This window comes from Flavobacterium ginsengiterrae (genome assembly GCF_039539785.1).
GTDB lineage: Bacteria > Bacteroidota > Bacteroidia > Flavobacteriales > Flavobacteriaceae > Flavobacterium > Flavobacterium ginsengiterrae.
In genome coordinates this window covers 230,686-288,356 of record NZ_BAABDU010000004.1, presented here as the reverse complement: position 1 = coordinate 288,356, position 57,671 = coordinate 230,686, and the positions used below count along the sequence as shown (strand labels likewise).

50 protein-coding genes (2 of these 50 only partly in view) are annotated in these 57,671 nt (G+C 33.7%); 33 read left to right on the top strand and 17 right to left on the bottom strand.

The genetic code is table 11. From position 1 onward, the window contains the following. The 3 genes in view from ABD859_RS11695 to priA are tightly spaced (at most 24 nt apart) and all read left to right on the top strand, a layout consistent with a single transcriptional unit that may run on beyond the window. Positions 1–370 carry the 3' portion of a DUF2147 domain-containing protein gene (locus ABD859_RS11695; protein ID WP_345144454.1) on the top strand. 59 nt of this gene lie to the left of the window's left edge, so 370 of the gene's 429 nt are visible here — the last part of the coding sequence; the start codon falls outside the window, past its left edge; the stop codon is at positions 368–370. A 13-nt stretch (positions 371–383) separates the two neighbouring features. Further along, positions 384–1,127 carry a subclass B1 metallo-beta-lactamase gene (gene bla-B1-FLAV, locus ABD859_RS11690; RefSeq protein ID WP_345144452.1) on the top strand — a complete coding sequence of 248 codons (744 nt, stop codon included), beginning with the start codon at positions 384–386 and terminating at the stop codon, positions 1,125–1,127. Between the two features lie 24 nt (positions 1,128–1,151). Then, entirely contained in the window at positions 1,152–3,602 is a 2,451-nt protein-coding gene (gene priA / locus ABD859_RS11685) for a replication restart helicase PriA (protein WP_345144450.1), read from the top strand. A 2-nt stretch (positions 3,603–3,604) separates the two neighbouring features. On the opposite strand, the gene ABD859_RS11680 is transcribed toward priA, so the two are convergent. Continuing rightward, on the bottom strand, positions 3,605–4,300 hold the full coding sequence (locus ABD859_RS11680; RefSeq protein ID WP_345144449.1) for a LytR/AlgR family response regulator transcription factor: 696 nt from the start codon (positions 4,298–4,300) through the stop codon (positions 3,605–3,607). A gap of 177 nt (positions 4,301–4,477) precedes the next feature. Here ABD859_RS11680 and rpsF point away from each other — a divergent pair, with 177 nt between their 5' ends. The 9 genes from rpsF (at position 4,478) to ABD859_RS11635 (ending at position 23,719) form a co-directional block, all read left to right on the top strand. Beyond that, positions 4,478–4,819, top strand: a complete 342-nt coding sequence (gene rpsF, locus ABD859_RS11675) for a 30S ribosomal protein S6 (RefSeq protein WP_068842999.1) — start codon at positions 4,478–4,480, stop codon at positions 4,817–4,819. Positions 4,820–4,824: 5 nt separating this feature from the next. Then, entirely contained in the window at positions 4,825–5,121 is a 297-nt protein-coding gene (gene rpsR, locus ABD859_RS11670; RefSeq protein WP_002987043.1) for a 30S ribosomal protein S18, read from the top strand. 67 nt (positions 5,122–5,188) lie between these two features. After that, positions 5,189–5,629 (top strand): 50S ribosomal protein L9, encoded by a 441-nt coding sequence (gene rplI / locus ABD859_RS11665; protein WP_345144446.1) that lies wholly within the window; start codon positions 5,189–5,191, stop codon positions 5,627–5,629. A 127-nt stretch (positions 5,630–5,756) separates the two neighbouring features. Continuing rightward, positions 5,757–6,230 (top strand): DUF6495 family protein, encoded by a 474-nt coding sequence (locus ABD859_RS11660; RefSeq protein ID WP_345144444.1) that lies wholly within the window; start codon positions 5,757–5,759, stop codon positions 6,228–6,230. 1,326 nt (positions 6,231–7,556) lie between these two features. After that, the gene (locus ABD859_RS11655; protein ID WP_345144442.1) at positions 7,557–17,855 is read left to right on the top strand and encodes an Ig-like domain-containing protein; all 10,299 of its coding nucleotides are present in this window, start codon (positions 7,557–7,559) and stop codon (positions 17,853–17,855) included. A 44-nt stretch (positions 17,856–17,899) separates the two neighbouring features. Further along, positions 17,900–18,832 (top strand): PorP/SprF family type IX secretion system membrane protein, encoded by a 933-nt coding sequence (locus ABD859_RS11650; protein WP_345144440.1) that lies wholly within the window; start codon positions 17,900–17,902, stop codon positions 18,830–18,832. Positions 18,833–18,843: 11 nt separating this feature from the next. After that, positions 18,844–20,781 (top strand): OmpA family protein, encoded by a 1,938-nt coding sequence (locus ABD859_RS11645; RefSeq protein WP_345144438.1) that lies wholly within the window; start codon positions 18,844–18,846, stop codon positions 20,779–20,781. Between the two features lie 249 nt (positions 20,782–21,030). Then, positions 21,031–23,037 carry an NAD-dependent DNA ligase LigA gene (ligA, locus tag ABD859_RS11640; RefSeq protein ID WP_345145547.1) on the top strand — a complete coding sequence of 669 codons (2,007 nt, stop codon included), beginning with the start codon at positions 21,031–21,033 and terminating at the stop codon, positions 23,035–23,037. 70 nt (positions 23,038–23,107) lie between these two features. Next, entirely contained in the window at positions 23,108–23,719 is a 612-nt protein-coding gene (locus ABD859_RS11635) for a lysoplasmalogenase family protein (RefSeq protein ID WP_345144436.1), read from the top strand. Here ABD859_RS11635 and ABD859_RS11630 read toward each other — a convergent pair. After that, a complete protein-coding gene (locus ABD859_RS11630) occupies positions 23,705–24,616 on the bottom strand; it encodes a bifunctional metallophosphatase/5'-nucleotidase (protein WP_345144434.1) in 912 nt (303 codons plus the stop codon). The two genes, ABD859_RS11635 and ABD859_RS11630, sit on opposite strands and share 15 nt — an antisense overlap. 48 nt (positions 24,617–24,664) lie before the next feature. Beyond that, a complete protein-coding gene (locus ABD859_RS11625; RefSeq protein WP_345144432.1) occupies positions 24,665–25,444 on the bottom strand; it encodes a 5'-nucleotidase C-terminal domain-containing protein in 780 nt (259 codons plus the stop codon). A gap of 46 nt (positions 25,445–25,490) precedes the next feature. Between ABD859_RS11625 and ABD859_RS11620 the strand changes: the two genes are divergently transcribed. From ABD859_RS11620 to ABD859_RS11540, 17 genes are all read left to right on the top strand, one after another. Further along, positions 25,491–26,003 (top strand): DUF6913 domain-containing protein, encoded by a 513-nt coding sequence (locus ABD859_RS11620; protein ID WP_345144431.1) that lies wholly within the window; start codon positions 25,491–25,493, stop codon positions 26,001–26,003. Between the two features lie 16 nt (positions 26,004–26,019). Beyond that, positions 26,020–26,901: a 4-hydroxy-tetrahydrodipicolinate synthase gene (dapA, locus tag ABD859_RS11615; RefSeq protein WP_345144429.1), complete on the top strand. Its 882-nt coding sequence runs from the start codon at positions 26,020–26,022 to the stop codon at positions 26,899–26,901. 137 nt (positions 26,902–27,038) lie between these two features. Continuing rightward, positions 27,039–27,833, top strand: a complete 795-nt coding sequence (locus ABD859_RS11610) for an outer membrane protein assembly factor BamD (protein WP_345144427.1) — start codon at positions 27,039–27,041, stop codon at positions 27,831–27,833. A 9-nt stretch (positions 27,834–27,842) separates the two neighbouring features. Next, positions 27,843–28,160: a DNA-directed RNA polymerase subunit omega gene (locus ABD859_RS11605; RefSeq protein WP_012025451.1), complete on the top strand. Its 318-nt coding sequence runs from the start codon at positions 27,843–27,845 to the stop codon at positions 28,158–28,160. Between the two features lie 9 nt (positions 28,161–28,169). Next, positions 28,170–29,384: a bifunctional phosphopantothenoylcysteine decarboxylase/phosphopantothenate--cysteine ligase CoaBC gene (coaBC, locus tag ABD859_RS11600; RefSeq protein ID WP_345144425.1), complete on the top strand. Its 1,215-nt coding sequence runs from the start codon at positions 28,170–28,172 to the stop codon at positions 29,382–29,384. Positions 29,385–29,455: 71 nt separating this feature from the next. Continuing rightward, complete coding sequence (gene porD / locus ABD859_RS11595; RefSeq protein ID WP_345144423.1) at positions 29,456–30,340, top strand: type IX secretion system protein PorD; 885 nt, start codon at positions 29,456–29,458, stop codon at positions 30,338–30,340. Between the two features lie 54 nt (positions 30,341–30,394). Next, positions 30,395–32,047 carry a DNA repair protein RecN gene (gene recN, locus ABD859_RS11590; protein ID WP_345144421.1) on the top strand — a complete coding sequence of 551 codons (1,653 nt, stop codon included), beginning with the start codon at positions 30,395–30,397 and terminating at the stop codon, positions 32,045–32,047. Between the two features lie 100 nt (positions 32,048–32,147). Continuing rightward, a complete protein-coding gene (gene fabV / locus ABD859_RS11585) occupies positions 32,148–33,338 on the top strand; it encodes an enoyl-ACP reductase FabV (protein ID WP_345144419.1) in 1,191 nt (396 codons plus the stop codon). A gap of 121 nt (positions 33,339–33,459) precedes the next feature. Beyond that, positions 33,460–34,458 (top strand): glycosyltransferase family 2 protein, encoded by a 999-nt coding sequence (locus ABD859_RS11580; RefSeq protein ID WP_345144417.1) that lies wholly within the window; start codon positions 33,460–33,462, stop codon positions 34,456–34,458. 1 nt (position 34,459) lies between these two features. Continuing rightward, complete coding sequence (gene coaE / locus ABD859_RS11575) at positions 34,460–35,056, top strand: dephospho-CoA kinase (protein ID WP_345144415.1); 597 nt, start codon at positions 34,460–34,462, stop codon at positions 35,054–35,056. Positions 35,057–35,115: 59 nt separating this feature from the next. After that, complete coding sequence (locus ABD859_RS11570) at positions 35,116–36,702, top strand: sensor histidine kinase (RefSeq protein ID WP_345144413.1); 1,587 nt, start codon at positions 35,116–35,118, stop codon at positions 36,700–36,702. A gap of 3 nt (positions 36,703–36,705) precedes the next feature. Then, positions 36,706–37,422 (top strand): response regulator transcription factor, encoded by a 717-nt coding sequence (locus ABD859_RS11565; RefSeq protein ID WP_345144411.1) that lies wholly within the window; start codon positions 36,706–36,708, stop codon positions 37,420–37,422. 506 nt (positions 37,423–37,928) lie between these two features. Beyond that, the gene (locus tag ABD859_RS11560) at positions 37,929–38,690 is read left to right on the top strand and encodes a hypothetical protein (protein ID WP_345144409.1); all 762 of its coding nucleotides are present in this window, start codon (positions 37,929–37,931) and stop codon (positions 38,688–38,690) included. Beyond that, a complete protein-coding gene (locus ABD859_RS11555) occupies positions 38,680–40,071 on the top strand; it encodes an RtcB family protein (protein WP_345144407.1) in 1,392 nt (463 codons plus the stop codon). The genes ABD859_RS11560 and ABD859_RS11555 overlap by 11 nt, the downstream gene beginning before the upstream one ends. 12 nt (positions 40,072–40,083) lie before the next feature. Then, on the top strand, positions 40,084–40,695 hold the full coding sequence (locus tag ABD859_RS11550; RefSeq protein ID WP_345144405.1) for a hypothetical protein: 612 nt from the start codon (positions 40,084–40,086) through the stop codon (positions 40,693–40,695). Further along, positions 40,683–41,372: a peptide chain release factor H gene (gene prfH / locus ABD859_RS11545; protein ID WP_345144404.1), complete on the top strand. Its 690-nt coding sequence runs from the start codon at positions 40,683–40,685 to the stop codon at positions 41,370–41,372. The genes ABD859_RS11550 and prfH overlap by 13 nt, the downstream gene beginning before the upstream one ends. Continuing rightward, positions 41,359–41,892: a hypothetical protein gene (locus ABD859_RS11540; protein WP_345144402.1), complete on the top strand. Its 534-nt coding sequence runs from the start codon at positions 41,359–41,361 to the stop codon at positions 41,890–41,892. The genes prfH and ABD859_RS11540 overlap by 14 nt, the downstream gene beginning before the upstream one ends. Before the next feature lie 199 nt (positions 41,893–42,091). On the opposite strand, the gene ABD859_RS11535 is transcribed toward ABD859_RS11540, so the two are convergent. The 8 genes from ABD859_RS11535 to ABD859_RS11500 all read right to left on the bottom strand — a co-directional run bounded on the left by ABD859_RS11535 (position 42,092) and on the right by ABD859_RS11500 (position 49,291). Continuing rightward, on the bottom strand, positions 42,092–42,838 hold the full coding sequence (locus ABD859_RS11535; protein ID WP_345144400.1) for an acyl-[acyl-carrier-protein] thioesterase: 747 nt from the start codon (positions 42,836–42,838) through the stop codon (positions 42,092–42,094). Between the two features lie 16 nt (positions 42,839–42,854). Beyond that, the gene (gene miaA, locus ABD859_RS11530; RefSeq protein ID WP_345144399.1) at positions 42,855–43,784 is read right to left on the bottom strand and encodes a tRNA (adenosine(37)-N6)-dimethylallyltransferase MiaA; all 930 of its coding nucleotides are present in this window, start codon (positions 43,782–43,784) and stop codon (positions 42,855–42,857) included. Between the two features lie 163 nt (positions 43,785–43,947). Beyond that, positions 43,948–44,787, bottom strand: coding sequence for an ion transporter (locus ABD859_RS11525; RefSeq protein WP_345144397.1), 840 nt, complete (start codon positions 44,785–44,787; stop codon positions 43,948–43,950). Between the two features lie 28 nt (positions 44,788–44,815). Further along, the gene (locus tag ABD859_RS11520) at positions 44,816–46,177 is read right to left on the bottom strand and encodes an exonuclease domain-containing protein (RefSeq protein WP_345144395.1); all 1,362 of its coding nucleotides are present in this window, start codon (positions 46,175–46,177) and stop codon (positions 44,816–44,818) included. 106 nt (positions 46,178–46,283) lie between these two features. After that, positions 46,284–46,577: a four helix bundle protein gene (locus ABD859_RS11515; RefSeq protein ID WP_345145546.1), complete on the bottom strand. Its 294-nt coding sequence runs from the start codon at positions 46,575–46,577 to the stop codon at positions 46,284–46,286. A gap of 99 nt (positions 46,578–46,676) precedes the next feature. Further along, positions 46,677–47,336, bottom strand: a complete 660-nt coding sequence (locus tag ABD859_RS11510; protein ID WP_345144394.1) for a YggS family pyridoxal phosphate-dependent enzyme — start codon at positions 47,334–47,336, stop codon at positions 46,677–46,679. A 13-nt stretch (positions 47,337–47,349) separates the two neighbouring features. Then, on the bottom strand, positions 47,350–48,237 hold the full coding sequence (locus ABD859_RS11505) for a 3-hydroxyacyl-CoA dehydrogenase family protein (RefSeq protein WP_345144392.1): 888 nt from the start codon (positions 48,235–48,237) through the stop codon (positions 47,350–47,352). 88 nt (positions 48,238–48,325) lie between these two features. Next, complete coding sequence (locus tag ABD859_RS11500) at positions 48,326–49,291, bottom strand: Gfo/Idh/MocA family protein (protein WP_035644905.1); 966 nt, start codon at positions 49,289–49,291, stop codon at positions 48,326–48,328. A 232-nt stretch (positions 49,292–49,523) separates the two neighbouring features. On the opposite strand from ABD859_RS11500, the gene ABD859_RS11495 reads away from it, so the two are divergent. Continuing rightward, positions 49,524–50,165, top strand: a complete 642-nt coding sequence (locus tag ABD859_RS11495; protein WP_345144388.1) for a protein-L-isoaspartate(D-aspartate) O-methyltransferase — start codon at positions 49,524–49,526, stop codon at positions 50,163–50,165. Between the two features lie 24 nt (positions 50,166–50,189). Here ABD859_RS11495 and ABD859_RS11490 read toward each other — a convergent pair whose 3' ends face one another. The 3 genes from ABD859_RS11490 to smpB form a co-directional block, all read right to left on the bottom strand. Beyond that, positions 50,190–51,194, bottom strand: coding sequence for a helix-turn-helix domain-containing protein (locus tag ABD859_RS11490; protein WP_345144385.1), 1,005 nt, complete (start codon positions 51,192–51,194; stop codon positions 50,190–50,192). A 79-nt stretch (positions 51,195–51,273) separates the two neighbouring features. After that, complete coding sequence (locus ABD859_RS11485; protein WP_345144383.1) at positions 51,274–51,915, bottom strand: lipoprotein; 642 nt, start codon at positions 51,913–51,915, stop codon at positions 51,274–51,276. A gap of 75 nt (positions 51,916–51,990) precedes the next feature. After that, entirely contained in the window at positions 51,991–52,446 is a 456-nt protein-coding gene (smpB, locus tag ABD859_RS11480; protein WP_345144381.1) for an SsrA-binding protein SmpB, read from the bottom strand. 138 nt (positions 52,447–52,584) lie between these two features. On the opposite strand from smpB, the gene ABD859_RS11475 reads away from it, so the two are divergent. Both ABD859_RS11475 and ABD859_RS11470 read left to right on the top strand, forming a co-directional pair. After that, the gene (locus ABD859_RS11475; RefSeq protein ID WP_345144379.1) at positions 52,585–53,223 is read left to right on the top strand and encodes an outer membrane beta-barrel protein; all 639 of its coding nucleotides are present in this window, start codon (positions 52,585–52,587) and stop codon (positions 53,221–53,223) included. A gap of 88 nt (positions 53,224–53,311) precedes the next feature. Further along, positions 53,312–53,536 carry a VF530 family protein gene (locus tag ABD859_RS11470; protein ID WP_345144377.1) on the top strand — a complete coding sequence of 75 codons (225 nt, stop codon included), beginning with the start codon at positions 53,312–53,314 and terminating at the stop codon, positions 53,534–53,536. Positions 53,537–53,545: 9 nt separating this feature from the next. Here the strand turns inward: ABD859_RS11470 and ABD859_RS11465 are convergent, their stop codons facing one another. The 3 genes from ABD859_RS11465 to ABD859_RS11455 all read right to left on the bottom strand — a co-directional run bounded on the left by ABD859_RS11465 (position 53,546) and on the right by ABD859_RS11455 (position 55,625). After that, positions 53,546–54,100 carry a DUF3575 domain-containing protein gene (locus ABD859_RS11465; protein ID WP_345144375.1) on the bottom strand — a complete coding sequence of 185 codons (555 nt, stop codon included), beginning with the start codon at positions 54,098–54,100 and terminating at the stop codon, positions 53,546–53,548. A gap of 122 nt (positions 54,101–54,222) precedes the next feature. Beyond that, entirely contained in the window at positions 54,223–54,771 is a 549-nt protein-coding gene (locus tag ABD859_RS11460; RefSeq protein WP_345144373.1) for a GNAT family N-acetyltransferase, read from the bottom strand. Then, positions 54,771–55,625, bottom strand: a complete 855-nt coding sequence (locus tag ABD859_RS11455; RefSeq protein WP_345144371.1) for an aldose 1-epimerase family protein — start codon at positions 55,623–55,625, stop codon at positions 54,771–54,773. Before ABD859_RS11455 ends, ABD859_RS11460 begins: the two co-directional genes overlap by 1 nt. Positions 55,626–55,814: 189 nt before the next feature. Between ABD859_RS11455 and ABD859_RS11450 the strand changes: the two genes are divergently transcribed. Next, on the top strand, positions 55,815–57,671 hold the 5' portion of the coding sequence (locus ABD859_RS11450) for a M1 family metallopeptidase (protein ID WP_345144370.1). It continues 414 nt past the right edge of the window; the window shows 1,857 of its 2,271 coding nt (coding positions 1–1,857); it begins with the start codon at positions 55,815–55,817; its stop codon lies beyond the right edge, outside the window.

Sequence of the window (57,671 nt, the reverse complement as noted above, 5' to 3'; positions counted from 1 at the left end):
AAATGTAATTGGAAAATGGAAGACAATTGATGACGAAACAGGTGAAGCAAAATCTGTAGTAGAGATCTATGAAAAATCTGGAAAAATTTACGGTAAGGTTGTAGAAATACTTCGCGAAAATCATAAAAAAGACGTTTGTTCAAAATGTGACGGCGCCGAAAAAAACAAACCAATTTTAGGAATGGTTATTATAAATGGTCTTAAAAAAGATGGTTCAGAATATAACGGCGGGACTATTTTAGATCCTACAAGCGGTAAAAAATACAAATGTTATATCTCATTAGAATCTGCAGATAAATTAAAACTTCGCGGTTATGTTGGAATATCTTTAATGGGAAGAACTCAATACTGGACGAGAGTAAAAAATTAATTTAAAAATATAAATGCGAAAAATAGCTTCGATAGTTTTATTCTTAGTTATAGTTTTAAACAGCTTTGGACAATCTAAGAATTCACCATTACAAATAAGTCATCTTACAGGTGACTTTTATGTTTATAGGACATTTAATGATTATAAAGGAAACAAGATTTCTGCTAATGCCATGTATGTTGTTACAGATAAAGGAGTTGTTCTTTTTGACGCACCTTGGGATAAAACGCAGTTTCAGCCTTTATTAGATAGTATAAAATCACGACATAATAAAAATGTCGTAATGCTTTTTGGAACACATTCGCATGAAGATCGCGCGGGAGGATTTGATTTTTACAGAAAAAAAGGAATCAAAACGTATTCTATTAAATTGACAGATGATATTTTAAAAGCGCAAAACGAACCAAGATCTGAATTTATAATTCCAAATGATACAACATTTACTGTTGGAAATCATACTTTTGAGGTTTATTATCCGGGAAAAGGACACGCTCCTGATAATATTGTAGCTTGGTTTGGAAAAGAGAAAATCCTCTATGGAGGCTGTTTTGTAAAAAGTGCCGAAGCAGAAGATTTGGGGTATTTAGGAGATTCTGATGTAAAAGAATGGAAAAAATCAATTAAAAAAGTACAAACAAAATTCAAAAAACCGATTTATATAATTTCGGGGCATGATGACTGGACCAATCCGGAATCATTGAACCATACTTTAAAACTGGTTAATGATTATCTTGCTAAACCTTTACAGAAAAAGTAATTTTCTACTCATATATACTATTGCATGTTTTTTATCGAAGTTATTTTACCGCTTTCCTTAGCAAAAACTTTTACATATCGTGTTTCTGAGGCTGAGTTCCATTTTATAAAAAAAGGAATGCGTGTGGCGGTGCCTTTTGGTAAAAGCAAAATATACACGGCTCTCGTTCTTGATATTCATGAAAATGCGCCGACTTTATATGAAGCAAAAGAAATCCATCAAATTTTAGATGAAAAGCCAATTGCTACCGAAACACAGATTAAACACTGGCTTTGGGTGGCTAATTACTATATGTGTGGTATTGGCGATGTATACCGCGGTGCGTTTCCTACGGGATTACTGCTGGAAAGTGAAACTATAGTTTCGCATAAGCCGGATGTTGTAGTAAATGATTCTGAACTTTCTGATGATGAATTTTTGATTTACGAAGCTTTACAGCATCAGAGCTCGCTTACGGTTCAGGAAATAGCTTCGATTTTAAACAGAAAAAATATACTTCCAATTCTTCAAAAATTAATAGCGCGTGATATTATTTTTTTAGAAGAAGAAATAAAGGAAAGCTACAAGCCAAAATTGGTTCGATATGTAAAATTGCATTCTAAATACGAATCAGATAATGGTTTAGAAGAATTACTGGAAGTTTTAAAAAATGCCAACAAACAAAAAGAAATTGTTTTAGCGTATTTTCAAATCAGTGCTTCGGAAAAGAAACCTATTACAGTAAAAAAGTTAATTGAATTTTCTAATTCTACTGCGGCTGTTGTAAAAGCTTTAATCGATAAAGAAATCTTCGAAGAATATCATTTACAACATGACAGGGTTTCTTATAAAGGTGAGAAATCAGAAAAAGAACTTCAGTTAAGCGAAGCGCAGGAAAATGCATTTCAAGCCATAAAAGATAGTTTTACAGAAAAAGAAGTGTGTCTGCTTCATGGTGTAACTTCGAGCGGGAAAACCGAAATTTATATTAAATTAATAGAAGAATATCTGCAGACAGGAAGACAGGTTTTGTATCTGCTTCCTGAAATTGCACTTACAACACAGTTAGTTTCACGTTTAAGACTTCATTTTGGAGATAAAGTAGCTGTTTTTCATTCTAAATACAGCAATAATGAAAGAGTTGAGGTTTGGAGACAAACACTCGAAAACTCAGAGAAAGCTCAGATTGTAATAGGAGCAAGGTCTGCTTTGTTTCTTCCGTTTAACGATCTTGGTTTATTGATTGTTGATGAAGAGCACGAACAGACTTTTAAACAGACTGATCCTGCACCAAGATATCACGCAAGAGATGCGGCAATTGTTTTGGCTAATTTTCATAATGCCAAAGTTTTGCTGGGATCTGCAACGCCAAGTATTGAGACTTATTTTAATACGCAAAATGATAAATATGGTCTGGTTACGCTTACTGAGCGTTATAAAAATGTCCGCATGCCCGAAGTTGTTTTGGTTGATTTAAAAGACAAACACTTTAGAAAAAGAATGACGGGGCATTTTAGCGACGTTTTAATAGAAGAAATTACCGAAGCATTGGCATTGGGTGAACAGGTTATTTTATTTCAAAACAGAAGAGGATATTCGCCTATAATAGAATGCATGACTTGCGGACATGTGCCGCACTGCCAGCAATGTGATGTAAGTTTAACGTATCATAAATTTAAAAATCAGCTGCGATGTCATTATTGCGGTTATGCTATTGCCAAGCCTACAAATTGTCACAGCTGTTCGAGTATAGATTTAACAACCAAAGGTTTTGGTACTGAACAAATAGAGCAGGAGCTGGGATCACTTTTTCCCAAAGCAAAAACGGCCCGTATGGATCAGGATACAACGCGAGGGAAATTTGGTTTTGAAAAAATTATTGATACGTTTAAAAATCGTGAAATTGATATTTTAGTCGGCACACAAATGCTGGCCAAAGGTCTGGATTTTGACAATGTAAGTCTTGTTGGAATTATGAATGCTGATAATATGCTTCATCATCCTGACTTTAGGGCTTTTGAACGTAGTTTTCAAATGATGACTCAGGTTGCAGGAAGAGCAGGAAGATCTGAAAAACAAGGAAAAGTTATTATTCAGACTTATAATCCAAATCATAATACAATTCAGCAGGTTACAAACCATAATTATTTAGGTATGTATAAGGAGCAGTTGTATGACAGACAGATTTATAAATATCCGCCTTATTTTCGAATTATAAAATTGACTTTAAAACACCGTGATTTTGATAAATTAAAAGAAGGATCTATGTGGCTTTATCAGGTTATGAGTCAAAATTTAAATTTACCTGTTTTGGGTCCGGAAGAGCCGGCAATAAGCAGAATACGAAATGAATACATTCGAACCATTTTAATTAAGATTCCGCAGAATATGCATTTGGGTAATACAAAAAAAACTATTCAGAAAATGTTGAATAGTTTTGAAGCTGTTGCTCAATACAGAGCTATAAAAGTTGTTGTAAATGTCGATTTTTATTAAAATTACGACGTAGACAGTGCTTTTACTAAATCTTCTTTTTTGTTTCGGCTTAATGGAATTTTAGTAATCCCGATTTCGGCAAATTTACTGTTGAATCTTTCTACTTTGTCGATATTGATAATATAAGATTTGTGTACACGAATAAATTTGTCTTTTGATAAATCATTTTCAAAAGATTTCATCGTTGAAAGCACAAGATTGCTGTCATCTTCAGTAACTACTCTTACGTAGTCTCCAAAAGCTTCAATCCATTTAATTTTTGCCGTAAATATTTTAAGCTTTTTAAGGTTGCTTTTAATAAAAATATGTTCACCTTCTTCTTCTTTGACTTCTTTTTTCAGCAAATGCATATCAATAGCTCTTTTCACAGAAGCATTAAAACGATCTACCGCAATAGGTTTTTGTAAATAATCCGTTGCATCATAATCAAATGCTTTTAAAGCATATTCTGCTTTAGAAGTAATAAATATAATCTGCGGTTTAGATTTTAAACCGTCAAGAAAATCAAATCCATTAATAACCGGCATTTCTATATCAAGAAATATTAAATCGATATTATTTAGAGAGATACAACTTTTTGCCTCTATTGCATTAGAAAAATCCCCAACTAAGTGCAAACCTGGGTGATTATTAACTAATTTTGCAATAATTGTCCTTTGTATAGAACTATCATCTACAACAACACAGTTTAGTTTCATAACATTTAAATTTAGAATAAATTCAGGATAGCAGTAGTAAATGTATTATTTTTTTGGAAAAAAAACTAAAATCAGTACATATTTTTTGCATTATGACGAATAATTGAAAAAACGTGTTGCATATTTAAAAATAATAATTACTTTTGCACCCAATTTTAACAAATAAATATTGTATTTATGAATCATTATGAAACTGTTTTCATTTTAAATCCCGTTTTATCTGAGGTTCAGGTGAAGGAAACAGTAACGAAATTTGAAGAATTTCTTACTAGTAGAGGAGCTGAAATGGTATCAAAAGAGGATTGGGGTCTTAAAAAAATGGCTTACGAAATCCAAAACAAAAAAAGTGGTTTTTATCACTTATTTGAGTTCAAAGTAGCTGGAGAAGTTCTACTTGCTTTTGAAACTGAATTTAGACGTGACGAAAGAGTTATGCGTTTCTTAACTGTAAGTTTAGATAAACATGCTATTTCATGGGCGGAAAGAAGAAGAGCAAAATTAAAATCTACTAAAGCGTAATTATTATGTCTACAATTGAGCAATCTGCAAAAGGAAAAAAAGACGGAGATATCAGATATTTAACGCCTTTAAACATTGAAACTAACAAAACTAAAAAGTATTGCCGTTTCAAAAAATCAGGAATCAAATACATCGATTATAAAGATGCTGATTTCTTATTGAAATTCGTTAACGAGCAAGGAAAAATTCTTCCACGTCGTTTAACTGGAACTTCATTAAAATACCAAAGAAAAGTTTCTGTAGCTGTAAAAAGAGCTCGTCACTTAGCTTTAATGCCATACGTGGCCGATTTATTAAAATAATTAAAAACTCTAGTCGCTGGTTTCTGTATAAAGCAGAACCTAACTTCTAAAATATAAGGACAACAACATGGAACTTATTTTAAAACAAGATGTACAAAACTTAGGATTTAAAGATGATGTAGTATCTGTAAAACCAGGTTACGGACGTAACTTCTTAATTCCTCAAGGATTTGCAGTATTAGCAACTCCTTCTGCTAAAAAAGTTTTAGCTGAAAATTTAAAACAAAGAGCTCACAAAGAAGCTAAAATCGTTGCTGATGCAAAAGCTACAGCTGAAGCGCTTAAAGCTCTTGAAATTAAAATTACAGCAAAAGCTGGTGGAGAAAAATTATTTGGTTCTGTTACTAATATCGATATTGCTGAGGCATTAGAGAAATCAGGTAACGCTATCGATAGAAAATTCATTACAAGCGGAATTGTAAAACGTACAGGAAAATACAATGCAAGCATCCGTTTACACAGAGATGTTATCGTTGAATTACCATACGAAATTGTTGCTGAAAAGTAATAGTTTTAAACACAATATAAAAATCCCGATGTAAATCGGGATTTTTTTTGTTTAATAAATATAGTAAGTTATTTGCTTAAGTGTTTTCTTAAAGCTTATAGCGTAATACATAAAGCAAAAAAATAAAATGAAATACGCAAGATTGACAAAAGAACAGTTTGATGAACTGCATGCTGAATTTGCCAGTTTTTTGGCATCACAGGCTATTGATAAAAAAGAGTGGGATGAGTTAAAAGTTAATAAGCCGGAAGTTGCTGAGCAGGAACTTGATGTTTTTTCTGATTTGATCTGGGAAGGTGTTTTAGGAAGAGCAGAATTTTTAGAGCATTTTTCAAAAAATCATATATTTTTATTTCAATGTTTTGATACTCATGTTCAGTCTATAGTATTAAAATCATTGGTTCCTGAAACTGACTTTTTAACCAAAGAAGGTCTGCAATGGTTAAGTGATAATATGTTTACAGAAAACATTGAAATGAAGGTTGGAAAAAAGGTATTTACTGAAGAACGAAATACTTCTATTTTTGAATTAATTAAACAGGGCGCTTTTTTGAGTGACGGGCAATTATTCACGCAAATCAATACAATTTTAGAATCTTAAGATGTAAATGATTCATTTTCAAAATTTTATTTAAGGGTAAGCGGTAATGTTAAATTGTTTACCCTTTTTTATTTTTTTAACTTTTGTTTAAGCTTTTTTGTTTTTTATACCCCGTAGTTTTACTTGCTTATTAAGGAATATTCAATTTTTTATGATTTTAGTTATAAATCATCAATTTAATGCCTCGTATAGTGAATATTGTTAAAATTTAATTGTTTACAGTTTGTTTTTTGTATTATTATTCTTTCAAATATTAAAATTTATATAAAATTTATATTTTTTTTAAGCCTTTAAAATAATCCTTTTTTCTTTCAAATCCTCCGTTTTTTCTTATATTCACGCGGTTTTGCGTAATTTTCAGATTTTACATTTTAAAAAAAAATAAGAATTTTATGCTTGTTTTATTATTTGCTTTTTTATAATTTTAGAATACAAAAGTTAAACAAAATACAGGCTTCACTTTTACCACTTAAAAATAAAGTCCTTATTAACTTTTCAAAAACAAATAATTGTATACGCTTAAATGAAATTAATTAGACTTTAAATAATAATTTAATTCGCCTGCTTATGGAACTGACAATTACTTTTTTTATCACGTTTATATTAGGTCTTCATATTATTTCATTTTTATTTTTTCTTTTGAAGAAAAGTAAATTTCTTCAATCTTTTAATTTCCCTTCTTTAATAATAGACTTTTTTAAAAAGTTTTCAATATTCAATTTTCATTATTTAAGATTTGGCCGACATCATGTCGATGACGTGTTTCGTTAAATATTTTATTTAATGAATAACTTGTAACGTTTAATTATTCAGTTTTGAATTTGATTTCAAAGATCAAATTATAGGAAGAGTAATCAACTTTCGATTTGGACTGAAGCAGTTAAATATTATAAATTAAATACTCCCTTCATACGTTAGATTTTCTTTGTGAAAATTATTTTTAAACAGATCACTTCATTTGGAAGATTGGTGCGGATCAATATTCCCTAAAATTTACGAAATATTTTATTTCAAAAAGATAAAAGTTCAGAATTGTATGCGTAAAGAGCATACTGATATAAAAGCAATATTTTTTTAAAATTAAACTATAGTCTTTATGTGCTAAGGATTTATTGTAGAGTTTAAGTAATTGATTTTTAACGTTTTTTTTAATTGCATAAGCATGTTTGTTTATGCAGCAGGTATTTTATTGTCCATTTTCTAATCTTCCAAATTATGAAAAAAAAATTTACTTTTTGTAATCTCGGCTTCCAAAAGAGATTATTAGGACTATTATTTTTATTCTTATTATGCACTAATGCATTTTCGCAGACTATTTGCCGACCTGTGTCTCAAACAAATAGTCAAGGTGGATTATTGTGTGTAGGATTAAACGTTGATAGCCCTGCCAACGCTTACGACAGCGCTGGCTTAACAACTTATGCAACCTTAACGAACGCTGTAGGCGTAGGTTGTTTTGTTGAAGAAACGCTGACTTTAAACCAGACAGCAAGAGCAGGTGACCAGATAGCCATTTATTTTGGTACTGGAAACGGCTTATTAGATGTAGGTTTATTGTCTAATGCTACTCTTCAGGCTAAACTGTCAGGTGCAAATGTAGGTTCGAGTGTGGCTTTAAATAGTCCGCTGTTGAATCTAAACCTGTTAAATGGTAATACAGTTGCCGTAGCCAAGTTTAACGTAACAGCTGATACTAATCAGATTCAAATTCAGGTTGGAGGTTTATTAAGTCTTTTGGTAAGCTTGAGAGTTTATGATGTACGTTTAGAGTTTGCTCAGCCTGTAGTAACTGGCGGGTTAACGCAGACTATTTGTGCTGGCTCAACAGCATCACTGACAGCAACACCGGCTGCGGGAACAACACTGGCGTGGTATAGTTCTGAAGCATCGACTACGCCATTAATAACAGGGAATACATTTACAACTCCTGTTTTAACTGCTAATACTACTTATTATATAGGTATTTCCAGAGCTGCAGGATGTGAAGGTAATGTTCGCGTACCTGTGGTTTTAAATGTTTCAAATCCAATTGCGCCTGCGATTAATAATGCAGGAACTTCGATTTGTTCTACCGGAGCAACACAGCAAACTACTTTAACGATTTTAAATCCTATTCCCGGAACAACATATTCATGGTATTCTGGACCTACTGGAGGAACAGCGCTTGCGACAGGTACAACATATTCACCAACAGTTCCTTTGGGAACTACGCCTTTTTATGTTGGAGCTTCAATAGGAAGTTGTGTAAGTACTCGTACACAAGTGAATGTAGTTTCTACAGCAGTTCCGGCTAATCCAACGGTTTTAACTCAAAGTGTTACTATACAATCAGGTCAGAATGCAACTTTAACAGCTGCTTCTTCTGAACCTGGAGCTCAGTTAAATTGGTATGATGTTGCATCAGGCGGTACTGCAGTTGCGACAAATACAGCAACTTTTACGACACCAATTTTAACAGCAACTAAAATATATTATGTTGAAGCTCAAAGCCCAAATGGACTTTGTCCGAGTGCTGCGAGAATACCGGTTACGGTAACAGTACAACCTGCTGCTTTAGGCGGATGTCTTGAAGCCAGTAGTCAGGTAACTGCTCAAAATGGTTTGTGTTTATTGTGCAGTTCTTCAAATCAAAATAATTCTGTAGATGGAAATCCAGCTACAGCATCGACGCTTACAGTTCCTGTTGGTTTAATTAATGGATGGGTTCAGCAGACATTACAATTTAATAATCCTGGAAAAGCAGGTGATATTGTAGATGTAGAAATGGAACTGCCAGGCGGTATAGCCGATCTTTCTTTATTAGGAGCGGTAAGCTTAGCTACTTATAACGGGGCGACTTATAATAATGACAGAATTGCGATTAATAATCCATTAATTACTTTACAGTTATTATCAGGAAACCGTTTTAAAGCCAGCGTTGTTGCAGGTGCTAATTTTGATCGTGTAGAAATTCGATTAGGAGGTTTAGCGACTGTTTTAACAACTGCCAATATTTATCAGGCAACATATAGATACAAAGCCCCGACAATATCAGGCAACACTTCTATTTGCAGCGGACAAACTACAACTTTAACAGCAGCGCTTGCTGTAGGTGAAACTGTTAATTGGTATAGTGCAGCAACAGGAGGAACTTCATTAGCTTCGACTGCGGCATTTACAACACCAGCTTTAACAGTGCCAACAACGTATTATGTTGAAATAACAAGAAACGGTTGTGTTAATAGTGAAAGAAATCCGGTTCAGGTTTTAATAGTAAATCCGGTTCTTCCTACGGTTAGTATAGCGCCATTAACGATTTGCAGCGGACAGACAGCTACTTTAACAGTTCAGGCTCCAGTTGCAGGTACAACTTATAATTGGTACGATGCTGCTACAGGCGGTACTTTGGTATTTACAGGAACAGCTTTTACTACTCCGACTTTAAGTGTAAATACAAATTACTATGTTGAAGCGGTTATTGGAGATTGTATAACTCCAACTCGTACGCCTGTAAACCTTATCGTTAATCCGGTTCCTGCGGTTCCTACGTTTGCGTCATCAAATGTAATTATACAAACAGGACAAACGGTTACTTTATCAGTAGCAAATCCGGTTGTGGGTGTTACATACAATTGGTATAATGCTGCAACAGGCGGTACATTGTTAGCTGCTAATGCATTAACATATACACCAACTCCTGCTTTAACATCTAATCAGACTTATTATGTAGAAGCTTCTACTGCACTTACAGGCTGTGTTAATTTAACAAGAGGAGTCATTAATGTAATCGTTACTGCCAGCGCAAGTACATGTTTACAAGCAGGTACTCAAATCCCGGGAACTGATGGATTACTATGTGCTTTATGTACAGATACTAATCCAAATAATTCTGTTGATGGTGATATTGATACTTATGCACATCTTTCAGTACCACTTGGAGTTGGAGGATATATTCAACAGCAATTAGTTTTTGCTAATCCGGGTCAGGCTGGTGATATTATTGATGTTGATTTAGAGGTACCGGGAGGTGTTCTTGATCTGAGTCTTTTATCTAATATTACATTAGCAACATATAATGGTGCAACATATAATAATGACAGAGTAGCTGTAAATAATAGTTTGATAGGAATTCAATTATTATCTGGAAATAAGTTTAAAGCTAGTTTCACAACTTCTGCCACTTTTGACCGTGTCGAAGTAAGATTAGGCGGACTTGCTACAGTTTTAACCAATTTGTATATTTATCAGGCAGCGTATAGATATCCAAATGCAGCAGTAACAGGAGCGACTGCTCCAATATGTGCAGGGCAAACAGCTTCTTTAACAGCTTCTGCTACAGGAGGAGAAACCTTTACTTGGTATGATGCTCCAACAGGAGGAAATGTTGTAGCGGTTAATCCTACTACGGCATTAACAACTTCAACTACTTATTATTTACAAGGAACTCGAGGAACTTGTGTTAATAGTTTAAGACAAGGAGTTACAGTAACAGTTTTGCCGCTTCCTACAGATGCAGACGTGGTAGTAACAACGCCTGTTGAGGCAACTTGTACAGGAACTGCTGTAATAGCGCCTTCTACAACTATTGCAGGAGCTCAGTTTAGATATTATACAGATCAGAATAAAACTGTTGAAATCGTTGACGGAAGTACAATTGGCACAGTTACATTTGCTAAAGATCCTATAACTGGAGCACTTTCTTTAACTGGCTTAAATGCAGCAGGATCTCCATACAATTATTTTATATCTATTTTAAACGGCGGTACTTGCGAAAATGTCAACGGAACATTAAAACAGGTAACGGTTAATTTCCCTTCAACTACAGTTTTAACAGTTAACGCAACATTGATAGGCTGCGGAAGTGCTAATTTGAGAAATGCAATAACTAATTTTGATTCATCAGGAAATACTACATATACTTTCTATGATGCTTCAAATAATGTTATTACTTCAGATGCGGCGTCAAATATTACGGTAAGTGGTAATTATTCAATTGAAGCACAGCTTACAGGCGATACTTGTCCATCAGCCAGACAAACAGTGGCAGTAACTATTAATGCTTTGCCGAGTATTGTAGTAACTAATCCGCAGGAATCTGTTAATATAGGAACAAGTGTTACATTAACAGCAACTTCAACAGCAGCTGTAACTTGGTTTGATCCACAAGGAAATGCTTTGGCGGGTCCTCCATTTTCAACAGGACCATTAAATACACCGGGAGTTTACACATATACTGCCGTGGCTAATGATGGTACATGTACAGCAACAGCAACAAAAACAATTAATGTAATTAATCTTGATGCTTGTAAAGCATTAACAGAAAGAGTTTATGCAACAGCTCAAACATCAGGTTCGATAATTACAGGAACTGTTACAGATGGGGCAAATGCTGTCGATGGAAATCCACAAACATATTCAACCATAACTACAGGCTTAGGGCTTTTAGGAGTAGGAACAACCTGGCAGGATTTAACGTGGCCGTCTACAATTACAAAAGGAACACCTGTAACAATTAAACTTGGATCTGAATACAGCTTATTGGCTGTAGGTCAAAATCTATCTGTAGTTGGAACAATAGGAGGTACTCCTATTGGAGCAATGCAGTCAGTATCTGGTTCTTTATTGAATTTAATTTCTGGAGACAATACTTATGAATTTACTTTTGTTCCTTCAGATGCATCTGGACCACAGGCTTATGACGGAATTCGTATTCAATCAGCATCGGTTTTAAGTGTTGCACAAAATACAAAAGTATTTGATGCTCATTATAATGTATCAGTTCCATCTGTAGCTTGTACACCTGGAGATATCCGAGATGTTTTCTACGGTGCAACAGATTTAGGACTTCCTGTTGGGGCAGCGACTGCTTTAGTGGGAGTAAGTGACGCATGGAATATTGCAGATAATGATATTACAACTTTTGCCACCATGTACAGTGGGGTTGGAGTAGCAGCAGCGTCAGACTTAACAGTAGAATTTAAAACACCATCTGTTGTAAGTGATACTTTAAGAATTGTAATTTCAAAACCAGGAATGCTTTTAGATGTTAACTTATTGACAGGATTTACAATTCAGCGTTATTTAGGAAGTGTTGCCGTTGGGGCACCAATTCAAAATACAAGTACATTATTAAGTTTAAGATTATTGCCGGGAAATACAATGGCAATGGTTCTTGTTTCTTCACCAACAGAATCTTATGATAGAGTAAGAATTCGTTTTGGAGGAGTAGCAGGCGTTTTAGATTTTTTAAGAGTTCATACAGTAGAGAGAGTAGCCAATACAAGTGTAACAGGTGCTGATCCTCAAAACAAAGTCATAGTATGTCCGGGATCTGAAATAACACTGGTAGTTCCCGAAGAAGCCTGTTCAACTTATATTTGGTATGATTCGCCAACCGGAGGTGCTTCGTTAGCAACAGGACCTTCGTTTACGGTACCGGCAAATTTAACAGCAGGAATTTATAAATATTATGTACAACCAGTAAGATATGGTTGTGAGGCCTTTACAAGAGGTGAAGTTACTGTTGAGGTAAGAGCATCTGCTCCGGTAAATGCTTTAGCAGATATTACTTTAAACGGAGGAACAGCAACATCAATTTGTTCGCCTTCAGGAACAGTAACTTTAGCAACAGGCTTAACTGGGGCGCCAGTTGTAACTACTCCTGTTTACTATTGGTATAGTCTAAACGGAACTACACCTCAGTTAATTCCGGGAGAAACAACTGCACAATTAGTCGTAAACGGATTAGCTCCGGGAACTTATACATATTATGTAGGAGTAAGTTCAGACCAATTTTGTCAAACAGCAGAAGCAGACAGAAAACAAATTACATTTACAATTCTGCCTCCTTCAACTATAAATGATATTTTGGTTGATGATGTAACAGTTTGTCATGATGTACCAGCTTTGTTGACTCCAAGTGCACCAGCATTAATAAATCCTGTTTTTACATGGTATTTAGATGCTGCTAAAACACAACCAATTACAAACGGTGCAGTTATCGCCGGAGTAACTTATGCAATTGATGCAGCCGGAGTTTTAACGGTAACAGGTTTAACAAAAGCTGTAAGTCCAATAACTTATTATGTAGCTGTAGCAAGCGATAATACCTGCGAAAACTTAGCAGGAACATTACAAGATGCTGTAATTATTGTCAGCGATCCAAGCGAGCCTGTATTAACAAATCCTGGAGATCAAAACTTCTGTTTAGTTGATGCGCCAACTTTTGCCAGCATTTTGCTGAATGAATCAAGCATTGCATGGTATACAACAGCAACAGGAGGAACTCCAATTCCTTTAACTACTGCTTTAACTACTGGTGTTTACTATGTAGGGCATATAGATCCGGTTACATTATGTGAAAGTTCAACAAGATTAGCAGTAACAGTAAATGTAAACGATCCTGGCACACCAACACTGGTAACAGCAGGAACACAAAACTTCTGTTTAGTAAATGCACCAACATTTGCAAGTGTTCAGTTTAATGAAGCTAATATCGTGTGGTATACAGCTTTAACAGGCGGAACTGCAATTGCTTCGACTACACCGTTAACAAGCGGAACTTATTACGCAGCGATCAGCGACCCGACAACTACCTGCGAAAGTGCATTAAGATTAGAAGTTATAATAAATGTAAGCGATCCTGGTACACCAACACTGGTAACAGCAGGAACTCAAAACTTCTGTTTAGTAAATGCGCCGACATTTGCAAGCGTTCAGTTTAATGAAGCGAATATCGTGTGGTATACAGCTTTAACAGGCGGAACCGCGATTGCTCCAACTACAGCTTTAACAAGCGGTACATATTATGCAGCGATCAGCGACCCGACAACTACCTGCGAAAGTGCAGTAAGATTAGAAGTTGTAATAAATGTAAGCGATCCTGGCACACCAACGCTGGTAACAGCAGGAACTCAAAACTTCTGTTTAATCAACGCACCGACATTTGCTAGCGTTCAGTTTAATGAAGCCAATATTGTTTGGTATACAGCTTTAACAGGCGGAACTGCGATTGCATCAACTACGCCTTTAACAAGCGGAACATATTATGCAGCAATCAGCGACCCGACTACTACCTGCGAAAGTGCGGTAAGATTAGAAGTTGTAATAAATGTAAACGATCCTGGAACGCCAACACTGGTAACAGCAGGAACTCAAAACTTCTGTTTAGTAAATGCACCGACATTTGCGAGCGTTCAGTTTAATGAAGCGAATATCGTGTGGTATACAGCTTTAACAGGCGGAACTGCAATTGCTTCGACTACACCGTTAACAAGCGGTACATATTATGCGGCGATCAGCGATCCTGCAACAGGTTGTGAAAGTAACACAAGATTAGAAGTTGTAATAAATGTAAGCGATCCTGGTACACCAACACTGGTAACAGCAGGCACACAAAACTTCTGTTTAATCAACGCACCGACATTTGCTAGCGTTCAGTTTAATGAAGCCAATATCGTTTGGTATACAGCTTTAACAGGCGGAACTGCGATTGCATCAACTACGCCTTTAACAAGCGGTACATATTATGCTGCGATCAGCGATCCGACTACTACCTGCGAAAGTGCGGTAAGATTAGAAGTTGTAATAAATGTAAACGATCCTGGCACACCAACACTGGTAACAGCAGGAACACAAAACTTCTGTTTAGTAAACGCACCGACATTTGCTAGCGTTCAGTTTAATGAAGCGAATATCGTTTGGTATACAGCTTTAACAGGCGGTACTGCGATTGCTCCAACTACGCCTTTAACAAACGGTACATATTACGCAGCAATCAGCGATCCTACAACTACCTGTGAAAGTGCAGTAAGATTAGAAGTTGTAATAAATGTAAGCGATCCTGGAACACCAACACTGGTGACAGCAGGAATACAAAACTTCTGTTTAGTAAATGCACCGACATTTGCGAGCGTTCAGTTTAATGAAGCCAATATCGTTTGGTATACAGCTTTAACAGGCGGAACTGCGATTGCGTCAACTACACCGTTAACAAGCGGTACATATTATGCGGCGATCAGCGATCCTGCAACAGGTTGTGAAAGTAATACAAGATTAGAAGTTGTAATAAATGTAAGTGATCCTGGTACACCAACGCTGGTGACAGCAGGAACTCAAAACTTCTGTTTAATCAATGCACCGACATTTGCGAGCGTTCAGTTTAATGAAGCCAATATTGTTTGGTACACAGCTTTAACAGGCGGAACAGCAATTGCTTCGACTACACCGTTAACAAGCGGAACATATTATGCAGCAATCAGCGATCCAACAACTACCTGTGAAAGTGCGGTAAGATTAGAAATTGTAATAAATGTAAGTGATCCTGGTACACCAACGCTGGTAACAGCAGGAACTCAAAACTTCTGTTTAATCAACGCACCGACATTTGCTAGCGTTCAGTTTAATGAAGCCAATATTGTTTGGTATACAGCTTTAACAGGCGGAACTGCGATTGCTTCGACTACGCCTTTAACAAACGGTACATATTACGCAGCAATCAGCGACCCGACTACTACCTGCGAAAGTGCGGTAAGATTAGAAGTTGTAATAAATGTAAACGATCCTGGAACACCAACACTGGTAACAGCAGGAACTCAAAACTTCTGTTTAGTAAATGCGCCGACATTTGCGAGCGTTCAGTTTAATGAAGCCAATATTGTTTGGTATACAGCTTTAACAGGCGGAACAGCAATTGCTTCGACTACACCGTTAACAAGCGGTACATATTATGCTGCGATAAGCGATCCTGCAACAGGTTGTGAAAGTAATACAAGATTAACAGTAAATGTTAATGTAACAGATCCTGTAACACCAACAACTAGTAATGCTTCTCAAAATTTCTGTTCTGGAACTGCACCAACAGTTGCAAACATTCAGGTAAACGAAGCAAATGTAATCTGGTTTAGTGCTGAAACAGGCGGAACAGCAATTGCTCCAATGACAGCATTAGCAACAGGTACATATTATGGTGCTATCTTAGATCCAACAACAGGATGTTCAAGCAGTGTAAGATTAGCAGTAGCAGTTACAGTTGGAAACGCAATAAACCCAACGACTAATAATGCAGCTCAAACTTTCTGTTCATCAGCAGCGCCAACAGTTGCTAATATTCAGGTAAATGAAAGCGGAGTAACTTGGTTTAGCAGTGCAACAGGCGGAACAGCAATTCCACCAACTACGCCATTAGCTTCTGGTACTTATTTCGGAAATATTGTAGATCCAATTACAGGATGCGAGAGTTCAACTCGTCTGTTGGTGACAGTTACGGTGACAGACCCAAGTCCAACACCTACAACTACTGATACAACACAAGATTTCTGTACACTAAATACACCAACAATTGCTAATATTCAGGTAAATGAGGCAAACGTAATCTGGTATAGTACAGCAACGGGCGGAACAGCAATTCCATCAACAACAGCTTTAGCAACAGGAACTTATTATGGTGCCGTTGCAAGTGCCATAAATTGTGAGAATCCGGCCAGACTAGCTGTAGCAGTTACTGTAAATACACCGGGTACAGTTACAACACCTAGAACAACACAAACGTTTTGTTTAGCTGCGCTTCCAACTATTGCAAGTATCTTGGTTAATGAACCAAATGTAGTTTTCTATGCTGCAGCAACAGGAGGAACGCCATTAGCACCTAATACAGCATTGACTGCAACAACGTATTATGCATCTTTACAAAGCAATATCACTAATGGCTGTGAAAACGCCGGAAGATTAGGTATTACAATAAACTTTGAAAATGATGCTTTGGTGCAGCTTACAACTAGTGACGACACACCATGTGTTTTTAAAGGCGTAACATATTCAATTGCAAACGGAAAATCGGATTATGTATGGACAATTACTAACGGAACTATTCTTTCTGGCGGAGGCAATGCAGATGGAACTGTAACCGTTTCATGGTCAGATGTTGGTCCGGGAAGAGTTGAGGTTTCTTACATCAATAACTGTAATGAAAACACCACTAAGTTCTTAAATGTAAATGTGGCAACTTGTTCTGATATAACCATTACGAACGTAGTAGATAATCCAACTCCTAATTTTGGAGAGAATGTAACATTTACTATAACAGTAAATAATGTAGGCGAGGGCAGTTTCATAAACACTATTGTTAGTGAAATACTGCCAAGCGGATACGATTTAGTAAGCTTCAGTACAACAGGCGGTACATACGACCCTGCAACACAACTTTGGACAATCCCAGCTTTAGCTTCAGGACAAAGCATGGTGCTTACCATAGTGGCAGAAGTATTGTCCAGCGGAAATTATCTAAATGTTGCTACTATAGAAATTTCAACTCCTTTAGATGTAGATGCGGCAAACAATTCAGCTTCAGCTTCAGTAGAACCAGTTTGTTTAACAGTTTACAACGAGTTTACGCCAAACAATGACGGAGTAAATGATCTGTTTAGAATTGACTGTCTAGAATCATATCCAAACAATGAGTTGAAAGTATTTAATAGATATGGTGCATTAGTTTACAGCAAGCAACATTATGAAAACGACTGGAACGGAACTGCAAATGTATCCGGAGTTGTAAATAGAGGAGATATGCTGCCAACAGGTACTTATTTTTATGTGATTACCATTGGAGATGGAACGGTTAAAAAAGGATGGTTATCAATTATGAGATAACATTCAATTAATCATCTAATTAATTAAACTAAATAAGTATCGTTATGAAACTATATATAAAACCATTAGAAACGTATTTTATTTTAATATGTTCTTTTATTACAATATGTGCCAGTGCACAGCAAGATCCCGAGTATACACAATATATGTATAACACAATGGCGGTAAATCCGGCTTATGCCGGGTCTACCGGCACTTTAGAAGCCACCCTTTTGCACCGTTCGCAATGGGTAGGAATCTCCGGAGCACCAGAAACACAGTCATTCTCGATTCATGCACCGCTTAGAAACGAAAAAGTGGGTTTAGGGTTAAGCGTTGTGAACGATAAAATTGGTCCTTCCAACGAATTGTATCTTGACGGAAACTTCTCTTATTCATTACCTCTTGGTTACGAAAAAAGATTAGCATTTGGTCTTAAAGCAGGAATGAGAATGTTAAACATCGATTGGTCAAAAGGAAGATATTATGACGGAAATGATGTTTTGTTAAATCAAAATATCAACAATCAGATGAAACTGGCAGTTGGAGCAGGGGTTTACTATTATACAGAAAAATGGTATTTAGGATTCTCTATTCCAAGTTTTATAGAAAACAACTATTATGATGATGTTCAGGAATCTATAGATTATGATCGTTTACATTATTATTTAATGGGAGGATATGTTTTTGATTTGAACCCAAATTTAAAGTTCAAACCAGCATTTTTAGTAAAAGCAGTAAGCGGAGCACCACTTACTGCCGATGTTTCGGCGAATTTCATGATCAATGAAAAGTTTGTCATTGGAGGATCTTACAGAACAGATGATTCGATAAGTATTCTGGCAGGTTTTCAAATATCAAGAAGTTTTTATCTCGGATATGCTTTTGATTATACAGTAGGCGGATTGAATAAATACAACGACGGAACCCACGAGTTCATTCTGCGTTATTCATTCAATAAAAATCAAAGCAAAATCAAGTCTCCACGATTCTTCTAAAAACAAAACATATGAAAAAACTATATATCCTGAGTTTAGTCTTGAGCATTACGTTTAGTTTTGCTCAAAAGACTAATTTAAAACAAGCCGATGCATTGTTTAGAAATTATTCATATGCAGATGCTTCAAAAGCATATGAAGAAATTTTGCAGAACATCAAAAATCCTTCGGCACAAACATTAAAAAATGCGGCCGACTCGTATTATTTCATTTCAGATGCCAGAAATGCGCTTAAATGGTATAAAAAACTATATGAAGTTCAGGGAAATAACTTAACAGATATTTATTATCTGCGTTATATTCAGACTATGAAAGCTGTTATGGATTATGATGAAGCAGATAAGATAACGAAAGAATATCTTGATAAAAAAGGAGATAAAAAAGAAATCAGCCGTTATGTTGCCCAAAAGAAACAATTAGACAGTTTAGCAAAAGCAAAACCACTTTATCAGGTTAAAAATCTGGATATAAATACCAGTAAGTCTGATTTTGGAGCAACATTTTTTGGAGAGAAAATCGTTTTTACTTCTGCAAGAGATACTACAAAGTTTAGCGAAAAACTCTACACCTGGAATAATCAGCCTTTCCTGAATTTATATGTTTCAGAAAGAAATCCGGCTGATGGAAGTTTGTTTGACGAAAAGCTGTTTCTGCCAAATGTTATGAGTAAGTATCATGAAGCAACAGCTTCTTTTGATGCCAGCGGAAAAACCATTTACTATTCGACCAATATTGTAAAGAAAAACAAGTTGGTTGTTGATGAAAATAAAATCAACAATTTTCAAATCGTAAAAGGCACAATTGTCGACAATAAATTAGAAAATCCGCAGAGTGTTTTCTTTAACAGCGACGATTACTCAGTAGGACACCCATGCTTAAGCGAAGACGGACAATGGCTTTTCTTTGCCTCAGACATGCCCGGAGGTTTTGGAGAAACTGATTTATATGTTGTAAAAATTGCAGCCGACGGTACAATGAGTTCTCCGTTAAATTTAGGCCCAAATATTAATACAATGGGTAACGAAGTTTTTCCTTTTTACAGAAACGGAATGCTCTATTTTTCTTCAGACGGACATTATGGTCTGGGAGATTTAGATGTGTATGAAAGTAAATTTTTATCTGATGGAAATTTTACAACGCCTCGAAATCTGGGAGCTCCTATAAACAGTAACAAAGACGATTTTACGTATGTAGTTGATAAAACAGATACTTATGGTTATGTTTCTTCAAACAGAGCCGGCGGAAAAGGCGATGATGATATTTATTCATTCATAAAAGGAAAACCGGTTTGTAACCAAAGTATTTCTGGAATGGCGGTTGACAGAAAAACAAAACTTCCGTTAACAGATGTCACCATTATGGCTTACAACTCATTTAGAGAAGTACTGGGAGAAACAAAAACCAATTACGAAGGAAAATATGCTATTGTTGTTCCATGTAATAAAGTCGTAAATATGATTGCGGCAAAACCAAATTACAGCAGTGACGAAAAAACGGTCGAAACAACCAAAGAAAATGAAGGCGAAATCAAAGATGTTAATTTTGAACTTAGCAACTACGATGATTTAGTAGTTAAAAAGAGAGGTGTTGAAATGGTAGACGTACAGCCAATTTATTTTGACTACGATAAATACGATATTACACCAAAAGCTATTGAAGAATTAACAAAAGTTGTTTTCATTATGCAGAAATTTCCAAACATCAAAATTAAAATAGAATCTCATACAGATTCTCGCGGGAAAGATTCGTATAACTTAAAACTTTCAGATAACAGAGCTAAAGCCACAAGAGATTATATTCTTTCGCAAAACATAGACGCCTCTAGAATTGAAAGTGCCATAGGTTACGGTGAAAGCCGCTTAATTAATAAATGTAAAAACGGAGTAAAATGTACTGAAGAAGAACATTTATTAAACAGACGCTCTGACTTTATCATTATTCAAAAATAGTACTATATTTGTGTGTTAATAATTTGATTATCAGTACAAAAATATAGAACGCAGAAACCATTTGGAAGTTGGTTTTTTTAAATTCTTTTTTAAGAATAATGGACAAGGAGAAAATCAGACTGCATGAATTTGCAGTCTGATTTTTGATTTTATAAAACTTTTGTTTTTTAATGTTTTTGAACCAAAATAATCCTAATTTTGATATTTAAATTACCTTTAAATCAAAATCAGCATTATTTTAATATCAATATGAATATTCAGGAAACCATTCAAACATTAAGAGAAGAACTTAATCAGCACAATTACAATTATTACGTGTTGGATAACGCCACGATTTCTGACTACGATTTTGACATCAAATTAAAAGAACTGCAGGACTTAGAAAATAAACATCCGGAATTTTTTGATGAAGATTCACCAACACAAAGAGTAGGTGGAGCTGTAACAAAAAATTTCAAAACGATTGCGCATCAATACAGAATGTATTCCCTTGATAATTCGTATTCTAAAGAAGATCTAATCGATTGGGAAAACAGAATTCAGCGCGTACTCGGAAATGTTAATCTGCAATATACCTGCGAATTAAAATACGATGGAGCATCTATAAGCATTTCATACGAAAACGGAAAACTAGTTCAGGCACTTACGCGCGGAGACGGTTTTCAGGGCGATGAGGTTACCAATAATATTAAAACCATTAGATCTATTCCAATAAAACTAAAAGGAGATTATCCCGAAAGATTTGATATACGAGGAGAAATAATCCTGCCTTTTGCCGGATTCGAAAAAATGAATCAGGAACTAATCGAAATTGGAGAAACGCCATATTCGAACCCAAGAAATACAGCATCAGGAAGTTTAAAACTTCAAGACAGTGCCGAAGTTGCCAAACGTCCGTTAGAATGTCTTTTGTATTTTGTTACCGGAAACAATCTGCCTTTTAAAACCCAGTTTGAAGGATTAGAATCAGCCAGAAAATGGGGATTCAAAGTGCCAAATGAAGCCAAACTAGTCAATAATATGCAGGAAGTTTTTGATTTTATTGATTATTGGGATGTTCACCGCCATAAATTACCTTATGAGACAGATGGTGTTGTTATAAAAGTAAATAGTATCCACTCACAGGAAGAACTAGGATATACAGCAAAATCGCCTCGCTGGGCAATTGCATATAAATTCAAATCAGAACAAGTATCAACGCAATTAAAATCAATTTCTTATCAGGTTGGACGAACAGGAGCTATTACTCCCGTTGCCAATTTACAGCCTGTGCAATTAGCAGGAACTATTGTAAAAAGAGCATCGCTTCATAATGCAGATCAAATTCAAAAACTTGATATTCGAATAAACGATACCGTTTTTGTTGAAAAAGGAGGAGAAATTATTCCAAAAATTATAGCAGTTGATTTAGATAAACGTCCCGAAAATTCAGAAGTAACACAATACATTACACATTGTCCTGAATGCCAGACAGAATTAGTTCGAAATGCAGGAGAAGCCAATCATTACTGTCCAAACTTTTATGGATGTCCTCCGCAGATTATTGGAAGAATACAACATTACATTTCAAGAAAAGCAATGGATATTGAAGGACTTGGAGGAGAAACTGTTGCATTATTATTCAAAAACGGATTAGTTCATAATTATGCAGATTTATACGAATTAAAAGTAGAAGATATTCTTCACTTAGAAAGAATGGCAAAAAAATCTGCTGAAAATTTGGTAAACGGTGTCGAAAAATCAAAAGAAATTCCATTTGAAAGCGTGTTGTTTGCCCTTGGAATTCGTTTTGTAGGAGAAACTGTAGCCAAAAAATTAGCCAAGCATTATAAAAATATAGACGCTTTAAGCCAGGCAACTTTAATGGATTTAATCCTTGTTGATGAAATTGGTGAAAGAATTGCCAGAAGCGTTGTAGAGTTTTTCGAAAACGAAGAAAATAAAATCATAATCGAACGTTTAAAAAACTACGGAATTCAGTTTGAGATCGTAGAAAAAGTCAACCCAAATGCTACCGAGAAATTTATTGGAAAAACTTTTGTCGTTTCAGGAGTTTTCAGCCAATTTTCAAGAGATGAATTAAAGAAAGCCATCGAAGATAACGGAGGAAAAGTAGGAAGTTCAATTTCTGCAAAAACCGACTTTGTGGTAGCAGGAGATAATATGGGACCGGCAAAATTAGAAAAAGCAACTAAGTTAAATATTCCTATACTATCTGAAGACGAATTTATAACGAAACTAAATGAAAGCGAATAAACCCTCGTTGATTTTATTTTTTTTAGCATTACTGTTTACAATCGTATTCGATTGTACTAAACAGGACTTTATGGCTATTTATGCCAAAGCAATAGTATTGCCTGCCATATTTATCTATTTCCTGATTAGTAATGAATTTAAAATAAAAAAAACAGAAGGTTTAATATTCCTCTTTTGTTTTGTTGGACAGGTTTTTGACTTAATGGATGTTGAGGTTTCGGAGATTGGCGGCGTAATAAGTTTTTTGATTGTATATTCTTTAATAATGCTTCTTTTTATTAGAGAACACCAGCGGATAAGACTTGTAAAAAAAGATATATTGCCAATTTCTATAGTAGTAGTTTTTATTGTCTATCTGCTTATTTCTGTACTTAGTATGAAATTCGACAATATGCAGCAATTTAATATGCTTTATGTTCTATACGGAATTGTATTGAGTTTAATAAGCTACTTTTCGTTTGTAAGTTATATAACAAAAGGGACATTTATAACATTATTAATGTCCCTTATGGCTGTAAGCTATATATTTTCAGATATATTTTATATTTTCAACGAATACTTTTCATATTCTGTTGTATTAGTTTTAATTCGGGATGTAACACAAATACTCGCGTATTACTTTATGGTAGAATATTTCCTCGAAAAAACTAAAATGAAGCGAAGAGCATTACACAATGATTGATGCTGATTGATTAGTGTGTGCTTTATCTTTATCAAAATAAAAATCGATACGGCCTAAATTTATTCCGTAGCAGCCCACCTGATTTACCAGTACATCTTTACCCGCTTTATTTTTTACAATTGTAGGTTTGTCTAGAAAAGTGTGAGTATGTCCGCCAATAATCAAATCGATATCCTGTGTAAGCGTTGCAAATTTTAAATCAGAAATTTTATCCTCATCATCTTTGTATTTGTAACCAAGGTGAGAAAGGCAGATAACTAAATCACATTTTTCCTGTTTCTTTAATAGCTGCGTCATATCCTGAGCAATTTCAACAGGATTATTATAAACCGTTTCTTTGTACAATTGTTTGTCAACCAGACCCTGAAGTTCGATACCTACGCCAAAAACACCAACTTTGATTCCGTTTTTGTTGAAAATTTTATATGGTTTTACAAGGCCGTCCATAACCGTGTTTTTAAAATCATAGTTAGAGTTGATAAACTCAAATGTAGCATGAGGCATTTGTGCATGCAAACCATCAAGACCATTATCAAAATCATGATTTCCAATAGTCGATGCATCATATTTCATCATACTCATTAGTTTAAATTCCAGTTCACCGCCATAATAATTAAAATATGGAGTTCCCTGAAAAATATCTCCGGCATCTAATAAGAGCACATTTGGATTTTCCCTGCGGATAGTTTCAATAAGTGCCGCTCGGCGAGAAACACCTCCTTTATTTGCATTACGAGGATCATCAGCCGGAAACGGATCGATATGACTGTGAACATCGTTGGTATGCAGAATAGTTAAGTGTTTAATATCGTTAGTTTCAAAACTGCTCAAAGACAATCCTAAGCTTAATAAGGCAGTACTTGCAGCTGTTTTTTCGATAAATTCTCTTCTTTTCATTTCGTATATTTTTTGCGTAAACGCTTTTATTTTTTCTTAATTTGATTTTTATTCTTCTGTAATTCTAATATCTTTTGATACAGGAATTGTTTTAACTTCTTTAAAATAGTCAATCAATACATTTCGAAGTTTATAATTCAAATCAAATTTCTGTGTGTTTTTTGCGAAAAAAGACATATTGTCGCCTCCATTTGCCAAATAATCGTTAGTAGCAACATAATAGGTTTTATTTACATCAAAAGGTTTACCCTGTATTACAATATTTTTAGCCGTTTTATCTTTTGTAATCGTAAAAGTCATACCAGATAACGGCTGTGCTTTTTGAGTTTTAACAAAATAAGAAGTTATTTCAAGAACTTGTTCCCCTTTTAATGCAAGTACAACTAAATTGTTTTCAAACGGCATAATTTCAAAAGCACTTCTGCTTGTAACATTTCCTTTTGGTAAACCAGCTCGGATTCCTCCAAAATTTAAAAGACAAAAGTCGATGGTTTTATTTTCTCTCGATTTAAAAATAATGTTACCACGCTGTACACATGCATCTGCAAGCATATTACCAATTGTAGTCTGCCATTTTCCGGAATTTTTGTCAAGATTTTCAGGACAGTAAGCAAGAACACTGTCTAAATCTTTATTAATATGATCACGGTAAGGTTTAATAAATTTTTCAATTTCTGGAGTTTCAGCACCTTTTTCTGTAATAGGAATTTGTTTTCCTTCTATCTTCGTTAAATTATAATTCTTCTCACTGCAAGAGAAAATCGAAGTTAGTGTTAAGAATATAACAAAAAGTTTTAAAAATCGGTTATACTTTTTTAGTTTTACCATCTTAAATGCGGCTTAAATAATTAATTTTGTAATTTGTAAAAGTACTATGTTTTTAAATTATATAAAGGAATTTTTTGTAAAAAAATCATTAAAAAATAACCTGAAAATTGTCAAAAATGAAGTCTTTACAAGCAATATTCAAACGGTTGGTTTACTTGTAGATGAAACAAAATTTCGTTATTCAAAAGAATTAATAAAGGAACTCATATCGAATGGAATTGCTGCAGATAATATAAAAATTGCAGCATACAGACGTAAGTTCAAAAAGAAAAAAATCTATTCAAGACCTACTTTTGGTAAAAAACATATTGATTGGAGAGGTCAGGTTACAGAAGATTTTTTAGCTGAATTTATTAATACAGAATTTGATCTTTTAATAAGTTATTATGAAGTTGAAACTCCGGTTTTAATGATGTTAACAAGCAAATCAAAAGCCAGATTTAAAGTAGGATTTTCTTCTGTCGATGCAAAGCTGAACCGATGGATGATAAGTACAACAACAGCAGAATATAAACTCTTCGTTTCAGAATTGTTTAGGTATTTAAAAAGTATAAAATAAAATTATAAATCAAAATATGCAATCATTAATAGGAACGGGTGTTGCACTTGTAACTCCATTTAAAAAAGACTTTTCAGTAGATATCGAAGCATTGCAGCGCATTGTTAACTTTTCGATAGACGGAGGAGTTGAGTATCTTGTTGTTATGGGAACAACTGCAGAAAATGCAACCCTTACGCAAGAAGAGAAAGAGTTGGTTATTAACACGGTAATTGATGTTAATAAAGGGAGACTGCCTTTAGTTCTTGGAGTTGGAGGTAACAATACAATGCAGATTGTTGAAGAATTAAAAACAAGAGACTTCTCTGCTTTTGAAGCTATACTTTCTGTTTCACCATATTATAATAAACCTACACAAGAGGGAATATACCAGCATTTTAAAGCAATTGCCGAAGCTTCTCCAGTTCCGGTAATTTTATATAATGTTCCGGGAAGAACAGCAAGTAACATGCTGCCATCTACCGTAATTCGTTTAGCTAATGATTTTAAAAATGTCGTAGCTATAAAAGAAGCTGCGGGAGATATGGCCCAGGCGTTAAGACTTATTAAAGATGCACCAAAAGATTTTCTTGTAATTTCTGGAGACGATATGATTGCCTTACCAATTGTTTTAGCGGGTGGAGCAGGAGTAATCTCAGTAATTGGACAAGGATATCCAAAAGAATTTTCAGAAATGATTCGTTTAGGCTTAAATAAAAAAGCAACTGAAGCATTTAAAACCCAATACTTTTTATCAGACTGTATCGATATGATTTTCGAGCAAGGAAATCCTGCAGGAATTAAGCAGATTTTTCAGGCCATGAACATTGCCGAGAACACGGTTCGTCTGCCTTTAGTTTCTGTAGACGAGTCTTTAGCAGGAAGACTAAACGACTTTGTAAAAAACAGCATTAAATAATTGTTAAAGTGTTAGTATTTTAATATACTAAAAAATTATTTTGCAGTCGCTAAATTAATAACTAAATTTGCCACCGAAAACTTCGGTGTGGTTTTACTTTGGCATAACGTCTAAGAAATCATAATAAAAGTAAAAAAATGAAAAAAATAGTATCTCTATTTATTGTTGTTGCCCTTTTTTGTTCTTGTAGTGAGTATCAAAAAGCATTAAAAAATGAAGATGTCGCAGCAAAATTTGAAGTAGCGACAAAAATGTATGATGCTGGTAAATACAATAAGGCAATTCGTCTTTTTGAACAACTGGCACCTAGTTATAGAGGTAAGCCTCAGGCAGAAAAGCTTTTTTATATGTTTTCTCAGTCTTATTACAAGACAAAACAATATTATTTAGCAGGTTACCAGTTTGAAAGTTTTGTTTCCGGATATCCTCGAAGCGAAAAAGTACAGGAAGCCGCTTTTTTAGGCGCATACAGTTATTCTAAATTAGCACCGGTTTACAGTTTAGATCAGGCTGATACAGTAAAAGCATTAGATAAATTACAGGCTTTTATTGATAATTATCCAAATTCAGAATATCTGGCTCAGGCTAATGAAACCGTTCAGGTGTTAAATGGGAAATTAGAGAAAAAAGCATACGAGAATGCTAAAGGATACAATACAATTTCAGATTATAAATCAGCTTTAGTAGCTTTTGATAATTTTATTGCAGATTTTCCTGGAACACCTCTAAAAGAAGACGCGTTATTTTACAAATACGATTCAGCATATCAACTGGCTATAAACAGTGTTCCTTCTAAAATGGAAGAACGTTTGCATGTTGCACAAACAGCTTATGCTAATTTGATGAAATATAAAAGCGATACAAAATATAAAAAACAGGCAGACGAAATGAATGCCAGAGTTGAAACTGATTTACAAAAATTTACTAAATAAAATAAAGTCATGGATTTAAAAAAGACGAATGCTCCTGTTAACACAATAACTTACAACAAAACAGTTATTGAAGAGCCAACAGGAAATGTGTATGAGGCAATTACCATTATGGCTAAAAGAGCAAATCAAATTAATTCTGAAATTAAAAAAGAATTAACTGAAAAATTAGAAGAGTTTGCTACTTATAATGACAGTCTTGAAGAAGTTTTTGAAAATAAAGAGCAGATTGAAGTTTCTAAATTTTACGAAAAATTACCAAAACCACACGCTTTAGCTGTTCAGGAATGGTTAGACGGTAAAACATACCACAGAAATTCAAACAAATAATATAGTATAATGTCAGTTTTAAACGGTAAAAAGATTTTACTGGGAGTTTCTGGTGGAATTGCAGCGTATAAAACAGCCTCATTAGTACGACTTTTTATAAAAGCAGGTGCACATGTCCAAGTGATAATGACACCTGCTTCTAAGGATTTTGTAACCCCGCTTACATTATCAACCCTGTCAAAAAATCCGGTACATTCAAATTTCTTTAATCAGGACGATGAGGATGCTGTGTGGAATAATCACGTCGAATTAGGTCTTTGGGCAGATTTGATGCTGGTAGCACCAGCAACAGCAAATACGCTTTCTAAAATGGCAGGCGGAAACAGCGATAATCTTTTAATCGCGACTTATTTATCGGCAAAATGTCCTGTTTATTTCGCTCCGGCAATGGATTTGGATATGTACAAACACCCTTCAACACTTTCTAGTTTTAATGCTCTGCAGCAATTTGGAAATATCATGATTCCGGCAGAAAGCGGTGAACTGGCAAGCGGTCTTTCCGGTGAAGGCAGAATGGCTGAACCTGAAAATATAATTGCTTTCTTAGAAGCTGATTTAGAGAGTAAATTACCCTTAAAAGGAAAAAAAATACTAATTACTGCTGGCCCTACATACGAAGCAATAGATCCCGTACGTTTTATAGGAAATCATTCTTCAGGAAAAATGGGATATGATATTGCTAATGAAGCGGCAAATCTTGGAGCTGAAGTTGTTTTAGTGTCAGGACCGACACATTTTAAAGTAAAGAATTCTTCTATAAAAGTTGTAAATGTGATTTCTGCACAGGAAATGTACAATGCCTGTCATGAATATTTTAACAATGTCGACGCAGCAATAGCAGCAGCGGCAGTTGCAGATTATAAACCTAAAGAAGTTGCTTTACAGAAAATTAAGAAAAATACTGACGAATTTTCTATTGAATTAGAAAAAACAAAAGATATTTTATCTTCATTAGGAGCAATCAAAAAAAATCAATTTTTAATTGGGTTTGCTTTAGAAACTGAAAATGAAATTGAAAATGCTAAGTTGAAAATCCAGAAAAAAAACTTAGATTTGATAGTTCTAAATTCTTTGCAGGATGAAGGCGCTGGTTTTAAAAAAGAAACCAATAAAGTTACATTTATTGATAAAGATTTTAAAATCGAGCCAATGGAGTTAAAAGCAAAAGAATTGGTGGCAGAAGATATTTTGAAAAAAGTAATCTCACATTTTTCAAAATCGTGATGTTTAAAAATACAGACTAAAAGCAGGGAATAGAAAAAACTATTCATGCTTATTAATAATATTTTATTTGTATGAACAGAATAGTTACTTTTTTAATTTTTTTGACTTTTGGCTTTACTCAGGCACAGCAGCTAAATTGTACTGTAACTGTCAATACAGAAAGGCTTCCAAATGCAAATCAGCAGGTATTTAAAACCCTGCAGACTTCTTTATCTGAATTTGTTAATAAAACAGACTGGACAGGTGTTGCTTTAAAACAAAACGAACGAATTAACTGTTCAATGTATATTACATTGTCTTCATACGGTTCAGATCAATTTACAGGAACCATTCAAGTTCAATCGTCCAGACTTATTTTTAACTCGACATACTCGTCGCCGGTTTTTAATTTTAATGACAAAGATTTTAACTTTAAATACACAGAATATGAGCCTTTATTGTTCAATCCGTCTGTGTACGAGTCAAACTTAGTATCTGTAGTTTCATTTTACAGTTATGTAATTTTGGGTATGGATGCCGATACTTTTCAGTCTGGAGCCGGAAATCAATACTTTGAAACAGCGCAAAACATTGCAAACGTAGCGCAGCAAGGTGGTTTTAAAGGCTGGACTCAAACTGACGGACTGCAGAATCGTTATTATTTAATAAACGATATGCTGTCGCCAATGTTTGCTGATTTACGCCAGACAAGCTTTTTATATCATACCGCTTTAGATACCATGAGTGATGATATTAAAGGAGCAAAAGAAAAAGTGAAATCTTCTGTAGTGCTTATTGGTAAATTAAATTCAGTAAGACCAAATGCCTTTTTAACAAGAGTATTTTTTGATGCCAAATCAGATGAAATTGTTTCCATTTTTTCAGGAGGGCCAAGCATTCCCGTTACAGATCTCACAGATGTTTTAAATAGAGTTTCTCCATTAAACTCAACCAAATGGTCTCAAATTAAGTTTTAAAAACTTAATTTTTTTTACTTTCTTCGTAACACTTTTATTTTATATTTTTCCTTTATGATAACTTCACTGTCTATTAAAAATTATGCGCTGATTGAAAAGCTTTCTATTGATTTTTCAAAAGGATTTTCCATAATTACAGGTGAAACCGGTGCAGGTAAATCTATTATTCTGGGAGCAATTGGACTTGTTTTAGGAAAAAGAGCCGATCTTACATCGTTAAAAAACAAAGACGAAAAATGCGTTATCGAAGCACAGTTTGAAATCTCAAAATACAATCTAAAAGAATTTTTTGAAGCAAACGATCTTGATTATGAAGACGAAACCATAATCAGACGCGAAATTCTGCCTTCTGGAAAATCCCGTGCCTTTATAAACGACAGTCCTGTAAATCTTCAGGAACTACAGGATTTAAGTTTGTTTTTAATCGATATTCATTCACAGCAGCAAACTCAGGAATTGTCTGATGAATCAGTTCAGTTTAAAATAATTGATGCTATTGCCAATAATGCAGATACGATTTTAAAATATCAGGATTTATTAAAAGATTATAAATCAGAAAAATCAAAATTAAATGCTTTATTAAAAAAGCAAAGCGATTCAGGAAAAGAGCAGGAATACAATACTTTTTTATTGAACGAATTAGTTTCTGCTAAATTAAAATCAGGAGAACAGGCAGAATTAGAAGCTGATTATGAAAAGCTTAATAATGTTGAAATTATTAAAGAATCAATCGATAAATCGCTTGTAGTTGCAAATGAAGAACAATTTGGTGTATTTCATAATCTTAATGAAATCAAAGCTTCGTTGCAGAAAATAGCGCCATTTTCTGCCGAATATCAAAACTTATTTGATAGAATAACAAGTATATCAATTGAGTTTGACGATGTTTCAAAAGAACTGCAAAACGCCTCAGAAAAATTATTAAACGATCCTGAACAGCTTCAGTTAGTAAGTCAAAAACTGCAATTGATTTTCAATTTACAAAAGAAACATCATGTGGCTTCTGTAGAAGAATTACTGCAAATTCAGGCAGATTTAGGTAATACGCTTCTTGAGCTTGATAATATGGATGAAGAGATTGAAAAATTATCTAAATCTATAGAACAAAAAGCAGGAGAATTAGACGCTTTTGCAGATACAATTCATAAAAACAGAATAAACGCTATTCCGGTTTTATCAAATCAGTTGATTTCTATTTTAGAAACTTTAGGAATGCCAAATGTTCGTTTTAATATAGAACTTATTCCGTCTGAAACTTATTTTCAAAACGGAAAAGACGAGTTGCAGTTTTTATTTTCAGCAAACAAAGGAACTGATTTTGGTCTGCTCAAAAAAGTAGCGTCAGGAGGAGAAATGTCTCGTATTATGCTGGCTGTAAAAGCCATTTTAGCACAATATTCAAAATTACCAACCTTAATTTTCGACGAAATCGATACGGGAGTTTCTGGAGAAATTGCCATTAGAATGGGCGAGATTATGAAGGAAATGAGTACCAAAATGCAGATTTTTGCTATTACGCATTTACCACAGATTGCAGCAAAAGGCGATTCGCATTTCAAAGTTTCAAAAGCAACAATTGATGATGATACCCAATCAGAATTAAAGCTATTGTCTCAGGACGAAAGAGTTATAGAAATTGCTCAAATGTTATCCGGTGCGGTTGTTTCTGATTCGGCTTTAAATCACGCCAAAGCCTTGTTGAACTAAAGAAATACTTTATATTTGTCATCGAAAAAATAAGTAAACAAACGGTAGTAAGCATTCATTTATTTAATAAACAGCTTATTAACGAATAAATAAAACAAGTATGATCATAGAACCTAGAATGAGAGGATTTATTTGTTTGACTGCCCATCCAACGGGAGCTGAACAAAATGTTAAAAATCAAATTGAATATATCAAATCAAAAGGTGCGATTGCTGGAGCAAAAAAAGTATTAGTTATTGGTGCTTCTACTGGTTTTGGGTTAGCTTCAAGAATTACAAGTGCTTTTGGATCAGATGCTGCTACAATTGGAGTGTTTTTTGAAAAACCGCCGGTTGAGGGTAAAACAGCTTCACCAGGTTGGTATAATTCTGCTGCATTTGAAAAAGAAGCTCACAAAGCAGGTTTATATGCAAAAAGTATCAATGGTGATGCTTTCTCAAACGAAATTAAAAGAGAAACTTTAGATTTAATTAAAGCTGATTTAGGTCAGGTAGATTTAATTATTTACAGTTTAGCTTCTCCGGTACGTACAAATCCTAATACAGGGGTTACACACCGTTCAGTTTTAAAACCAATTGGACAAACATTTACAAACAAAACAGTTGACTTTCATACAGGAAACGTATCTGAAGTTTCAATTGCTCCGGCAAATGAAGAAGATATCGAAAATACAGTTGCTGTAATGGGAGGTGAAGACTGGGCAATGTGGATTGACGCATTAAAAAGCGAAAATTTATTAGCAGAAGGAGCAACTACAATTGCTTATTCATACATTGGGCCAGAATTAACAGAAGCTGTTTACCGTAAAGGAACAATTGGTCGTGCAAAAGACCATTTAGAAGCTACAGCTTTTACAATTACAGATAATTTAAAATCTATTGGTGGAAAAGCTTATGTTTCTGTAAACAAAGCTTTGGTTACACAGGCAAGTTCTGCAATTCCGGTTATTCCGTTGTATATTTCTCTTTTATACAAAATCATGAAAGAAGAAGGTATTCACGAAGGTTGTATCGAGCAGATTCAGCGTTTGTTTCAAGACAGATTATATAATGGTTCTGAAGTTCCTGTTGATGAAAAAGGAAGAATTAGAATCGATGATTGGGAAATGCGCGAAGATGTTCAGGCAAAAGTTGCGGCACTTTGGAAAGAAGCAACAACAGAAACATTGCCATCTATTGGAGATTTAGCAGGTTACAGAAACGATTTCTTAAATTTATTTGGATTCGAAGTTCCTGGTGTTGACTACAAAGCAGATGCTAATGAGGTAGTTAATATCGAAAGTATCAAATAAAAATACTCATAACGCAAATAGAAACCATCAACCAAAAGTTGGTGGTTTTTTTATGAATATAACTTATCTTTGTTAAAATTTTTAAAGTTTAAAATATTCCACTTAAAACCGCATTCCCGCTATGATTTTTTCTTTAATTATACCAGTGTATAATCGTCCAGATGAAGTTGATGAACTTTTAGAAAGCCTGACAAAATCAGATTACAATGAACCCTTTGAAATTGTTCTTGTAGAAGACGGCTCTTCTATTCCTTGTAAAGATGTAGTGATGACGTATCAGGGGAAATTAAATATTTCATATTATTTTAAACCAAATTCTGGTCCGGGCGATTCAAGAAATTTTGGAATGCAGAAGGCAAGGGGGGATTATTTTATCATTTTCGACTCAGATTGTATCATTCCGTCAAACTATTTAACAGAAGTTAAAAAAGCACTAGATGAAAAGTATGTAGATTGTTTTGGAGGCCCGGACAGAGCTTTAAAAAGCTTTTCTAATATTCAAAAAGCAATCAATTTTGCTATGACCTCCTTCCTGACAACCGGAGGAATTAGAGGCGGATCTGAAAAGATAAATAAATTTCAGCCGCGTAGTTTTAATATGGGAATTTCTAAAAAAGCTTTTGAAGCTTCAAAAGGTTTTGGAAACATACATCCTGGCGAAGATCCGGACTTATCGATCCGTTTATGGAACCTTGGGTTTGAAACCAGACTGTTTTCTGAGGCTTATGTGTATCATAAACGCAGAATTGACTGGGAAAAATTTTCGATTCAGGTAAAGAAATTTGGTATTGCAAGACCTATTTTAAACAGCTGGTATCCAGAACATAATAAGCTCACTTTTTTCTTTCCAACGGTTTTTATTCTGGGGTTATTATTAGCTTTTTTATTGTTAATTTTCAATATTGATATTTTATTACAATTATATTTTGTATATTTCGTTATAATTTTTCTTACAGCAAGTATTCAGAATAAAAGTATCAAAATTGGATATTTATCTGTAATTGCTGTTTGGAAACAATTTTACGGATACGGAACAGGATTTTTGGAATCTTTTATAAAAGTCATTTTATTAAAGAAAAAACCTCAAGAAGCTTTTCCACGTATGTTTTTTAAAATATAATATGACAAAAATTATTGGGCTCACTGGCGGAATAGGAAGCGGTAAAACGACAATAGCTGGTTTTTTTAAGGAAGAAGGTATTCCGGTTTACATTGCAGATGATGAGGCTAAAAAAGTAATGCAGTCATTAGAAATTATAGATCAGATAAAAAACTCTTTTGGAGAATCGCTCTTTGATAATAATGTTTTGAACCGGGCAAAATTAGCCGAAATAGTATTTAACAATAAAGAGAAACTAGAAAAGTTAAATTCAATAGTTCATCCCGCTGTAAAAAAAGATTTTCAATCGTGGCTCTTGCAAAATAAAGGCAAGGATTTTGTGGTGTATGAAGCAGCAATATTATTTGAAAGCGGTAAGTATAAAGAGTTTGATTATATAGTTACCGTTACAGCGCCAGAAGAGACTAGAATTGAAAGAGTTATGAAACGCGACAATTCTACAAGGGACCAGGTTTTGAGCAGGATGAAAATGCAGTGGAATGATGAAAAACGAATTTCTTTAAGCAATTTTGTAATTAATAACAGTAATCTTAAAATTGCAAGAGAAGAAGTTGCTGAAATTCTTAAAATTTTGAAAATAAAACAAAAACAGTCTTAAATGTTAATATTTGGTTAATGTATTATTTAGTATATTGTTAAAATATTAATTTTGTTTCGATGAATAAATTATTTTTTAGAATACTTGTTTTATTAATGAGCTTGTCCTTAATAGGGATAATTCTGGTACAGGTATTTTGGTTTAATTCTTCATTTAAAAATAATGAAGAACAATTTAAATACCACGTTACACAAGTAATCGGAAACGTTGCAGATAAACTTGAGCAGCAAGAAGAATACAGCTTTTACGACAAATACAACCGTATAAAAGACAGTACAGGTAAAATTCCACAAAAAGAAGATTTGCTTGAAGTGTTGTATGTACAGAGAAATACAAAAACAAATAAAACAATTGTATATTCTAATACGCTGAGTTCTGAAGATTATGATATCAACGGATCTGTTTTTAATAAAAAATTCAGCAGCGAAAGATTTAAAAATTTCAGTTCTAAAAGAGTAACAGAAGTTTACAATAACAATAACGGAATTGATAATAATAATTTAGGTCAAAGTATTATTCCGGATCTTAAAATTGAAAAATCTGGAAGCTTAGATATTTTAAATAAAGTTCAGCAGCAAATTCAGTATAAAGATATCGCCTCATTAACCCCCATTGAAGGCAGAATCACAAAAGATAAATTACACAAGCTGTTAAAAAAAGAATTAGAAGAATACGGAGTAAAAACCAAATTTGAATACGGAATTTATAGTAGCGGCGTGCCGACTAAAATTAAATCAGACGGATTTCACTACGATAAAGAAGCGACATATAATATACCAATATATACTGATAATGAAGGAAACAGCCGATATGAATTGTCTGTAACCTTCCCAAATAAAAAGAAATTTTTATTATCTGAATTATTGAGTATTACAATTCTGTCAATAGTATTTACATTAATTATTATAGTTGCTTACACAAGTGCATTAAATCAGTTGCTGCGTCAAAAGCATATTTCAGAAATCAAAACCGATTTCATTAATAATATGACGCATGAGTTTAAAACACCCATTGCAACTATAAATCTTGCACTCGACGCAATTAGAAATCCTAAAATTATTGAAGATAAAGACAAAGTCTATCGTTATCTTCAAATGATAAGGGACGAAAATAAAAGAATGCATGCTCAAGTTGAAAACGTACTGCGTATTTCGAAACTTGAAAAAAGAGAACTCGATATAACAAAAGAGCCTACTGTAGTTACTGATGTAATTGATGATGCAATTGAACACGTAAATCTGATTTTAGAAGATAGAAAAGGTACAGTAGTAAAACATTACAATGCAGCAAGAACAACCTGCTTAATAAATGAAGTTCATTTTACAAACGTATTGGTTAATATTTTAGAAAATGCTATAAAATATTCTCCTGATATTCCTGAAATTGAAATTTTTACTGAAAATGTAAAAGACATGATTTTAATAAAAGTAAAAGATCATGGTTTGGGAATGAGTAAGATAGCTCAAAAACGAGTATTTGAGAAATTTTACAGAGAACATACAGGAGACCTGCATAATGTAAAAGGACACGGTTTAGGTCTTGCGTATGTAAAAAGAATTGTTGAGGATCACAATGGACAAGTATATGTTGAAAGCGAAAAAGGAAAAGGTAGCACCTTTATAATAAAAATACCATTAATAAATTAAAATATGGAAAATAATAACAAAAGAATACTTTTAGTAGAAGATGACCTAAATTTTGGGGCGGTTCTTAAAGATTATCTAATGTTAAATGACTTTGAAGTTACTTTAGCTAAAAACGGTATGGAAGGTTTCGAAAAATTCAAGAAAGATGTTTATGATTTATGTATTCTTGATGTAATGATGCCTTATAAAGATGGTTACACTTTAGCAAAAGAAATTAGAGAAAAGAACAGCGAAGTGCCAATTATATTTTTAACTGCAAAATCGATGAAAGAAGATGTGTTAAAAGGGTACAAAGCAGGTGCTGACGATTATTTAAATAAACCTTTTGATTCTGAGGTTTTATTAATGAAAATTAAAGCAATCATTCAAAGAAAATCTGCAGATACAAAAGCAGAACAAGTACAGTTTGAATTTAATATTGGTAAATTCCACTTAAATTCAAAACTAAGATTCTTGACTTTCCAGGATGAAGAGCCAATAAAATTATCTCCAAAAGAAAACGAATTGCTTAAAATGCTTATTCTTCATGAAAATGACTTAATGCCAAGAGAATTAGCTTTAACAAAAATCTGGAGAGACGATAACTACTTTACTTCAAGAAGTATGGATGTTTACATCGCTAAATTAAGAAAATATCTAAAAGCTGATGAAGATGTTGAAATCTTAAACATTCATGGAGAAGGTTTCAGATTAGTAGTTAAAAGCAAAGTTTCTGAATAACTAGTTCACCGAAAAATATAGAAAGCTCTGAGAAATCAGAGCTTTTTTTATGCAATAAACCAAAATATTTTGATTTAATATTTTTGAGATTAATCAATTGATTTTTAAAATTTTAATGTTGATTTTGAAAGCTCAAAAAGTATTCCTGAATTTTTTTTTGAGGAATTTTCTTCAAAATAATTTGGAAAATCCAAAAACAATTTACAATATTTGCACACGAAAAAATTAATAATAACCCTTTAAAACGAAGAAATAGTGTTTGTACTTACATCAACATCTCAGAGCTTTACATCAAATAAATTTGGTGAAGCACTTCTTCGTGGCTTATTTCAATCTTAGAAATACATTTTTAGATATATAAAAAAGCCCGAAGACAATAAGTTTCGGGCTTTTTTTATTCTAGACACTTCAAAATTCTTCCGAAAATCGATTTTTAGATTTATCCATTTTTTAGGATAAAATGTTATGCCTATACGGCAGTTAATTTAATGCACGATAATTTTTTTATGGAAAATTATACGGTAAATGAGTATGCTTTATGTGCTCGTTTTAAAAGTAAAAGAAGAAAAAAAAGACTAGTAAAAGAAGATTTTGAAAAACAATTAATTCATTTAAGAAAGCTTGAAGTTTCACTTTGGAATAAACGCAGAGATTTACCATTAGTTCCTCTTGAAGTATCTTATCAGAAAGGATGGCAGCGCAATTTTAAATTAAGAGACGATGTTGCCAGATCGGGTGAAGCTTCATTCTACAAAGAATTATTGGAAAAAATAAATACATGGCAGTTTTCTCCCGAAAAATCTTTTAAGAAAAAGAAAAAAAGAAAAAGAAGACATGTATATGTTGAAAAAATCCAAACTGTAAAAGAATTTTCGGAGTGGGAATGGAAAAGCTCAAAGTTAGAATTAACCGAAAAAGAAAAAGCACATTTTTATAAAAGAGAACGTTGGTGCAGCAACTTTAAACGATACAAAATTCATTATGTGTTTAATGAGCCCTGGCGTTATGTGTTGCGTGTGAGTCCTTATATGATAACACATACGAAAATGGTTGATTGTGATTTAGAATGTGAAATCCAGCTTATTGACAATTATATTGTGAATCATAATCTTAGAGATAAAATAAACAGATTAATGTACGGCAGTTCTCTTAAATGGAGTTATTACGAAAAAGAAAATCCAAAAGAGATAAGCCCAATTAAAAATAAAAGTCTGCACGAATTGTATCAGCAATATGTAGACGAAATGATAGAAAATCATGGGAAATAAATTAACTGGAAAAGACCTGATTAAGTTGGGTTTTCCAAAAAATAATTCGATAAATATTGCCTTGGGGCAGATAAACAGATATAGAAAAAGAGAAAAAAAAGAATCTATTCTAACAGAAGCAAAAGATGTTTTGTTAAATCCTGAAAAATACGAAGGAAACGGAACATGGGGCAAAGTTGCCGAAGGTTTAATAAAACCGGTTCAGGTAAGAATGCATCAGCTTAATAACACAAGAGCGCCTTTTACCATTTTTGGTGAAAATGAAATTGATGATCAGGCTAAATATCAATTGTATGATTCTTTAAAACTGCCAATTTCTGTTGCTGGAGCTTTAATGCCGGATGCACATTCGGGTTACGGACTGCCAATTGGCGGTGTGTTAGCGACTGATAATGCAGTCATTCCATACGGAGTAGGAGTTGATATTGGATGTCGAATGAGCCTTTCAATTTTTGATTTACCAGCGTCTCATTTCAAAGGAAGAGAGCATCAATTAGAAGCAATTTTAAGAGATAATACCAAATTCGGAATGAACGAAGTACAATCTTCTAGAGTGGATCATGAAGTTTTTCATAAAAGCGAATTTCAGGATATTCCGCTGTTAAAGAATCTTTTACCAAAAGCTTATAAGCAATTAGGAAGTTCGGGCGGAGGAAATCATTTCGTAGAATTTGGAATCGCAAAAATTGATAATCCAGAGAACGAATGGAAATTGGAAAAAGGCGAATATTTTGCTGTTCTGTCGCACAGTGGTTCTCGCGGATTGGGCGCTAACATTGCAAAACATTATACATATCTGGCAACAAAGCAATGTCCGTTGCCCAAAAATGTACAGCATTTGGCCTGGTTAGATTTGAATACGCACGACGGTCAGGAATATTGGCTGGCAATGAATTTAGCCGGAGAATATGCAAAAGCCTGCCACGATGATATACACAGACGAATTGCCAAAGCGATTGGGAAAAGGGTAGTGGTAACGATAGAAAATCACCACAATTTTGCATGGAAAGAAATCGTAAAAGGCAAGGAATGTATTGTACATAGAAAAGGAGCAACACCAGCAGGTGAAGGTCAGCTTGGAATTATTCCGGGTTCGATGACGGCACCGGGTTTTATTGTAAAAGGAAAAGGAAATGTTGAGAGTTTAAACTCGGCTTCGCATGGAGCAGGACGTTTGTTTTCGAGATCAAAATGCAAAAGTACTTTTACGCAAAGTCTTATTAACAAAGAGCTAAAGAAACACGATGTTACTTTAATTGGCGGTAATATTGATGAAGCTCCAATGGCGTACAAAGACATTGAAAAAGTAATGGCAAACCAAACGGAATTGGTTGAAGTACTTGGCACTTTTACGCCTAAGATTGTTAGAATGGATCGTTAAAAGAGAAAAGTTATGGAAAGATTTCAGGATGAAAATAAATGGCTGGGAAGCTTTTATAATGAGATTTTTGTTAAATGCCCCAAATGTGAATCGAAAGCGATTGTAAAACAAGAATTATTAGAAAAATGTGAATGCGGAAAATGCCATAATATGGTTTTTGAGTGTAAAAATTGTTTCTATAAATTAAAAGAGGTTGTTTATCAATACGTTGCTTACGGGAAAGAATACTGTAGTAATTGTTTCGAAAAGTTTGAATATCAGTCACAGCCATTAAAAGATAAGCCTTTGACGTATAAAACGAAATGTCCGCATTGTGATTTTCAGGAAGAATGGAAAACAAAATCTTACAGAATCAAAGAAGAGTCAAAATTAGACAATGGTTTAGTAAAAGAAATGTGGTATGGTTTAATGCTTTGGTTTCAGAAAGAGTTCGATGGCTCAATTTTCTGGGCATATAATCTTGATCACATTGATTATCTCGAAAGATATATTGGTGCTGATTTAAGAGAACGTAATGTAAAAGGAAGTTATAATTCAACTTTAGTATCTAGACTTCCAAAGTTTGTAAAAGCAGCTAAAAACAGAGAAAAGCTGCTTAAAATTTTAAAGAAATGGAAAGAATAATTCAGATAACAGCGGGTCGCGGGCCTGCAGAATGCACTTGGGTTGTCGCCCAAGTGCTTAAAAAAGTGCTGGAAGAAGCAAGTGAAAACGGTCTTGAAACCGTTTTACTGCAAAGGGAAGCCGGAACTGAAAACGGAACTGTAGAAACAGCTTCAATTGCTGTGAAAGGCAAAAACGCAGAGGAGTTTATAAATTCCTGGATTGGAACCATTCAATGGATTGGTCAGAGTCAGTTTAGGAAAATGCACAAACGCAAAAACTGGTTTATTGGCATTTTTGAAATTGAACAAAATAAGAATGCTTCATTTTCGGAAAATGATATTCAGTATCAGGCCATGCGAAGTTCTGGCGCAGGTGGTCAGCACGTTAACAAAGTGAGTTCTGCGATTCGGGCAACACATATCCCGACAGGAATTGCCGTTGTATCAATGGACAGCCGTTCACAGCATCAAAACAAAAAACTGGCAACAGAACGATTAATTAAAAAATTAGAAGACGAGAAATTACTTCAGCTTAAAAATCATGTGGGTAAACAATGGGAAAACCAGCTCAATGTACAGCGGGGAAATCCTATAAGAGTTTTTACGGGAAGTGATTTTAAAAAGAATAAAATAGAGAAAAGCTACAAAGGAACTCGTCAGAAATTAAAAAACGATTTACGAAATGAAAACAATTGATAAATACCTTTTTCAGGCTTTAGATAATTATCCGTATTGGCTGGAAGGAACTATAGAATCTTTGGATTATGCATTTTCTTATGATTCAAAAAACACCATGATTTTGTGTTTGTACGGAAGAATTCAGGCAGAACAATTGATGAATTATGAAGAAGCTAAGTCTTATTTTCAGGAAGCTTTGTCAATTAATATTCACGCGCTTGAAGTGTATCCATATTATTTGCAGACTTTAATTTTGAATGAAGATTACGAAGAGGCCCAAAAACTGATTGATTTTGCTTTAACAATTAAAGGAATTAATAAAGCTGATATTTATATTAAAAAAGCAATTCTGTTAGAAGCGCAGCAAGAGTTTAAAAAGGCATTAAAAGAAATTAAGCAGGCAAAATTATACTCAGTTCAGCATGATTACGATTCTGGAATTAGTGATGTTGAGAAACGAATTAAAAGTAAAATGAATTTATTAGAAAATAAGAAATCTAAAAAAGGCGGGAAGGATTCTAAAAAGAAATCAAAGTGATTTTAATCAAACAATAATCGATGCAATTTTGCATCGATTATTGTTTTTACACAAAGTTTGTCATTTCGACGAAGGAGAAATCTTCGTTAGAAACTCTACAAAGATTGAAATACTGTTGCTGAGTTACTTGTGAAGATTTCTCCTTCGTCGAAATGACAATATTGCGTTACAAAGAGGAAAAAGTCTTTTTGAATTCCTTTTATTTCCAGTGCAATTCTAAAGCAAAACAAGTTTTTTCGCCTTTTGTTATGCTGAAAGTAGTTTCGGTTTGATCTTCGTTGTCACTTTCGTGTATGATTACTTTATCGTTTAAAGAAAGTTCTTTAAGGAAATTCATTTCAAAACTTTTTACTTCTTGTTTTAAAATTCGTTTTGGATTGACATGATCCAGACACCATTCTAAATATTTTACATTGTTGGCATGATTTACAATATCTAAATCTGATAAATAAACTGTTTTTTCGAAAACAGATTCTTTCTCCGGATTAATGTTTATTTTAGAGAAACCTTCTTCTGTGGCTCGGTTTTCAGGAAATAATTCGAAATGTTCAAAAGGTAACGCCAAAGCTTCCGGACGTCGGGCTTTTGTATTGAAAACGGCCCAGAATGTTTCGCTTCCTACTATTTTTTCTCCGTTTACATACATTTCAAGCGCACGAACAGAACGTGAATTTTCAAGACTGTTAATCCATGTTTTTACTGTAACAACATCCTGCCATTTTGGTAATGCTTTAATTTCTACACGCATACGGCTTAAAACCCACGCCTGATCAAATTCCTGCATATCGGTAAAACTGATGCCGCCAACTTCTGAATGTGCTGCTGCGGTCAATTGCAGAAGATTGCACAAATCGGTATATTTTAAATATCCGGTTGGTGTACATTGCGTGAAATTGATTTCCCAGTCTTTGCTTAAAACTGATGTGAAATTTGGAGATATTGGCATTTTTGAATTTTAGATTTTAAATTTTTGATTTTAGATTTTCTTCGACATAATTAATGATTTCTTTTCTGTCTGTCGCATAATCAAACCATTTGGTGTTTTCATTTCGTTTGAACCACGTTAATTGTCTTTTGGAAAATCTGCGTGTATTTTTCTTGATTTCTTCAATTGCAAATGGCAACGTGAAATCTCCGTCAAAATAACTAAATAATTCTCTATACCCCACCGTTTGTAAAGCATTTAACTCTTTGTTAGGATAAAGTGCTTTGGCTTCTTCCAATAATCCCATATCCATCATAATATCTACGCGCTGATTGATTCTGTCGTAGATAATTTCTCGGTCAGCATCTAAACCTATTAAAATAGGTGTGAAGTTTCGGTTGTTTTTCTTGAGATTGAGAAATGAAGAATATGGTTTTTTTGATCCAATGCAGACTTCTACAAAACGCATCATTCTTTGCGGGTTTTGTAATGTCTGCGGATTTTCTATTGTTATTTTTTGATAATATTCTGGATCGAGATTTTTTAATTGTTGTTGAAGATATTCTATTCCAAGTTTTTCGTAATTGGAATTGACTTCGGTACGAATTTCTGGTGCGATTTCCGGAAATTCATCAAATCCTTTTAAAACAGCATCTACATATAAACCAGATCCGCCAATTAGAATGGCAAAATCATTATTTTGATATAATTCTTCCAGTTTTAAAAGTGCTTCTTTTTCGTAATCACCAACGGTATAATTTTCAAAAATTGATTTGTTTTGAATGAAATGATGTTTTGCTGATGCTAATTCTTCTCGACTTGGAACTGCTGTACCAATGGTCATTTCTTTGAAAAACTGACGGCTGTCGCACGAAATAATTTCGCATTTAAAATGTTGTGCCAAAGCAATGCTCAGGGCAGTTTTGCCTATAGCTGTTGGTCCGACAATGGTAATTAGGTATTTCATATTTTTTAGCCCAGATAGAAACGAAAACCCCGGACTTATATTTGTTAGTTTTTTTGGAATAAAAAAGCGACTCCCGAGGCTTCGGGAGAAACTCTTTTTATGACTTAAAAAACAACAAAGATAAGGAGGAGTTGTAGTGTATAGCTGGAAATAGCTTCATAAATTAATTATTTGGTAATGTTTTGCCACATTGGTAACAATATTTTGCATTGTCAAAATGTAATTGCGCATTGCATTGCGTACATGTTTTTTTACCGCTTACTGAACTGTTTCTAAGGCTGGCTTTGGCAAATTCAGCCGTTACGATTCCCGTTGGAACGGCTATGATTCCGTAACCCATTATCATGACTAATGAAGCGAGAAATTGTCCTAAGGGTGTAATGGGCGAAATGTCTCCGTAGCCTACTGTTGTAAGTGTTACTATTGACCAATAGATACTGACAGGAATACTCGTAAATCCGCTTTCTTTTCCTTCTACAACGTACATTAATGCACCAATAATGACGCAGCTTATAACCACAAAGTAGATAAATACCAGAATTTTTTCTTTACTGGCTTCTAAGGCTTCTTTCAGCTGATAGGATTGATGCGATATTTGTGGAATATGCAGAATTTTGAATAATCTTAGGAAACGCAAAACACGTACAATCGTTAAAACGCTGGTTGCCGGAAAAAAGATAGATAAATACATTGGCAAAATTGCCAGTAAATCGATAATTCCGTAAAAGCTAATGGCGTATTTTCGTGGTTTTTGAATCGAAATAATTCTTAAAATATATTCTGCAGTAAAAAATATAGTGATTATCCATTCGCAAATTAAAAGCTGTTGATGGTATTTTTTACTAATTCCTTCAACAGTGTCAAGCATTACTAAAAGTACACTAAGCAAAATAAGTCCAAGAAGAACTAAATCAAACATTCTGCCTGCCAAAGTATTGGTTCCGTATAGAATGATTTTGATTTTTTCTCTAAAGATTTCGTATTTTGATTTGTGTTTTGTCATATCGCGAAGATACGTAAAGTTTATCGTATTAAAAATGCAGGATTTTTAATGACTTACTTTTGCGAATATAGCTTTGAATGATGTTTTTTACATCACGATTATGCTGCATTGGGATTAGAATGTTTTTTAGTATATCGATATTCGTGATTTGATAATTTAGATCGTAATAAGCGTAACCTTTATAAGTTCCGTTTTCTATTAAAATAGCGCTTCGTTCGTTAACGTTACGTCCTCTGTCGATTATGATCATGCTTTTGTTTTCGAAACTGTTTTCGGAAATAAACTGCTGTACGCGTAAGTTATAAACTTCAGGAGTTACTTCGCCAATACAAGCGCCGTCACATTCTTTAATGGTGTATTGAAAACATTCTTTTTTGGTTTGGTATAAACCAGTCAGTTTCTGGCATAAATGATATTTTGCCGTAAATCTAAAAAGAGCGTTTTTACCATCTTGCAAAGAAGCAAACGATGTAATTTCTTTTTTACGTCCGTCAGCTTTTTCAAGTTTTAGATTAATATATCCGGCAGCATCTTTTTCTGCGTAGATTGCAAAAGGAAAAACGGTTTTCTTTTGTGAACGATTATAGCGCGGACGATTGATTTTTACTTCCTGACTTTCTTTTAAAAGTGCAATTAATTCACTTCCGGTTTCGTCGTATGTAATTGTAAAAACTTCAGCCTGAATTCGTTTGCTTTTAGTTGTGATTCCCGTAAAATGCTGGTTTACTCTCTTTTTTATATTGTGGCTTTTGCCTATGTAAATTAAATTACCCCCTTCATTATAAATGTAATAAACACCGGTTTTAGCGGGCATTTGGCTTAAAATGTCTAAAAATTTAGGTGCAATTCCTTTTTCGACTTCGAGTTTTATAAAATCTTTTACAATTGTTTTCTCGGTGTCTTTTTCCAAAAGCATTTTAAACAGTTTGGTTGTTGCCATGGCATCTCCGCTGGCGCGGTGTCTGTCTGCCATAGGGATTCCGAGTGCGCGTACCAATTTACCTAAACTATATGAAGGCTGTTCTGGAATTAGTTTTTTTGCTAATTCTACTGTACAAAGTGTTTTGGCTTCGAAATCGTAGCCTAAACGGCGAAATTCAGTTCGAAGAATTCTGTAGTCGAAAGAAGCATTATGAGCTACAATTACACAATCAGAAGTTATTTCGATAATGCGTTTGGCGATTTCATAAAACTTTGGAGCTGAACGCAGCATAGCGTTATTGATTCCCGTTAGTTTTACCACAAATGGCTGAATGGGAATTTCAGGATTGACAAGGCTAATGAACTGGTCAACTACTTCATGTCCATCAAATTTATAGATGGCGATTTCGGTAATTCCCTCTTCATTAAATTGTCCTCCAGTGGTTTCTATGTCAAGTATTGCGTACATTTTCAATGTCAATATCAAAAAATCAATGGCAATTACAATATCAAAATATCAATATCAATTTTGAAAACTGTTATTGTAATTGCTATTGTTATTAATATTGAAAAAACTATTTTTTATTAATTATCATTTTTGATGAGATTGCAATAAGCTGTTCAACTTCAACTAAAAGTTTATTTCTTTTATCGTTATCTCCTTCTTTAATATAATCTAAAATTTTTAAAGAGTTTCTTGACTCTTTTAATTCTTTTACAACTAAGGAAACTTTAAAAACAAAGTCCTTATCTGTTATTGTTCCTTGTGCTTCTCCAAAATTTAAAGATGCACTTCCTGAGGATCTTATTAATTGATTTTGGTAATACTCGTTTTCAAATATTCTTTCTAATTTTCTAGTAAAGAAAATACATTATTCTCCAGCAAAGCGAACTAGTCGGTCTTCAAAATTGAATATTTTCTCCATTTAAAATTATTGATTTTTGATATTGTAATTGATTTTTGCAATTTAGCGTCCTCCAAAAATACTGCTTCCAATTCTTACCATTGTGCTTCCGCATTCAATTGCCAATTGGTAATCTCCGGACATTCCCATTGATACAGTATTCAGTTCGCAGTTTTCAGTTTTCAGTGTCTGAATAGAATCAAAAATAGATTTTAAATGTGTGAATTCTTTTTTTATTTGGTTTTGGTCTTCGGTAAAAGTGGCCATTCCCATTAAACCTAAGATACGAATATTTTTCAACTCTTTAAACTCAACAGACGTTAAAAGTTCATTTAGTTCATTTTCATCTAAACCAAACTTAGATTCTTCTTCGGCAATGTATATTTGCAAAAGGCAATCTATTGTTCTGTTATTTTTTAAAGCTTGTTTATTGATTTCCTGTAATAATTTTAAGCTGTCGACACCGTGAATCAGAGTAACATACGGCGCCATAAATTTAACTTTATTTGACTGAACATGACCAATCATATGCCATTGAATATCTTTTGGCATTTGTTCCCATTTTTCAGTCATTTCCTGAATTTTGTTTTCTCCAAAAATGCGCTGTCCGGCTTCATAAGCCTGCATCAAGTCGGAAACAGGTTTTGTTTTTGAAACGGCAACCAGAGTTACATGTTCAGGTAAACTTGCTTTAATTGTATTTAAATTCGATTGAATCGACATGATATTTCTTTTTTTATAAAAACTGCTTCGAAATTTTCTCTGCTTTTTTGTTTTCGCTGTAATCATAAAAGCCTTCTCCGGATTTTACTCCTAGTTTTCCAGCTCTTACCATATTTACTAAAAGCGGGCAAGGAGCGTATTTTGGGTTTTTGAATCCGTCGTACATAACATTTAAGATGGCAAGACAAACATCAAGACCAATAAAATCAGCTAATTGAAGCGGTCCCATTGGGTGACCCATCCCTAATTTCATAACGGTGTCGATTTCGTAAACACCAGCAACTCCATTGTATAACGTTTCAATTGCCTCATTTAGCATTGGCATTAAAATTCGGTTAGCCACAAAGCCAGGGTAATCGTTTACTTCAACAGGAACTTTACCTAACTTCTCAGATAAGTTCATGATAATTTTAGTTACTTCATCGCTAGTGTTGTAACCACGAATGATTTCAACCAATTTCATGATCGGCACCGGATTCATAAAGTGCATTCCTATAACACGTTCAGGATGTGCTACAACGGCTCCAATTTGTGTAATTGAGATAGAAGATGTGTTAGTTGCTAAAATGGTATTATGAGAACAATATTCGTTTAATTGTTTAAAGATATTCAGTTTTAATTCAACGTTTTCTGTTGCAGCTTCGACTACCAAATCAACACCTACAACACCATCTTTAAGATCTGTATAGGTAATAATATTGGTGATTGTTTTGGCAACATCGTCCTGAGTAATGGTTCCTTTAGATAACATACGATCTAAATTGGCAGCAATAGTTGCCATTCCTTTATCTAATGATTTTTCTGAAACGTCGATTAATTTTACAGTAAATCCGCTTTGCGCAAAAGTATGTGCAATTCCGTTACCCATTGTTCCAGCTCCAATTACAGCTATTGTTTTCATAGTATATCTTGATGTTATATTTATGATTTAGCCACGAATTCATCAATTATTTCGTGAATTCGTGGCTAATTTATTTTTTGAAATTTTATTATTTATTGAAACAATCAATAATTTGATACGCCACTCTTAAAGCATCTGTGGCTTGTTCAAGCGTTACTACAGGAGTTGTATCTGTGTTGATTGCATTAGCAAAAGATTCTAATTCGTCCAGAATTGCATTATTTTGCTCCACATCTGGATTGGTAAAGTAGATTTGTTTTTTTACACCTTCGGCATTTTGAAGAATCATATCGAAATCTCCTGGAACTTCTGGTGCATCTTTCATACGAACCACTTCGCATTTTTTTTCTAAAAAGTCAACCGAAATGTAGGCATCTTTTTGAAAAAAACGTGATTTACGCATATTTTTTAATGAAATTCTACTGGCTGTTAAATTGGCTACACAGCCGTTTTCAAATTCGATTCTGGCGTTGGCAATATCCGGAGTATCACTAATTACTGATACACCACTTGCATGAATATCTTTTACTTTTGAATTAACGACACTCAAAATAGCATCAATATCATGAATCATTAAATCTAAAACCACAGGAACATCTGTTCCACGCGGATTAAACTCGGCCAAACGATGCGTTTCTATAAACATCGGATTTTCGATCATGTTTTTTGTTGCGATAAAAGCAGGATTAAAACGCTCAACGTGTCCCACTTGTCCTTTTACATTGTATTCTTTAGCAAGTGCGATAATTTCCTCTGCTTCTTCTACAGTATTAGCAATTGGTTTTTCGATAAAGATATGTTTTCCTGATTTGATTGCCACTTTTGCACATTTGTAGTGTGAAAGTGTAGGAGTAACAATGTCAATTACGTCGACAGCGTGAATGAGTTTTGCAATTGTGCTGAAGTTTTTATAGCCAAACTCTTTTGAGATTCTTTCGGCATTTTCCTGATTTTCGTCGTAAAATCCAACTAATTCGTATTTGTCAGATTGTTGTAATAAGCGTAAATGTATTTTACCAAGATGACCAGCACCTAAAACTCCTACTTTTAACATGAGAATGTATTTTAAACAAAAATATAATTTATTTGTTTACCGTGGAAATGAATTTAATTAATTGTGTGTTTTTGGTTTTATGATATGAGTTAGAAGTTATGAGTTGTGGGGTTAGACTTCTAACTTTTAACAAATAACTCTTAATTCATAACGTTATTAATTTATTATTTAAAAATCAATATTTGAAATCCTGTTTTGTTTCTTATTTTTGCGAAAATAAAACCTACTTATTTTGAAAGATACTGCCAAACATCAAGGACTTCGTAATCAATTAGTAACCACTTTAGAGCAAAAAGGAATTACTGACAGAGCGGTTTTGGATGCGATAAAAAAAATCCCAAGACACCTTTTTTTAAATTCTAGTTTTGAAGATTTCGCTTATCAGGACAAAGCTTTCCCAATTGGGGCGGGACAAACTATTTCTCAGCCTTATACCGTTGCTTTTCAGTCGCAATTGCTTGAAGTTAAGAAAGATCATAAGATTTTAGAAATCGGAACCGGGTCTGGTTATCAAACAGCAGTTTTGTTTATGCTTGGCGCAAAAGTGTATACAGTAGAAAGGCAAAATGAATTGTTTAAAACAACTTCAAATCTTTTTCCTAAATTAAATATCCGTCCAAAACATGTCACTTTTGGAGATGGTTATAAAGGATTGCCAAATTTTGCTCCGTTTGACAGTATTATAGTTACAGCTGGTGCACCATTTATTCCACAGCCTTTAATGGCACAGCTTAAAATAGGAGGAAGGCTGGTTATTCCGCTAGGAGAAGATGTTCAGATTATGACTTTATTAATAAGAAAAAATGAAACTCAATTTGAAAAACATGAGTTTGGAGAATTTAGATTTGTTCCTTTATTAGAAGATAAAAATTAAATAAAAGCCCGTTTAAGCGGGCTTTTATTTTGTATTCGATTGTATTACATTTATTAGATTTTCTTTTTCGATTTTTAGAATATAATTAATAAAAGCCGATTTATCATTTTTGATTTTATATTCATCTAAAGCTGTAGAATATTCAGTGTTGTTTTTATCTGTCTGCGTTAAGACATAAATGTAATTATTTTGAAGTAAAATCCAGTTAATTACAATATTTGCTATCTGAAGACTGCCTTTTTCGAATGGATTTATATCGAGAATTTTTAGATATATTTCAGATGCCAGAATTATCGGATGAAGATTGTTTTTATGACTTTCGTACCAATTAAAAAGCAAATTCATTTCACGTAAAATCAACGGGTCATTTTTATATTTTCCTGAGTTTTCAAATTCAATTCCCTTATAAATGAGGCTGTGAATTAAAAGCAATTCTTTTTCATTAAAAGCTGTTTTCTTTTGACTTAAATCTTTTATGTAAACGGCAGTTTCTTGAAAATTAATTGCTTCAAGATGTTCTTGCATGCTTTTTCCAGAAATAGTAATTCCATCATTAATAACAGATTTGGTTTCTTCTAAAGTTAGAGAATTTCCATTAGAATGAATATTTTGAAAAATAAATTCTAATTCCAGTGTTTTAGAAATTTGTCGGAGTTGAAAATGATTAAAAGATTGAAATTGATTTTTTAATTTTTCTATCTCATCTAAAATAATTTGATTAGAAGATAGTATAACAGAGTCAATTGCTTTTTTATTCTTTTGGATTTCCTGTTCAGCAAGAAGAAGAGCTTTCAAGGCAAATTCTTCATCGCTAATTTCATAAAGAATTTTTTCCTTTAGCCATGCAGTCATTAAGGTTTCATAATCAATTTCTAAAAGCTGAGAAAGTTTTATAATTTGATCTTTGGTGGGTTTTCTTGTTCCCGATTCGAATTTACTGATCAACGCCTGATCGATATTAGCAAGCTGAGCTAATTCGCGGGTTTTAAAACCTTTTTGCTCTCTGGCATCTTTTAGAAGTGATTTCATTTTGATGAAAAATTAAGTCTTGACAAAATTAGTCAATTTTTATAAAACAAAAAAAGCAGCAATTATGCTGCTTTTGATTTTATTTTGGAGGAAGAGAACCATCTTTTCTCATTTCCTTAACAACTGCCTGCATTATAGCATCAACAGTTTGTCCAACATCAGTCACATAATCAGATCTTGTAGTTCCTGTCCAGATTAGTTTATTTTCTTTTAATGAAAAAATGTTGGTTTCAACCATGTAATACGTTGTTTCCTGATAATATCCGGGATCGTAGAAGGCAGGCGAATACATTCCGTACCAGTTTCCAAAACCATAACCATACATTCCGGAGTATAAACCGTCAAAACCTCCATAATACATTCCGGTGTAAGATCCGGGAACGTATGTTGTTTCTTTTTCGGTACTTACTAAACGCATGGTTACAACACCGTCAAAATTTTCATCCTGCAGAATTTTTAATTTCTGTTCCTGCGTAAGCTGTTTAGTAGTTTCGTTTAAATATTGGTAAGACGTTTTAAAAATAGGATTACTGGCAGCAATTCTGTTTTCTGCAATTCTTCTTGAAGCCTCATCTTTAACAAGAGCCACAACAAGAACTTTTTTAAAATGTTCCTGTGCAACTGTAATTTTTGGATCTCTCCAGCTGTTTACAATAGTTGTATTACTGCCGCAACCTGAAAGCGCCAGAATTATAACGAGTAGAATTAAGTACTTTTTCATATTTTACAGTTATTATTTTGTAATAAAAATAACTATAAAATTTGATAAAAATGATATTAAGTTCTTAAATATGTGTTAGTTATATGCCTTTTTAATTCTGTCTAAATCTCGTTTGGTATCCTGTTCTTTTAAAGATTCTCGTTTGTCATAGTTTTTCTTTCCTTTACAAAGACCAATTTGTAGTTTGGCAATACCTTTTTCGTTTGTAAATAATTTTAAAGGAATAATGGTAAGACCTTTTGCCTGAACACTTTTATGGAGTGTTTTTAATTCCTTTTTATTTAAAAGCAATTTTCTTTCACTTCGTGATTTATGATTGAATTGATTTCCAAACGAATATTCTTCTATATAAGTATTGATCGCAAAAAGCTCCATGCCGCTAAACTCGCAAAAGCTTTCGGTAATATTGGCTTTTCCTAATCGTATTGATTTTATTTCGGTTCCTGCCAAAACAATTCCGGCAGTGTAGGTGTCGATTATTTCGTAATCAAACCTGGCTCTTTTATTAAGTATATTGACTGATTTTAACATGTGTACAAAAGTAAGAAAATTGCAGAAATATAATCTGCTCAAATATAATTAAAGATTTTTTTTAATCTATGATTTTAATCATTCTTCTCAAAAATGCTTCCCCCTAAGTTTGCTCCATAATTCAAAAACAAATTTATAATGAAAAAAATTGTAACATTAGTCAGTGTTGTGCTAATGGGTTTAACCGCTAAAGCCCAGGATTCAGCTCAAGGACTAAAAGGAGCTTGGTTTGCAACCTCTCAATTCGGATATCAGCAGACAAAAACTGCAGACGAAAAAAATACAAGTTTATCTGTGCTTCCAATTGTAGGAACATTTGTTACACCATCTGTAGCTGTTGGAGCAGGATTTGGTTATATCAACATAAAAGCTGAATCAGATGCGGGAACTGCTGCAAAAACAGATTTAATTGTTATTCAGCCTTTAATTAGAAAATATTGGAATGTAGCTGGTTCATTGTACTTCTTCGGACAGGCAGCGATACCCGTTATTACCGGAAAAGAAAAAGAAAGCGATTTGAAAGTTAATCAGGTAGGATTATCAGTATCAGGAGGTTTTGATTATTTTATAACCAAAAATTTCTCTGTAGAGTTCTCTTACGATTTGGCTAATTTTACTTCGACGACTCTGGAGCCTAAAAATGGAGAAAAAACGACTGTTACAAATTTTGGATTGGCACATGTTGCAAATGTTGACCCATTTTACAATACAGCTTTAGCAGGAAGTAATCCAAATTTAACTTCTCCGCTTTCTTTTGGATTTAAATTCATATTCTAATTAGTGAATTGTTTTAGGTCAATTCCTTAATTTTGCAAAAAAGACCGTGCTTTTTAAGTACGGTCTTTTAGTATATAAAAAAGATAAAATGGAAAGTAAATCAAAAGATCCGCTTCACGGAATTACACTTCAAAAAATTGTTGAAACGCTTGTTGACTATTATGGTTTTGATACTTTGGGAGAATTAATTCCAATAAAATGTTTTAATTCAAATCCAAGTATAAAATCAAGTCTTACTTTTTTAAGAAAAACAGATTGGGCTAGGAAAAAAGTAGAAGATTTATATATAAAATCACTTCCTAAATTCAGCTGATTTATTGTATTATAATTTATAAGAAATCATCACTCCTCCGCCATAAGGAAGCCATTCACCGCTTTTATTATAGTTAGGTGCTTTTTCGTATCTTCCCGGAGTTCCGTCGTTATAATATCCTTTATAAAAACCTTGGTGCCATCCGCCTCGGGCAAAAATATCAAGATTAAATTTTTCGCTTAATTTTACATTATATCCAACAGAAACTCCTAAACGATAGCCGAATCCGTCTTCATAGCGGTTGCTGTCCCAGTAATTCCATTTTTGTAATTGATATTTATCTGCACCAACGTGACCTCCAACATAAAATCCGTTGTATTTTTCTTTAAAATGGTAACGAACTTCTGGAGTTAAGGTGTAAAATTTCATTGGATGCTTACCATCAAAAGATTCCCAAAAAGATGCCATAATATCAACACTAAAAGTCATTTTTTCTCCAATACTGGTTTCTACACCAACATTAGGAATACCAACTAATGCAGTAACTCCGTTAAATTTTACAAAAGTCTGGCTTTGTAATTGAATAGATAAGAAAAGAACAACTAAGGCAAATATTTTTTTCATGGTATTTTTGATCTTACGATGATTTGATTTTTCGGATGCAAATATAACGCAATAGCGTCGTTGCTATTGCAAAATATAGATATTTAACAAGAAAAAAATATTGGTGTTTTAGATGTAATAGTCTAACTGTTTAATAACGAATATATTACTTTGTCGAGAAATTTTCCTTCCCAGAATTCTGACTCTTTTAAATGTGCTTCTTTAACAAATCCGCATTTTTGCAGTACTTTTTCAGATGCATAATTTTCCGGATCAATTACAGCTTCTATAGAATGTAGTTTTAAATCTTCAAAACCATATTTTAATAATACGTTTACAGCCTCAGGAATAATTCCTTTTCCATGAAAATCAGGAGATAACATGTAGCCAATTTCGGCGCGGTAATTTTCAGGCTGCATTCTGTAATAGCCAATTATGCCTAAAAGTTTAGGATTGTCTTTTAAAGTTATTGCCCAATTAATTCCCACATTGGTTTCAATTTTTTCATCTATCATAGCAATGTGCGCCAAAGCATCTTCATTATTTTTAACTAATGGACGCGGGATATATTTCATGGTTTCCGGATTCGAACGTAATTCAAAAACCTCATTAACATCATCATTGGTAATTCTTCTTAAAAGCAGACGTTCTGTTTCGATTACCGGAAAAGGGGTAAAGTTGAATTCTAACATTATTTTGCTATTTTGATACTAAATTGAGAATGAAAATTTTGATCAATTTCTAAAACAATAATTCCTTCTTTTTGAAATAAATCACCAGTATTGTCTGCTGTGTCAGAATATCCAAACCAAGGTTCAATACAAACAAAAGGCGCCTGATCTTTGGTCCAGATTCCTAAACTTGGAAAATCTTCAAAATCAACCTGAACATACGGTTTTTTGTTTTCAAGAATTGTAAGTGATTTTGATTCTAAAGTTTTAAAAACCAAAGCATCGTTTTCAAAAAGTTTATATGTTAAAGGAACTACATTGTCTGTGGTTTTTAAAATTTCTGTTTTATTAGAAATTAAATCATTTTCTAAAAGATTGAATTTTAGATTTTCTTCTTTTTCAAACTTAAAAGAATAGCTTTCAAAATTTTCAGGAAGAGCAATCGCGGGATGCGCCCCAATAGAAAAAGGCATTTTTGTATCTCCTTTATTAATTACGATATATTCTATTTTTAAAGAAGTATTTTCTAGTGTATAAATAAGTTGTAATTCAAATTTAAAAGGATATTTTTTTAAAGTTTCTTCGTTTGATTCTAATGAAAAAACAGCGCTGTTTTGCGTTTTTTCAATTAGCTTAAATTCCATATCCCTTGCAAAACCATGTCTTGATAATTGATATTCTTTTTTATCAATAGTATAGGTGTTGTTTTTTAAAGTGCCTACAATTGGAAACAAAACAGGAGAATGTTTTCCCCAAAAATCAGGATTTCCTTCCCAAATGTATTCTTTGTCATTATTATCTTTTAAAGAAAATAATTCTGCTCCTGCATGTTTAATAGAAGCTTTAAGTATTGAATTTGATATTGTTGTGTCCAAAATAATATAATTGAATTGGGTTTTTAGTTTTAATTGTGATGTAAATATATTTTATAAATTTTGTTTTTAAAGAAAATTACTCTGAATTATTTTATTGATAAAATTTTGCTAAAATTAAATTTCAGCTTAACTATTTCTCTGTAAATAGCTTTTTTTTTCATTAATTTGCTACATAAACAGCTAAAAAATATGAAAAAGCATTCTGCAAAAGCCATTTTAACCGCGGCTTTATTTTTTGGGATTTCATCTGCATGGGCGCAGCAAACAACGCCTTCAGCGACAGCAAATCCTGTAAATAATTATAATTATCATGACGCCTTTGGTCCGCATTTTTATACAAAAAACGGAACTGATACCCGCACAGCAAGCGGTCAGCCTGGAGTTGCATACTGGCAGAACAGAGCTGATTATCAGATTACTGCAAAATTAAACGGAACAACAAACGAGATTGTTGGTACAGACGAAATTACTTATACAAATAATAGTCCTGAGAAATTAGGCTTTCTTTGGTTAAATTTAGATCAGAATTTATTTAAAGATGATTCCAGAGGAAATGCTGTTGTGCCATTAACAGGAAGCCGTAACGGTGCTCAAGGTCAGGTTTTTGACGGCGGTAACAAAATCAAATCTGTTAAAGTAATTTCAGGCGGTAAAAACAAAACAGAGGTTAACGCAAAATATATCGTTACAGATACCAGAATGCAGATTTTCCTTCCACAAGAATTGGCTGCTAAAGGAGGTTCTGTAAAAATTAAAATTGAATTCTCTTTTATTGCTCCATTTGAAGGATCAGACAGAATGGGAGTTCTTGAAACTAAAAACGGAAAAATCTTTACTATTGCGCAATGGTATCCACGTATGTGCGTGTATGATGATGTAAGAGGATGGAACACAGCTCCTTATTTAGGTGCTTCTGAGTTTTACTTAGAATACGGGGATTTTGATGTAAAATTGACAGTTCCGGGGAATCACTTTGTAGTGGCTTCTGGTGAATTAGTAAATGGTCAGGAAGTATTTTCTGCAGATCATTTCAAAAAATATAAAGATGCTGCAAACAGCGACAAAACGGTAACAATTCGTTCTGAGCAAGAAGCAAATGCAGCTTCAAATGCAAACGCAGGAACAGAAAAAACATGGCATTATAAAATTAAAAATGCACGTGATTTTTCTTGGGCATCATCTCCGGCTTTTATCTTAGACGGAGCAAAAATTAATTTACCAAGCGGTAAAAAATCTTTAGCATTATCTGCATACCCTGTTGAAAGTGCAGGGCAGGGAGCTTACGGACGTTCTACTGAATATGTAAAAGCTTCAATCGAACATTATTCTAAACAATGGTTCGAATATCCTTATCCGGCAGCGACAAACGTAGCAGGAAACGAAGGAGGAATGGAATATCCTGGAATTGTTTTCTGTGGATGGAAATCTAAAGGACAAGATTTATGGGGTGTTACAGACCACGAATTTGGTCATATTTGGTTCCCAATGATTGTAGGTTCAAACGAAAGGTTATTTGCATGGATGGATGAAGGATTTAATACTTTTATCAATTCACTAAGTACAGCGGCATTTAATAATGGTGAATATAAAGAAGCACCAACAAATTTACACGAGCAGGCAGAACCTTTTACAAGACCTGATTTAGAAACTATTATGAGCTCGCCTGATAACATGAAGGAAGCTAATATTGGAATGTTATGCTACTTTAAACCAAGTGCCGGATTAGTAATATTAAGAGAACAAATATTAGGAAAAGAGCGTTTTGATAATGCTTTTAGGACTTATATCCAGCGATGGGCATATAAACATCCACAGCCGGATGACTTTTTTAGATCAATGGAAAATGTTGCCGGAGAGGATTTAAGCTGGTTCTGGAGAAGCTGGTATGTAAATAACTGGCGTTTCGACCAAGGTATTAATTCTATTAAATACGTTAAAAATGACCCTGCAAAAGGTGTTGTTATTTCTGTAGAAAATTTTGATAAAATGCCTATGCCAATTGTTTTAGACGTTAAAACAAAAAGCGGAAAAGTAACAAGAGTTAAT

What these genes read in the sequence shown, in the direction of transcription:
- bla-B1-FLAV (WP_345144452.1), top strand. Translation starts at nt 384, where the DNA reads ATGCGAAAAATAGCTTCGATAGTTTTATTCTTAGTTATAGTTTTAAAC.
- priA (WP_345144450.1), top strand. Translation starts at nt 1,152, where the DNA reads ATGTTTTTTATCGAAGTTATTTTACCGCTTTCCTTAGCAAAAACTTTT.
- ABD859_RS11680 (WP_345144449.1), bottom strand. Translation starts at nt 4,300, where the DNA reads ATGAAACTAAACTGTGTTGTTGTAGATGATAGTTCTATACAAAGGACA.
- rpsF (WP_068842999.1), top strand. Translation starts at nt 4,478, where the DNA reads ATGAATCATTATGAAACTGTTTTCATTTTAAATCCCGTTTTATCTGAG.
- rpsR (WP_002987043.1), top strand. Translation starts at nt 4,825, where the DNA reads ATGTCTACAATTGAGCAATCTGCAAAAGGAAAAAAAGACGGAGATATC.
- rplI (WP_345144446.1), top strand. Translation starts at nt 5,189, where the DNA reads ATGGAACTTATTTTAAAACAAGATGTACAAAACTTAGGATTTAAAGAT.
- ABD859_RS11660 (WP_345144444.1), top strand. Translation starts at nt 5,757, where the DNA reads ATGAAATACGCAAGATTGACAAAAGAACAGTTTGATGAACTGCATGCT.
- ABD859_RS11650 (WP_345144440.1), top strand. Translation starts at nt 17,900, where the DNA reads ATGAAACTATATATAAAACCATTAGAAACGTATTTTATTTTAATATGT.
- ABD859_RS11645 (WP_345144438.1), top strand. Translation starts at nt 18,844, where the DNA reads ATGAAAAAACTATATATCCTGAGTTTAGTCTTGAGCATTACGTTTAGT.
- ligA (WP_345145547.1), top strand. Translation starts at nt 21,031, where the DNA reads ATGAATATTCAGGAAACCATTCAAACATTAAGAGAAGAACTTAATCAG.
- ABD859_RS11635 (WP_345144436.1), top strand. Translation starts at nt 23,108, where the DNA reads ATGGCTATTTATGCCAAAGCAATAGTATTGCCTGCCATATTTATCTAT.
- ABD859_RS11630 (WP_345144434.1), bottom strand. Translation starts at nt 24,616, where the DNA reads ATGAAAAGAAGAGAATTTATCGAAAAAACAGCTGCAAGTACTGCCTTA.
- ABD859_RS11625 (WP_345144432.1), bottom strand. Translation starts at nt 25,444, where the DNA reads ATGGTAAAACTAAAAAAGTATAACCGATTTTTAAAACTTTTTGTTATA.
- ABD859_RS11620 (WP_345144431.1), top strand. Translation starts at nt 25,491, where the DNA reads ATGTTTTTAAATTATATAAAGGAATTTTTTGTAAAAAAATCATTAAAA.
- dapA (WP_345144429.1), top strand. Translation starts at nt 26,020, where the DNA reads ATGCAATCATTAATAGGAACGGGTGTTGCACTTGTAACTCCATTTAAA.
- ABD859_RS11610 (WP_345144427.1), top strand. Translation starts at nt 27,039, where the DNA reads ATGAAAAAAATAGTATCTCTATTTATTGTTGTTGCCCTTTTTTGTTCT.
- ABD859_RS11605 (WP_012025451.1), top strand. Translation starts at nt 27,843, where the DNA reads ATGGATTTAAAAAAGACGAATGCTCCTGTTAACACAATAACTTACAAC.
- coaBC (WP_345144425.1), top strand. Translation starts at nt 28,170, where the DNA reads ATGTCAGTTTTAAACGGTAAAAAGATTTTACTGGGAGTTTCTGGTGGA.
- porD (WP_345144423.1), top strand. Translation starts at nt 29,456, where the DNA reads ATGAACAGAATAGTTACTTTTTTAATTTTTTTGACTTTTGGCTTTACT.
- recN (WP_345144421.1), top strand. Translation starts at nt 30,395, where the DNA reads ATGATAACTTCACTGTCTATTAAAAATTATGCGCTGATTGAAAAGCTT.
- fabV (WP_345144419.1), top strand. Translation starts at nt 32,148, where the DNA reads ATGATCATAGAACCTAGAATGAGAGGATTTATTTGTTTGACTGCCCAT.
- ABD859_RS11580 (WP_345144417.1), top strand. Translation starts at nt 33,460, where the DNA reads ATGATTTTTTCTTTAATTATACCAGTGTATAATCGTCCAGATGAAGTT.
- coaE (WP_345144415.1), top strand. Translation starts at nt 34,460, where the DNA reads ATGACAAAAATTATTGGGCTCACTGGCGGAATAGGAAGCGGTAAAACG.
- ABD859_RS11570 (WP_345144413.1), top strand. Translation starts at nt 35,116, where the DNA reads ATGAATAAATTATTTTTTAGAATACTTGTTTTATTAATGAGCTTGTCC.
- ABD859_RS11565 (WP_345144411.1), top strand. Translation starts at nt 36,706, where the DNA reads ATGGAAAATAATAACAAAAGAATACTTTTAGTAGAAGATGACCTAAAT.
- ABD859_RS11560 (WP_345144409.1), top strand. Translation starts at nt 37,929, where the DNA reads ATGGAAAATTATACGGTAAATGAGTATGCTTTATGTGCTCGTTTTAAA.
- ABD859_RS11555 (WP_345144407.1), top strand. Translation starts at nt 38,680, where the DNA reads ATGGGAAATAAATTAACTGGAAAAGACCTGATTAAGTTGGGTTTTCCA.
- ABD859_RS11550 (WP_345144405.1), top strand. Translation starts at nt 40,084, where the DNA reads ATGGAAAGATTTCAGGATGAAAATAAATGGCTGGGAAGCTTTTATAAT.
- prfH (WP_345144404.1), top strand. Translation starts at nt 40,683, where the DNA reads ATGGAAAGAATAATTCAGATAACAGCGGGTCGCGGGCCTGCAGAATGC.
- ABD859_RS11540 (WP_345144402.1), top strand. Translation starts at nt 41,359, where the DNA reads ATGAAAACAATTGATAAATACCTTTTTCAGGCTTTAGATAATTATCCG.
- ABD859_RS11535 (WP_345144400.1), bottom strand. Translation starts at nt 42,838, where the DNA reads ATGCCAATATCTCCAAATTTCACATCAGTTTTAAGCAAAGACTGGGAA.
- miaA (WP_345144399.1), bottom strand. Translation starts at nt 43,784, where the DNA reads ATGAAATACCTAATTACCATTGTCGGACCAACAGCTATAGGCAAAACT.
- ABD859_RS11525 (WP_345144397.1), bottom strand. Translation starts at nt 44,787, where the DNA reads ATGACAAAACACAAATCAAAATACGAAATCTTTAGAGAAAAAATCAAA.
- ABD859_RS11520 (WP_345144395.1), bottom strand. Translation starts at nt 46,177, where the DNA reads ATGTACGCAATACTTGACATAGAAACCACTGGAGGACAATTTAATGAA.
- ABD859_RS11510 (WP_345144394.1), bottom strand. Translation starts at nt 47,336, where the DNA reads ATGTCGATTCAATCGAATTTAAATACAATTAAAGCAAGTTTACCTGAA.
- ABD859_RS11505 (WP_345144392.1), bottom strand. Translation starts at nt 48,237, where the DNA reads ATGAAAACAATAGCTGTAATTGGAGCTGGAACAATGGGTAACGGAATT.
- ABD859_RS11500 (WP_035644905.1), bottom strand. Translation starts at nt 49,291, where the DNA reads ATGTTAAAAGTAGGAGTTTTAGGTGCTGGTCATCTTGGTAAAATACAT.
- ABD859_RS11490 (WP_345144385.1), bottom strand. Translation starts at nt 51,194, where the DNA reads ATGAAATCACTTCTAAAAGATGCCAGAGAGCAAAAAGGTTTTAAAACC.
- ABD859_RS11485 (WP_345144383.1), bottom strand. Translation starts at nt 51,915, where the DNA reads ATGAAAAAGTACTTAATTCTACTCGTTATAATTCTGGCGCTTTCAGGT.
- smpB (WP_345144381.1), bottom strand. Translation starts at nt 52,446, where the DNA reads ATGTTAAAATCAGTCAATATACTTAATAAAAGAGCCAGGTTTGATTAC.
- ABD859_RS11475 (WP_345144379.1), top strand. Translation starts at nt 52,585, where the DNA reads ATGAAAAAAATTGTAACATTAGTCAGTGTTGTGCTAATGGGTTTAACC.
- ABD859_RS11470 (WP_345144377.1), top strand. Translation starts at nt 53,312, where the DNA reads ATGGAAAGTAAATCAAAAGATCCGCTTCACGGAATTACACTTCAAAAA.
- ABD859_RS11465 (WP_345144375.1), bottom strand. Translation starts at nt 54,100, where the DNA reads ATGAAAAAAATATTTGCCTTAGTTGTTCTTTTCTTATCTATTCAATTA.
- ABD859_RS11460 (WP_345144373.1), bottom strand. Translation starts at nt 54,771, where the DNA reads ATGTTAGAATTCAACTTTACCCCTTTTCCGGTAATCGAAACAGAACGT.